The organism is Methylophilus rhizosphaerae (assembly GCF_900100975.1).
Lineage (GTDB): Bacteria > Pseudomonadota > Gammaproteobacteria > Burkholderiales > Methylophilaceae > Methylophilus > Methylophilus rhizosphaerae.
Genome location: NZ_FNFX01000005.1, coordinates 168,110 through 225,780, shown reverse-complemented (window position 1 = coordinate 225,780; position 57,671 = coordinate 168,110). Strand labels below are relative to the sequence as shown.

The following is a 57,671-nucleotide window of genomic DNA, read 5'->3' as shown; positions in this document are numbered from 1 at the left end:
GGGGCTGGCATCAATAAAATCCAGCAGGGCCTGGGCGCGTTGTCTGGCTTCTATTGATATCTGCATGGTTAAACCCAGTCTTTCTCGATCAAAAAGTCGGTGTAAAGCTTCGCTTCCGGGCTGCCGGTTTCCGGCCTCCAGTCATAACGCCATTTGACGATGGGCGGCATGGACAGCAGGATGGACTCGGTACGGCCGTTGGATTGCAAACCGAAGATGGTGCCACGATCAAAAATCAGGTTGAATTCGACATAGCGACCACGGCGATAGGCCTGGAAATCGCGCTCACGCTCGCCATAGGCCTGGCTTTTCCGGCGCTGCACGATGGGCAGGTAGGCTTGCAGGAACGCATCGCCAATCGCACGTTGCAGGGCAAAACTTTGCTCAAACCCCAATTCACTGAAGTCATCAAAAAACACACCGCCTATGCCACGCGGCTCCTGGCGGTGCTTGAGGAAGAAATATTCATCGCAGGCTTGCTTGAACGTCGGGTAATAGTGCGCTCCAAATGGTGCCAGCGCTTCTTTGTTGACGCGGTGAAAATGTGTGCAATCCTCTGCATCGCCGTAATAGGGCGTGAGATCCATGCCACCGCCAAACCACCAGATATCCTGCTCTCCTGCATGTTGTGCTTTTGCCACGAAGAAGCGCACATTCATATGCACGGTGGGCACGTAAGGGTTGTGCGGATGGAATACCAGCGATACGCCCATGGCCTCCCATGGCCTGCCGGCGGCTTCCGGGTGTGCAACACTGGCCGCAGGTGGCAATTTATTGCCCAGCACATGGGAAAAACCGATACCGGCACGCTCGAACACATGGCCGTTTTCCAGCATGCAGGAATTACCGCCGCCACCTTCCGGTCTTTGCCAGCTATCCTGCAAAAAGTGCTTGCCATCAGCCAGTTCGACTGCTTCGACGATACGTGCCTGCAACCCTTGCAGGTAATCATAAACCGCTTGTGGTTGGATATGACCTGTCATGTGCTGATTATGAGTTCTTGACTGCACGATAGCCAATATCCTTACGATATTGCGCGCCTTCAAACTGGATGTGTTCTATCAATTGATAAGCCGCCTGTTGTGCAAACTTCACGGATTCACCCAATGCGGTCACACAGAGTACGCGCCCCCCGCTGGTGACGACTTTGCCATCTTTCAGTGTGGTCCCGGCATGAAACACATGACCATCCTGTACATTGGCTGACAGGCCGGTAATTTCATCGCCCAATTTTGGTGTTTCGGGATAATTGGCACTGGCCATCACCACGCCCAGGGCAAAGCGCCTGTCCCATTCAGCCGTCGCTTGGTCCAGTGTGCCGTTGACGGCATGCTCAGCCAGGCCAACCAGGTCGGACTTCAGGCGCATCATGATAGGTTGCGTTTCCGGATCACCCATGCGGCAGTTGAATTCCAGTGTCTTGATTTCACCTTCAGGCGTAATCATCAGGCCGGCATATAAAAAGCCGGTGTAAGGAATACCATCTTTGGCCATGCCTTCCACGGTTGGAATGATGATTTCACGCATGGCTTTGGCGTGGATCTCCGGCGTCACCACCGGTGCGGGCGAGTATGCGCCCATGCCGCCAGTATTCGGGCCCAGGTCTGCATCCAGCAGGCGTTTGTGATCCTGGCTGGTGGCCAGTGGCAGGATGTTTTTGCCATCGACCATGACCATGAAACTGGCTTCTTCGCCTTGCAGGAACTCTTCAATCACCACACGTGCGCCGGCATCGCCCAGCTTGTTGTCTGCCAGCATGGCATCGACGGCTGCATGCGCTTCTTCCAGCGTCATTGCGACCACGACGCCTTTACCTGCTGCCAGGCCATCTGCTTTAATCACGATAGGGGCGCCGTTGGCATCAATATAGGCATGTGCTTCGGTCACATCGCTAAAGGTCTGGTATTTGGCCGTTGGGATGTTGTGGCGGTACATGAACGCCTTGGCAAAGTCCTTGGAGCTTTCCAGCTGGGCCGCCGCCTTGGTCGGGCCAAAGATTTTCAGGTCCGAGGCGCGGAAGGCATCGACTACACCCTGTGAGAGCGGTGCTTCAGGGCCAACGATAGTCAGTGCAATTTGTTCGTCTTCGGCAAATTTCACCAGCTCCTCTATTTTGGTAATCGGTACATTCACCATCTCCGGGTTGGTGGCCGTGCCTGCATTGCCTGGCGCGACATACACGCGGCTGACCTCTTTGTTTTGTGCCACTTTCCATGCCAGCGCGTGCTCGCGGCCGCCGCTACCAATGACCAGGATTTTCATTAATCATTTACCTTAAATATTGAATATTATTGATCGCCGCTTAAACCAGCGTAGGCTTTGTTGTTATCGGCGTTTATCTGCGTGTCCGGCGGATAAATTTAATGTCTAAAGTGACGGATACCCGTCACCACCATGGCCAAACCACGCTCGTCTGCGGCAGCGATGACTTCTTCGTCACGCATGCTGCCACCCGGATGGATCACGCAGCTGGCACCAGCGTCAGCCAGTACATCGACACCGTCACGGAATGGGAAGAAGGCGTCTGAAGCCACGACGGAATCCTGTAAACTCAAGCCGGCATTCTGGGCCTTGATGGCGGCAATCTTGGTACTGTCAACGCGGCTCATCTGGCCTGCACCTACCCCCAGCGTCATGCCGTTACCGCAGAACACGATGGCATTGGATTTTACGTATTTGGCGACATTCCAGGCAAACAGCAGGTCCTGCATTTGCTGTGGTGTCGGCTGGCGTTTGGTGACCACTTTCAGGTCTGCCAGTTGCATATCATGGTTGTCCGCGGATTGCAGCAGAATGCCTGAACCGACACGCTTGGAGTCCACGGCATTGCGGCCTTGCTCCCAGGCAGTATTGCCGCCTTGTGGCAGTGTAATCTTCAGGACACGTACATTGGCCTTGGCACTGAAAATCGCCAGGGCTTCCGGGGTGAAGTCCGGTGCAATCAGGACTTCTACAAATTGCTTGGAAACGGCTTCGGCTGCCGTGCCGTCCAGTGTGCAGTTGAAGGCAATAATGCCGCCGAAGGCTGAGGTTGGATCAGTTTTAAACGCTTTGCTGTAGGACTCTAGCGCATTGATACCAACGGCTACACCGCATGGATTGGCATGTTTGACTATCACGCAAGCCGGGCCGCTAAAGGATTTCACGGCTTCCCAGGCGGCATCGGCATCAGCGATATTGTTATAGCTTAACTCTTTACCTTGCAGTTGTTGGGCTGTTGCCAGGCTGCCGGGCGCCGGGTAGAGGTCGCGGTAGAAGGCCGCTTGCTGGTGGCTGTTTTCGCCATAGCGTAAATCCTGCACTTTGACAAAGCTGCTGTTCATCTGGCCCGGGAACTGGCTCAAGACAGGTTTGCCCGCCGTTTCGGTTTCAGTGAAATCAATCGCAGACAGGTAGTTGCTGATCGCGGCATCATATTGTGCAATACGGTTAAAGGCGGCGACAGACAATTTGAAACGCGTCGCCTTGGACACGCTGCCATTGTTGGCTTGCAACTCACGGACTACTTCCGCGTATTGCGCTGCATCGGTTAACACGGCCACATCATTCCAGTTTTTGGCAGCAGAGCGCACCATGGCCGGGCCGCCGATATCGATGTTTTCAATGGCGTCTTCCAAAGTGCAGTCGGCTTTGGCAACGGTGGCCTCAAACGGATACAGGTTCACTGCCAGCAGGTCAATGTTCTCGATGCCATACGCTTGCATGGCGGCGACGTGCTCCGGCAGATCACGGCGGCCTAACAAGCCACCATGTACTTTGGGGTGCAGGGTTTTGACGCGGCCATCCAGCATTTCCGGGAAGCCGGTGAAGTCGCTGACTTCCTTGACCGGAATCTGGTGATCCCGGAACAGTTTGGCGGTACCGCCGGTAGACAGGATTTCTACCCCGAGTTGATGTAAGGATTGTGCCAGTTCCAGCACACCGGTTTTATCTGAAACACTGATAAGGGCGCGTTTGATTGTCATGGTATTTAAATGAGATGGAGTTGCCTGATAATAAAATTCGGTTACCGGGAGGATGAGTTCCGGGCAGGAGATTGCTTACTCTAGGCCGTAAACGGCCATTTTTTTTCTTAGGGTGTTCCGGTTGATGCCCAGCATGTCGGCCGCTTTGCTCTGATTGCCCCCGACCTTGTTCAGCACATACTCCAGCATGGGTTTTTCAACGCAACCGAGCACCATGTCGTAAATGGCATGCGGCGGCTGGCCATCCAGATGGGTGAAATAATCGTCCAGCGACTCGCGGATGGCGAGGCTTAGTTTGCCATCGGTTTGCATTATGCGGCCAGCTCCTGGTCAGTTTCTTCTTCGGGGTCTGCCATGTTGTCTACATAGACCAGCCTGTCGTTTTTAGCTTTGAGCTCGGCAAAAAAGTCATTGATGGCTTGCAACTGCAGTTCTATGGTTTGCAGGGTGTTCATATTGTGGCGGAAAGCCGCAGAGCCAGCCAGGCCTTTGGTGTACCAGGAAATATGCTTGCGTGCGACGCGCATGCCGGTCAGGTCGCCATAAAAGGTATATAAATCATGCAGGTGTTCCAGCATGACCTGGTGAATTTCATCAACGGTGGGAGGCAGCATATGCTCGCCGGTTTTCAGGAAATGCTCGGTTTCACGGAAAATCCATGGGCGGCCCTGCGCGGCACGGCCTATCATCACGGCATCGGCCTTGGTGTAATCAAGGACAAATCTGGCTTTTTCCGGCGTGGTGATGTCACCGTTGGCAATCAATGGAATGCTGATGGCCTGTTTCACGGCGGCGATGGTGTCATATTCGGCATCACCATTATATAAATCGTTACGGGTGCGGCCATGAATCGTCAATGCCTGCACGCCGATGTCTTCGGCCATTCTGGCAATCATGATGGCGTTTTTATTTTGCCTGTCCCAACCGGTGCGGATTTTCAGGGTGACCGGCACATCCACGGCGTTGACCACGGCTTTCAGGATTTGTGAAACCAGCGGCTCGTCCCTGAGCAGGGCAGAACCGGCCATCACGTTACAGATTTTCTTGGCCGGGCAACCCATGTTGATATCAATAATCTGGGCACCGTTATCTACATTATGTTGTGCCGCTTCAGCCATCATGGCTGGCTCGGCGCCGGCAATCTGCACTGAAATCGGACTGACTTCACCTTCGTGGTTGGCACGGCGTTTGGTTTTTTCACTGCCGTAAAGTAATGAATTGGACGTCACCATTTCAGATACAGCCAGGCCGGCGCCCATTTTTTTGCATAGCATGCGGAATGGACGATCTGTCACGCCTGCCATGGGGGCGACGACTAGATTATTTTTTAATTGATGCGATCCGATTTGCATGGTAGGAATCAGCCACGGCTGATAAGTCAGTGAAAAGACTGACTATTTTAACTGCAAATCGAACGAGAGGGAATTGTTTAGGTGGGTTTTTGCTTATTTTTTACGCAGGTTAATGTGGGCATCTATCAGTTGCGCGGCGCGGTCACGGAATAAAGAGCCTTCCGTGTCCTTGACCCACATGTGTAGCAAGCCTGAGAAAAAAAGATGAGTATCCAGCGCCAGTTCTGCTGCAGTCAGTCGCGTGTCGACGTGCCCCAGCTCCTGGGCTTTGGCGTAGGTTTGCTCCAGTTTATGTACTAAGCTGTTGCAATTGGTTAGAATGGATTTCAACACATCGGCAAATTCATCTACGTACTCGCATTTGGTCATCATGACTTCGTAGGTTTCGCGCATGGTCTGGTCCTGGTCCAGCATTTGGATAGTGACTTGCAAATGGTTGCGAATGCGCTCCAGCGGGGCGATGTGGCTGCCGTCAGGGTTGCCCAGCAAGACACCGTCCATGCGGTCGATTAAGGGCAGGTAAATCTCTTCACGCATGGCATAAAACAGTTCTGCCTTGTTGGCAAAATGCCAGTAGACGGCCCCGCGTGTTACACCCGCGTGAGAGGCAATATGCTCCAGGCTGGTGCGGCTGACGCCTTTTTGCAGAAACACTTCACGCGCTGCGCAAATAATGCGCTGGCGGGTAATGGCGGCGTCTTCTTTGGTTTTGCGTACCATGGTTAAAGTATTACTCCTTCAATGTCGTAACAGTCGGTGTGTGGGGCTGCCAATATGCCAACCGGAAATATGAATTTTTTGCGAAACCCATTTACATACATTCCTGTTTGTATATAATATACATCCAAGATTGTATGTAATCAAGTCTATTTTAAAAATTTTTAGAGGGTAACATGTTGATTTCACAGACTATCCAGCCTCATCGTGTACTGCTTATGCTGGTTTTGGGCATGATGTTAAGTGCCTGCGGAAAATCTTCCAATGAACAAAATGCTGCGGCCGGCGGCATGCCTGCCATGCCAGTCACCGTGCAAGCGGTCACTGCCGAAACAGTGCCGATTCAAACCGAAGTGGTCGCCCAAACCGAGGGTGCCAAACAAATTGAAGTGCGCCCGCGTGTAGGCGGCATTGTACTGAAACGCCTGTACCAGGAAGGTGAAAAAGTCAAAGCTGGCCAGGACATGTTTCTGATTGACCCGGTACCATTCCAGTTGCAGGTTGAACAGGCCAGGGCGCTGATTGCACAGCAAAAAGCCAGGATAGAGCAAACAGCCCGCGAAGCGCAGCGTTTGAAAGGTTTGCTGGATACGCGTTCCATCAGCCAGCGTGAGTACGATAATGCAGCTTCGGACAATAGTGTGGCAGCCGCGACATTGCTGCAATACCAGGCACAGTTGCGCGAAGCCGAACTGAATCTGTCCTATACCCATGTGAAAGCGCCTGAAAGCGGGATTGCCGGCCGTTTCGTGCTCTCCGAAGGTGCGCTGGTGGATGCCAACACCACTTTATTGAGTACTATCGTACAAGTGTCGCCGATCTGGGTACGTTTTAGCTTGTCTGAATCTGATCTGATCAGCCTGGGAGGTCATTTACGCCCCGGGCATGTCGAAGATGTACGGCTGATTCTGGCTGATGGCACGGAGTATCCGCTGTCAGGCAAAATCAACTTCTCTGCCAGCCAGATTGATCCGGCGCTGGGAACGCAGCAGTTACGTGCAGAATTCCAGAATCCTGACAGCACATTATTGCCAGGGCAGTTTGTGCGAGTGCGTTTAACCACAGGCAAGCGCGACGGGGTATTCCTGGTGCCACAGACCGCAATATTGACTGGCCAGCAAAGCAAGTTTGTCTTTGTCGCTGAAAAAGACAAGGAAGGTAAAACCATTGCGGCCGTACGCACCGTGACTGTTGGCAGCTGGTTTAAAGACCGCTGGAGCGTACTGGATGGCTTGAAAGCAGGCGATCAGGTCATTGTCGATAACCTGATCAAGGTGCGCCCTGGTGCGCCGGTGGCACCCCATGCGCCGGAGGCTGCCCCTACTTCTGCACCTCAGGGCCAAACCAAGAGTTAATTGACGCTTTCCTCGCTTATACCCTACTTATTGACGGCCTGAACACCGGGTGTTCAGGCTGATTTCAGGAAAAACGATATGACCCGATTTTTTATCACACGCCCCATTTTTGCCAGCGTGCTGTCTATCATCATCGTATTGTCCGGTCTGGCAGCCGCTTTCAAGTTGCCGATTGCACAATATCCGCAAATTGCACCCCCCACGGTGCTGATTACAGCAACTTACCCTGGCGCAAGTGCCGAGACATTGTCCAAAACGGTGGCGGCCCCGATTGAAGAACAACTGAGCGGGGTGGAAAACCTGCTGTACTTCAACTCCAGTTCTGACAGTAGTGGTACCTTGACCATTACGGCCACGTTCGATATCGGTACCGATGTAGACCAGGCCACGTTTAACGTCAGCAACCGCGTGAATATTGCCTTGCCACGCTTGCCGGAAGATGTACGTCGTACCGGTGTCGTGGTGCAGAAGCGCTCCAACGATATTCTGCTGGTGGTGATGCTGATTTCAAGCAAGAAAGAACATGACCGCCTGTTCCTGAGTAACTACGCTACCTTGAACGTGCTGGATGAATTCAAGCGTATCAAAGGCGTGGGTGATGTCACGATTTTCGGTGGGCAGGATTACTCCATGCGTGTCTGGTTGCGTCCCGACCGCATGGCACAACTGGGCGTTTCCACCACGGATATTGCAACGGCAATTAATGCCCAGAATGCGCAATATGCTGCGGGTAAAATTGGCGCCGAGCCAACGTTGCCCGGCCAGCAGCTTTCTTTTACGGTGACGGCCAAGGGACGGCTGGTTGAGCCTGAAGAGTTCGGTAATATCATCGTGCGTGCCCAAGGCCCCAATGGTGTGCTGCGCCTGAAAGATGTCGCACGGATTGAGCTGGGTGCGCAGAACTATAACGTGGCTTCCTCACTGAATGGCCAGCCCGGTGTGGCGTTGCCTGTTTTCCTGCAGTCAGGTGCTAACGCGCTGGAAACCGCCGAAGCCATCAAGGCTAAAGTAGACGAGTTGAAAGCCAAGTTCCCTGAAGGCATGGATTACAACATTCCGTACGATACCAGTGACTTCGTGAAGGCGACGATTGATGAAGTATTCCATACTTTTGGCGAAGCGCTGATCCTGGTGGTGCTGGTGGTATTCCTGTTCCTGCAGAGCTGGCGCGCCACACTGATTCCGATGATTGCGGTGCCGATTTCGATTATCGGTACCTTTGCCGGCCTGTATATTTTCGGTTTCTCCATTAACCTGCTGACGCTGTTTGCCATGATCCTGGCGATTGGTATTGTGGTGGATGATGCGATCGTGGTACTGGAAAACACCGAACGCCTGATGAAGGAAGAAAACCTGAATCCGCTGCATGCTGCAATCAAGTCGATTGCCCAGGTACAGGCTGCGGTAGTGGCGATTGTGCTGGTATTGTGCGCGGTGTTTGTGCCGGTGGCTTTCCAGGGCGGTATCGCGGGCGAGCTGTATCGCCAGTTTGCGGTGACCGTGGCGATTGCCGTGGTGATTTCCGGTGTGGTGGCGTTGACATTGACGCCTGCATTGTGCGCGATGATCCTGAAAAGCAGCCATCACGAGAATGCATTTTTCAGGAAATTCAACCAAGGCTTTGAAAGACTGACGCGTTTCTATACCGGGACCGTCAACCTGACCCTGCATCACAAGATCATTGGTGCCGTGGTGTTTGGTGGCATGCTGATGGTTATGATTTTCCTGTTCCGTGCTGTGCCGGGCGGGTTCGTGCCGCCGGAAGACCAAGGCTATGTGATCAGTATTGTGGTCATGCCTGATGGTGCAACATTGGATCGCACGTCGAAAACCACAGAAAATATCCGTGCAGCCGTCGCAAAAGATCCTGCCAACGCGCATGACTTTGCGGTGAACGGGTTTGAGTTGCTGACCGGTGCCAACAAGACCAATGCGGCCACCATGTTCGTGCGTATGACCGACTGGGATGCACGTACCACCAATGCCGACCAGATGGTAGGCAAGCTGATTGGTATCGGCATGAGCCAGCCGGATGGCATGGGCTTCGCGGTTAACCCGCCAGCCATTCGTGGCCTGGGGTCTGCCGGTGGTTTTGAAGTCTATGTGCAAACCCATAGCGACACTGACCCGATCAAGCTGGCGCAAGTCATGAACAACTTCATGGATGCGATGCGTGCGAATCCGCAGCTGACAGGTATCAACAGCTTCTTCCGTCCGACGGTGCCACAGTTGTTTATCGAAGTGGATGAAGCCAAGGCCTTGTCACAAAATGTGAAAGTGGCTGATATTTATGCCACCTTGCAAAGCACCATGGGTTCATTCTATGTGAATGACTTTAACCGTAGCGGCCGTACTTACCGCGTGCAATTGCAGGCTGAAGCCGGTTACCGCATGAAGCCTGAAGACCTGGGCAAAGTGTATGTACGCAGCCAGCCGACAGCCGAGAGTCCTGATGGCAATATGGTGCCTATGTCTGCCCTGGCCAAGGTCAGCAATATCGTCGGTGCCGAGCAACTGGAGCGTTACAACGGCCTGTTGTCTGCCAAGGTGTTTGGTAGCGGTGCGCCCGGCGTAAGTTCTGGTGATGCTATCAAACTGGTCGAGAAAATTGCCAAGGAAAACCTGCCAGATGGTTATGCGATTGCCTGGACCGGGCAGGCCTATCAGGAAAAACGCACAGGCTCTGCTGCGCTGGTGGCTTTTGCCTTCGCGACGGTGATGGTGTTCCTGATCCTGGCGGCGCAGTTTGAAACCTGGTCATTGCCGCTGGCAGTGATTATGGCGATTCCGTTTGCCATGACCGGTGCTTTGCTGGCAGTGTTGACACGTCACATGAACAACGACATCTACTTCCAGATCGGCCTGATTACGCTGATTGGCCTGGCGGCGAAGAACGCGATCCTGATCGTGGAATTTGCTTCGCAGAAAATGGAAGAGGGTATGCCGTTGGCTGAAGCAGCACTGGAAGCAGCCCGTCTGCGTTTCAGGCCGATTGTGATGACGTCGATGGCGTTCATGCTGGGGATCCTCCCGCTGGTATTCGCGACCGGTGCCGGTGCAGCCGCGCGTCAATCCATGGGGACCGGCGTATTCGGCGGTATGTTGCTGGCAACGTTTATTGCCACCATCTTTATTCCGTTGTTCTTTACCTGGTTGACCAGTGAGAAAAAAGTGCGTCACCACGGCCATATTGTAGAAGAGGAATCGGTATGAAACCGACAGTGAAATTTGCATTAAAACCGTTACAGCAATCCTTATTGCTGGGGTTGTTGACCTTGTCCATGACCGGCTGCCAGGTGCTGGGTGATTTTTATTCCCGCCCTGAGCCACAATTACCGGCCAATTACGATCATGCCGGGACAGGCGAGCACAGTGCCGAACAGCAATTGGTTTTGCAGCAATGGTGGACGCTGTTCAATGACAGCCAGTTGAACCAACTGGTGGAAACGGCGCTGGTTAAAAACAATAACGTGCAAGTGGCGGTGGCCCGCATTGAAGAAGCGGATGCCCAGGCGCGTGAAATCGGTGCTGACCTGCTACCAACGGTGGAATTGAATGGTTCCGGATTACGTAACCGCGTGACGCAATCCGGTGTGTTCCCGGTATTTGGCAATAACCCGCGTAAAACCTACCAAATTGGCTTGAACGGTAGTTACGAGCTGGACTTGTGGGGCAAGTTGCGGCGGGCAAATGAAGCCGCGCGTGCCCAGTTGCTGGCGACGCGTTATGCCAAGGAAGCCGTCACCTGGTCACTCTCCAGCCTGGTGGCGAATCATTACCTGATGATCCGTAGCCTGGATGCGCAATTGCTGGTCAATGAGCAAAACCTGAAAACGGCACAAGACAGCCTGGACCTGGCCACACGCCGGGTTGAAGGTGGCGTGGCGACTATCCTGGACCAGCATCAGGCAGAACTGGTGGTGACTACATTGCAAACCCAGATACTGGAACTGAAGCGCCTGCGTGCCCTGAGTGAACACCAGCTTGGTTTGCTGACCAATGACCTGGGCCTGAAAATTGCGGCAGGTGACCTGATGGCCATGCCGTCGCCACCCACCCCACCGACCGGATTGCCTTCCGAACTCATGGCCGCCAGACCGGATGTGCGCCAGGCCGAGCAGGACATGGTCTCGGCCAATGCCAATATCGCCGTGGCACGGGCAGCGTTTTACCCGAGTATCTCGTTGACAGCGGCCTATGGCGGGGAAAGTATCGCACTGAATAACCTGCTGAAATCACCGGCACGTGTCTGGTCCCTGGGGTTGAACCTCAACCTGCCTATCTTTAACGGTGGGCGATTGAATGCGCGCCTGGATCAGGCAACGGCCCAGCAAAAGCAGATTGTGGCAACCTACCAGAATACCTTGCAAACCGCCTTTACCGAGGTGAGCGATGCACTGGTGAATGCCAGCCAGTATCGTGAGCAGGAAACATTGGCGCAATCCAAGGAAAAAACGACGGCCAATATCCTGCAAGTCGCGCAGAACCGTTATGAGGCCGGTTATACCAGCTACCTGGAAGTGCTGGATGCCCAGCGCAGCCATAATGAAGCATCGCAGGCACTGGTCCAAACCCGCCAGAATACGCTGACGGCATCGGTTGCGTTGTTCAAGGCACTGGGTGGCGGCTGGAACCCCGGCAGCGTGCCGGCAAACGAAGCGATCTCCAAAAAGTAATCTTTACTGGCGCTTCACAAAACCGGAATAGCAATGATATTGTTATTCCGGTTTTTTTATTTCCCTTCCGCCTCACTGCCAAGATGACGCCATGACTGCCCCCTCCATGTCCCGTATTGCGTTTGCCAGCTTTATTGGTACCGCCATCGAGTTTTATGATTTTTATATTTATGCCATGGCCGCCGCACTGGTGGTCGGGCAGGTGTTTTTCCCAGCCAGTGCGCCTGCTGCGCAATCGCTGAATGCGTTACTGACTTTCGGGCTTGCATTTATTGCCCGCCCGCTGGGTGCTGTGGTGTTTGGCCATTTCGGCGACAAGTTCGGCCGTAAATCCACCCTGGCCACTTCCTTGCTGGTCATGGGCATTTCCACCTTTTTGATTGGATTGTTACCCGGTTACGCGACCCTGGGCATATGGGCGCCGGTATTGCTGTGCCTGTTGCGGTTCGGCCAGGGCCTGGGCCTGGGTGGAGAATGGGCAGGTGCTACATTACTGGCGACTGAATATGCGCCGGAAGGAAAGCGTGGCTGGTATGGCATGTTTCCCCAATTAGGGCCACCAATAGGCTTTTTGCTGGCAACGCTGACTTTTCTGGGGTTAAGTCTTGGCTTGACCGAAGCCCAGTTCCTGCAATGGGGGTGGCGGGTGCCATTTATCATCAGCGCAGCACTGGTGATGACGGGCTTGTATGTCAGGTTCAGGCTGGCGGAAACACCTGTATTTGCGCAGGCGCAATCCGCGCACCATCTGCATCGCTGGCCATTGAAAAGCCTGCTATTGCAGCATGGCCGCGCGATTGTGCTGGGCGCGCTGGCAATGGGCATTTGCTACCACCTGTTTTATACGGCGACAGTATTTTGCCTGAGTTACGGTACGCAGACATTGCATATCCCGCGCCCGGTGTTTCTTGGCCTGTTATGCGTGGCGGTGACAGGCATGGCGCTGGCAACGCCACTTTCTGCCTGGTGGTCGGATCGCATCGGTAGCCGTACAGTACTGCTTGCAGGCCAGTGTCTGGCATGCCTGCTCGGGTTTGTCTTGGTGAGCATGATGGGAAGCGGGCAATTGTGGTGGGTAGGGTTGTTTTTGTTCCTGGCGCTGTTCTTGATGGGGGTGACATTTGCGCCCATGGGGGCGTTTTTACCCGCACAGTTCCCGGTGGCGGTTCGCTACAGTGGCGCTGGCCTGGCTTACCAGTTGGGCGGCATCCTCGGCGCTTCTTTTGCGCCGGCGATTGCGCAGTTCCTGGTAGAGCAGGGCGGATTGTCCTGGGTCGGCTTTTATATGTCGGCCATGGCGGCGATCAGTGCGCTGGCGGTCTGGCGAATCAAGCCCTCGCGTATGTGGCATGACTGAAGCGTGCTGGCTACGGGTATAATGCAGTTTTTTTCCGGTAAAGCAGACCGATATGTTGTTTACCCACCCAGGATTTAACCCTATTGCATTACAGATTGGCAGCTTCGGTATCCACTGGTACGGCCTGATGTATCTGGTGGGGTTCTTCGGCGGATTATGGCTGGGCCAATACCAGGTGAAACGCTTGTCCAGAATTGACCCTGCTTCGCCATGGCAGGACAGGGATCCTGACGATATGCTGTTCTATATCGCCCTAGGCGTGGTGCTTGGCGGGCGCCTGGGCTATGTGCTGTTTTACCAGCCAGCTTATTTCCTGCAGCATCCACTGGAGGTTTTTGCCTTGTGGCAGGGCGGCATGTCGTTTCATGGCGGTTTCATTGGGGTGATGGTGGCGATGGCGCTATTCGCACGTCGACGCAAGGTGGTGTGGTTGCAGTTGATGGATTTCGTTGCGCCACTGGTGCCAATCGGCTTGGGCGCAGGTCGCCTGGGTAATTTTATCAACGGGGAGTTGTGGGGCAGGCCGACCAATAGCGATTGGGGCATGATTTTTCCGCAAGTGGATAGCCTGGCACGTCATCCTTCGCAACTGTATGAGTTTGCGCTGGAAGGCGTGCTGCTGTTTCTGATCCTGTGGTGCTTTGCCGGGAAGAAGCGTCCGGTAGGCGCGGTGTCTGCCTTGTTCCTGCTGGGTTACGGCAGCTTCCGCTTCCTGGTCGAGTTCACGCGGGAGCCAGACAGTTTCCTCGGCCTGTTGTCCCTTGGCCTGAGTATGGGGCAATGGTTATGCGTGCCCATGATACTGGTTGGCCTGGGAATGTTGCGCTGGGCCTATCGCCAGCCTTCATAAGTCCGGCCTGGTGGCCAGTTCAAGTGCACTGAGCCACTGGATGGCGTAGCTACGGCTTTGCCGGTGATCGCCACACATTTCCAGGTTAGGTTGTAACCCACCACAAAAATCCGGCCGTTCCGGCTTGCCAAATAATTTGCAACGATATTCTTCATCCAACTGGATGCAGGGTATGCCAGCCGGCTTACCGTTGGGCATGCCGGGAATCGGGCTGTGAATAGACGGGGCGATACAGCAGGCACCACATTGCGGACGGCACTCCATTCATTCACTCTTTCAAATATCTGTCCATGGATAGCCCAGGGCAGATACACCCGCCTTCAAGTCCGATATGGCTTGCCTGACCAGCAGGCTTTCGCCTTTCAGGCCCACTTCGGTTGTCCTGCGCTGGTTGATACGGGGCAGGCTGAACAGTTTCAGTGTTGGATACCGCGCGAGTAGGTCGTTCATCAGGTCAATCAGGTCGCTTTCACCGGCTTCGGTCACCACAATAGCCTGTTCCAGGTAATCGCGCGTATGGAATAAATGGCTGTAATAGGTGTCTAGCACCCACTCCACCATGGGGTGGGCCATCTCTGGAAAGCCAGGCACGAAATAATGCTGATGGATACTGAAGCCTGCCACCTGATTCACCGGGTTGGGAATTAGCTCACAACCTTGGGGAAAATCCGCCATCAATACCCGTTTCGGGTAAGCACCTTCCCCATAACGCGCTTCGATATTCGCCACCGCACCGGCATGGCGTGCTATCGGAACGCCAGCCGCTTCTGCCGCGCATTGACGGGTATGGTCATCTGGTGTGGCACCGATGCCGCCGAAACTGAATGCCACATCGCCCCGTGTCATGCTGGTTTTGAGGTGATGGGTGATTTCCGAGGGAGAGTCCCCGATAAAATAGGCCCAGTTCAATGACAGGCCGCGGGCGGAGAGCAGAGAAATCACTTTGCTAAGATGTGCATCCTGGCGTTTGCCGGAGAGTATTTCGTCGCCAATAATATAGATACCGAATGACTGCATGAGAAGGGAATGGTTGATTTGCCTGTGGTCTATTATAGCAGCCGCCAGCCATGGTCATGGGCGCCTCGCTTGCAGGCAGGGGATAGAGGCAATACCAGTAAAAATGGCGATGATCAGGAAATCATCGCCATTCTTGAATCAGATAAAACGGCTAGGCCGGCATCAGGCTTTATGCAGCAGGCGGGAAATAAAAATCAGGATTACCGCGCCTATGGTAGAGACGATAATGCTGCCTACCATGCCGCCACTGGCACTTAGTCCCAGCAAGCCAAACACCCAGCTACCGACGACAGCGCCGGCAATCCCCAGAATTAAATCCCAGATGAGGCCGTAACCATCCCCTTTCATAATCAAACCAGCCAACCAGCCAGAAATAATGCCAACTACTATGGTCCAAAGCATGTGCATCTCCTTGTTGTTGTGATGAAACCGTATGCTAACCATCAATTGCCAGACTTTCTGTCAGTCCGTGCAGGAAAGTCCTGCCAGAAAAGGCTGGCAAAAAACAGTGTGAACGTGAACCTTGATTTGTGCAAGTTTTTTGATGGATATAATGCATCACTTCCTGGCTGTTATCTGCATGAAGGATCAGAGATACTTATTCTGCCATCGACATTTGCTGTAATAGCTTGCGTAGTTTTTCTTTGTTTTGCGCTGTCATTTGGTGCCACTGTAACAGGCCTGCTGCGACTTCATCATCTTCACAATATAGATAGCACATCGGTACATTCATGACCTGCGCAAGCCGTTCTGTCATGTAAATATCGGGAATATGTTTGCCGCGCTCATACTGGTTAATACGTGCGCTGGCACAAAACTCGTCAATACCGGCCAGAATGCCAAGTTTTTTCTGCGACAACCCGGTTTGCTGTCTGGCCATACGCAATCTTTTTGCCACAATGTTTGACTCTTTCCCAGGCTCCATCGGAAATGTACCCAATGCTTATAAAGCTAAGAGAGTCTTAGTTTTTTGCTTGACACGATACTAAGTAATACTTAGTATCAATGGCCATCATGACGCAGTCGTGCCTTACCCGACGTCAAAATATAAAAGAATGTTGTCTATAGTCTGCTCACGAAAGGGAATCCATGAAGAAAACGCCTGCCTGGCTATGTTGTTTGGCAGTGGTTGCCGGATGTGCTGGTAATGGCAATATGCCGGAAGCCAGCAAACCTCCAACCGTACCGCAAGCCAAAGTTGCAGCGGCACAGCACTGGAATATGATTGCGAATGATGTGGTTGCAGAAACGCAACGTACATTACGTAACACGCCATCCTTAAATAACCGTTTGCTGTACGTCAAGCCTGGAGACAGCGACTTCGAGCAGGGTTTTAGCAGCTATATCAAAAGCGGATTGGTCTCGCATGGCACACCCGTAGCCACTACGCCTGAAGGTGCGGTGGAAGTCAGTTATCACGTACAGGTTATCTGGCATCAGCCAGGATTTAATCCTGAAAAATATGGCTATGTGCCGGGAACGGCCACTGCGCAGGTCGCGGGTTTCTGGATATTGCGCGATGCCGTGCTGAATGCTTCGCGGGATACCTGGATTGCCGGCAGTATGACTGTTGCAGCGGCTTATGATGTTTATCAACAATTCAGGCAAAGCGCCATCTCGACCAGTACAGAGTTGCTGGTCACGACTTATATTGCAGATAACAATCGCTATTACATGCATAAAACCGATGCGTATTACATCGAAAAAGCCGATGCTGCTTTGTTCAGCCCCAATGTGTTAAAAACCTGGAAAGTGGTGCAATAATGCCCGTACGATTTCGTCATTTGTTGCTGGTGACTTGTATGACACTTTGTGTTTCTGCCTGCGCTTTGATCCCCTTTGATGCTGAGGACACAGGCGCAGACGAGTTGATCCGCAGCAGTTATAAAGCAGCGGATGTCCTGAGCATGGCCGCCACTGAACGGTGGAAACAACCTATTCGCAAAGATAGCCCGGTTCTTGTCGCCACATTGGTGAATATTGATTCGCTGGAAGCTTCTTCGCGCTTGGGCCGCCTGATTTCGGAACAATTGCAGGCCCGGTTTTCCCAGTTGGGATATTCGGTGATTGAGGTCAAGTTGCGCGGCAATCTGTTTGTCAAACAGGATGCAGGCGAGTTATTGCTTTCGCGTGAACTGAAAGATATCAGTACGACCCATCACGCCAGGGTCGTTGTGGTAGGTACTTATGCCGCTGCCAGGGACAAGGTATTTGTTAACCTGAAAATGGTGGGTGACGATAATGTGGTCATTGGCTCCCACGATTATGCATTGGCGCAGGATAATAATGTACGCGCGTTACTGATGAACCGGTAATGCTACCCGGCCAACGGCACAGCGTGTGCCGGTAGCGGGTTAATGCGCTGCTTCCCAGTTATTGCCGGTGCCGACTTCGGCCAGCAGTGGTACATCCAGTTTGGCAACTGATTGCATCAGCACAGGTAATTGCTGTTGTACCAGCGCCAGTTCGGCATCAGGCACTTCCAGCACCAGTTCATCATGCACCTGCATAATCAGTTTGGTTTGCAGTTTTGCCGTGGTCAGCCATTGGTCTACCGCAATCATCGCCAGTTTGATCAGGTCGGCAGCCGTGCCCTGCATGGGCGCATTGATGGCGGCCCGTTCGGCACCGGCGCGGCGGTTGCCGTTGGCGCTGTTGATTTCCGGCACCCATAAGCGGCGGCCAAAAATGGTCTCGACATAACCCTGCTGTTTGGCCAGTTCGCGCGTTTCGCTCATGTAGCGACGCACGCCAGGGTAGCGCGCAAAGTAGCGCTCGATATAGTTCTGCGCGGCACTACGTTCAATATTCAGGTTCTGGGCCAGCCCGAAAGCACTCATGCCGTAAATCAGGCCGAAGTTGATCACCTTGGCATAACGACGCTGTTCATTATCGACAGAGGCTTTCTCTACGCCGAATATTTCTGCTGCCGTGGCACGGTGAATATCTTCGTTATTGGCAAATGCGCTCAGCATGCCGGCATCCTGCGAAAGGTGCGCCATGATGCGTAATTCAATCTGAGAATAGTCGGCCGAGACAATATGGCTGCCGGCAGGTGCGACAAACGCTTCACGGATGCGGCGACCTTCTGCCGTGCGCACCGGAATATTCTGCAGGTTAGGGTCGCTGCTTGCCAGCCGCCCGGTAATCGCCACTGCCTGGTTGTAACTGGTATGCACGCGCCCGGTTTGTGGGTTAATCATTTTTGGCAGTTTGTCGGTATAGGTCGACTTCAGTTTGGCCAGGCCGCGGTACTCCAGCAGCACCTTGGGCAAGGGATAATCCAGCGCCAGTTCCTGCAACACGTCTTCGTCGGTGGAAGGCACACCGGAAGGTGTTTTCTTCAGCGGTTTGATGCCCAGCTTGCCAAACAGGATTTCCTGCAACTGTTTGGGGCTACCCAGGTTGAAGGGTTGGCCGGCCAGTTCGAATGCCTGTTTTTCCAGTGCCATCAGGCGCAGGCCAATTTCGTTGCTCTGGCGGCTCAGCATGTGGCTATCGATCAATACGCCATGTCGCTCCATGCGCTGCAATACCTGCATGCTGGGCATTTCAATTTGCTGATAGATAAAGGTCAGTTTTGAGGATGTTTCCACTTGTGGGTAGAGTGCCCGATGTAACTGCAAGGTGATGTCGGCATCTTCAGCCGCATATTCGCTGGCTTGTTCCACAGTCACCTGGCTGAACCCCACTTGCTTGGCGCCTTTGCCTGCCACGGTTTCGTAGCTGATGGGTTCAATGCCGAGATGGCGCGCACTCAACTCATCCATGCCATGGCCTTTGTGGCTTTCAAACACATAGGATTCGAGCAAGGTGTCATGTGCGATGCCTTGCAGCTGTATGCCGTGATTGGCCAGCACATGCATATCGTATTTGAGGTTTTGCCCGACTTTTTTGATGGCCGGGTTTTCCAGGATGGGTTTGAGTTTATCCAGCGTCGCATGCAACGGCAATTGTGCTGGTGCATCAAAGTAATCATGCATTAACGGAATATAGGCGGCTTCACCAGGCGTCACGCTGAATGACACGCCAACGATTTTTGCCTGCAGTGGGTCTAGGGAGGTGGTCTCGGTATCGAAACACACCAGTTCTGCTTGCTGTAGTTTATCCAGCCAGTGATCCAGTTCCGCTTCCGTGAAAATCGCCTGGTACTGGCGGCGAGTGTCTGGCGTATAGTCTGTTTTTTGACTGGCTGCTATTGAATCCGCTGGAGCAACGGTTTCGTTAGCTGTTGGCAAGGCACCCTCCGGCAGTTTATCCAGTTCGCGCTTCCAGGTGCGGAACTCGAAATGATCGAACAGTGCCAGCAGTTTTTCCTTGTCAGGTGCCTGCTGGATCAAGTTATCAAAATGCTCGCAGCATCCGATATCGCAGCGGATGGTAATCAGCTCGCGCGCTGTCGGTAGCCAGGGCAAAGCCTTGCGCAGATTGTCACCGACCACCCCTTTGATATTGTCGACATTGGCGATAATGTTATCCAGTGAGCCGTATTCCTTCAGCCATTTCACCGCTGTTTTTGGGCCGACCTTTTCCACGCCGGGCACATTGTCCGAGGTGTCACCAACCAGGATCAGGTAATCAATGATTTTATCGGGTGGGATGCCGAACTTGTTTTCCACGCCGGCAATGTCCAGCACGTCATCGGTTTTGCGGAAGGCGTCGCGCATGGTATTGACCACAGTGATATGTGCATTGACCAGTTGCGTGATGTCCTTGTCGCCAGTGGAAATAATGGTTCTGATACCTTCTTTTTCCGCCTGTTTGGCCAATGCGCCGATCACATCATCCGCTTCCACGCCTTCTTCAATAATCAGCGGCCAGCCCATGGCACGTATGGTTTCGTACAGCGGCTCAATCTGCACGCGCAGATCGTCCGGCATGCTGACGCGGTTGGCCTTGTATTCCGGATACAGGTCATCGCGAAAGGTTTTGCCTTTGGCGTCAAACACACAGGCGCTGTAATCAGAGGGGTAGTCTTTGTGCAAACGGCGCAGCATGTTCAGTACGCCCTGGATCGCACCTACCGGTTCGTTGGCCGAGTTGCGCAGGTCGGGCATGGCGTGAAACGCACGATAGAGATAACTGGAGCCGTCTACCAGAAGCAGGGTTTTCATTGTTCAATTCTCTGGGGTTAATTCAAAAGGGTTAATTCAAAAGGGTTAATTCAAAAAGCCGGTTCAATGGCGTATTTTACGCATTTCAAAGCGAGTTCATGTACACTAATTTGGTTTGTGTTCCGAAGGACTGTTGTATGACCAGCCAAAAACTGCCCACCATGATAGAGCCGGAGTTACTGAATGGGGATGATACCAATCAGGAAGCCTGGCGCGCGTTTGAGATTATGGCCGAGTTTGTCGGCGCGACAGAAAACCTGAAAGCCGTGATGCCGGCAGTGTCCATTTTTGGCAGTGCCCGTACCAAACCTGACCATCGCTATTACCAGCTCACCGAAGAAATTGCGCGCCTGCTGTCTGATTCCGGGTTCAGTGTATTGTCCGGCGGCGGCCCCGGCATTATGGAAGCGGCGAATAAAGGCGCGTTTCCCGGCCGTGGCGCGAGCGTGGGCCTGAATATCAAGCTACCCTTCGAGCAACATGGCAATGCTTACCAGGATATCGGCATCAGCTTTAAATATTTCTTCATGCGCAAAGTCATGTTCGTCAAGTATGCCAGTGCCTTTGTGGTGATGCCGGGCGGGTTTGGTACGCTGGATGAGCTGATGGAAGCGATTACGCTGGTACAAACCGGCAAGACCCGCAAACTGCCTATTATTTTAGTCGGACATCAGTACTGGAGCGGCCTGGTGGACTGGTTGCGCGATACGCTGGTGGCGGACGGCATGGCGGCACCGGCAGATCTTGAGCTGATCCAGATCATTGATGAACCGCAGAAAATTGTCGATGCCATCTTCAAGCATTATGAAACCACCGGTTTTGAGCTGACCCCCACAGAACGCAAAATGCAGCTTTACCTGTAATTTATTTCACATGCACATTTAGGGTTTTTGCTAGAATAGCAATCACTGATTAAGGAGTCTTCTATGCGTGATGTTTCCCGTTTATTGCTTGCTGCAATTTGTGCAGCCGGTATAGTGATACCGGTGTGGGCAGCAGCCCCGGGTAATGCCGAACTGCTGGAAGAAGTGCCTTCACCGCCAAAGATCATTGAAGGCCAGCCCATTGATCAGCCCACCATTACCAAGCGTAAAGATGGCGAAAACGACATTGAAGAATACAGCATCAATGGCAATGTCTATATGGTCAAGGTCATTCCACCCAGTGGCAAGCCGTATTATTTACACCGTGAAGACCGTGATGGCGAGTGGGTGAATGATGGCCCGACCCGTCCGCTGTCTGTTCCCCAATGGACATTGTTCCGATTCTAATCTTTGTGGCCTGCCCGTGATGGCGGGCCTGTAAATCTCATGTCTGTTTTTACCACCCTGAGTTTGGAAGAAGTGCGCCAGTGGCTGGCGCCTTTTCATATCGGTGAACTGCAAGCCCTGCGCGGCATTGCCGCTGGCATCACCAATACCAATTATTTTGTTGAAACCAGTGAAGCACGCTTTGTGCTGACCGTGTTTGAAAAAAATGACTTTGATGACCTGCCTTATTTTGTACATTTGATGACGCACCTGTCGCGGCACGGTGTGTTGTGCCCGCGACCTGTTACTGACAGCAATGGCGTGGCGTTGCATCGTATCCATGGCAAACCGGCCCTGATGGTCAGTTGCCTGAAAGGCAGTGATGTCAGTGACCCTAACCTGGTGCAGATTGAAGCGGTCGCCCTGACCCTGGCACGTATGCATTTTGCCGGCCTGGATTTCCATGAGCAGTCCCACAACCAGCGCGGGCAGGGCTGGCGTGTCATGACTGCGCAACAAGTCATGCCTAAACTGGCAGCCGCGCAGCAAACTTTATTGCAGGAAGAGCTGGAATTCCAGCATGGACTGGATTTATCCAGCCTGCCGCATGGTGTCATCCATGGCGACCTGTTCCGCGACAATGTGCTGTTCGATGGCGACCAGCTGGGCGGTTTTATTGATTTTTATTATGCCTGCCATGATGTGCTGGCGTATGACGTCGCGATTGCCGTCAACGAATGGTGCGTAGATGCGAGTGGGGCGTTTGTGGATGAAAAGCTGGCGGTATTCATGAACGCCTACCAGTCCGTACGCGCCTTCACGCCTGCCGAGAAAACCCACTGGCCGGCCTTGTTGCGGCGGGCTGCCTTGCGCTTCTGGTTATCCCGCCTGTATGATTTTTACTACCCGGTGGCGGGCGAACTGACGCATGCCAAGGATCCGGCACATTTTGAAAACATATTGCTTAACCGCAAGGCGTTAATTTAAAAAAGATTAAAAGGGAGACACATGACAGAAATTGGAACCCAACGGGGCTTGCGCTGGGTGCGTGAAAGTGTAGGCTTGTTTAAAACACAACCCCACATCTGGATGCTGTGGTCGCTGGCCTATATCGTGATTTTCATGGTACTGCCGTCCCTGCCTATGCTGGGCTTCCTGGGCCTGCTTTCTGTCGTCATCTGGCCGGCCTGCATGGCTTTTGTTGTCATGCTGTACCGCCAGGTGGATTTACAGGGTGAGATGGTTCCGCGTCAGGTCTGGCAGCAATTGCAGGCGCACTTCAGAACCCTGGTGTTGCTCGGATTGAGTTGCCTGATTTATGCCGTGCTGGCGACCTACCTTTTAGGCAGTGACCTGGCTGCGCTGGTGGCCCACGCCCCTAGCAAGGCGGGCATGACCGAATCGCAAATGACCCTGTTCCTGGAAAATACCCTGTCATTCATTGTCAAAGTGCTGTTGCTGTTATTGCCTTTGTTTATTGCCACCTGGTTCTCGCCGATGCTGATTGCCCTGAATGGCTACCCTTTGTCCAAAGCCATCAAATCAAGTATTGCCGGCATGCTGCAATACACCATGCCCATGGGCGTTTCCTGGCTGGTGATGACAGTCGGTATGCTGGTAGTGATGCTGGGCCTGGGATTGATAATCGGTATCCTGGGCGCACTGATTCCCATGCTGGCACAATTGCTGATGCCGCTGCTGGTATTCGCCGCCCTGCTGGTGATCAATGCTCTGATGTTTGCGTTCCAGTACATCAGTTACAAGGATGTATTCAGGGCTGCGCCCGTGATTCACTAACATGCCGTGAGCAATAAAAAACGCCTGTTGAGACAGGCGTTTTTTATTGCAGGACTGCATTCATCCAGCGAGAAATTACAGTTTTTCCAGCTTGGCGTATTCCAGCATCAGCGTTTTCAGGCCAGTACTGCCAAAATTTACTTTCACTGCCAGGTCGCTGGCATTGCCTTCATAGCTGACCACCACGCCTTCGCCAAATTTGTTATGGCGCACGCCTTGGCCGATTTTGAATGGGTAGCCGGATTGTGCGCTGGGGGCGGGGGTGTATTGACCGCCTGTGGCATAGGATTTGCTGACCGGTTTGCTGTTCAGGCGTTTGGTCAGTTCTGCCGGGATCTCATCCACAAAGCGCGAAGCAATGCCGTAACGCACCTGGCCATGCAGCATGCGGCTTTGCGCGTAACTTAAATACAAGCGCTGGCGTGCACGCGTCACGGCCACGTACATCAGGCGTCGCTCTTCTTCCAGTCCGCCATTTTCATAGGCGGCCTGTTCATGCGGAAATAAGCCTTCCTCTACCCCGCTGATAAACACACTGTGAAATTCCAGCCCTTTGGCGGCATGCACGGTCATCAGTTGCAGCGCTTCATGGCCGACATCGGCCTGGTGGTCGCCGGCTTCCAGGCTGGCGTGATTGAGGAACTGTGTCAGCAGGTCGGCATCTTCTTCCATGTTATGGTGATTGCCCAAATCCTGCTTGCTGAAAGCCACCGTAGCCGTCACCAGTTCCTGCAGGTTTTCAATACGGTCTTCGCCTTCCTTGTCGTTCTGGTAATGCGTCATCAAGCCACTCAGGTTGATGACCATTTCTGCCATTTCGCCCAGCGCAATGCCGTAGGCCTGGTCCACCATCTGGCGCACCAGTGCGACAAAACCCTCCAGGCCTTTGCTGCCTAGCTTGCCTTCACCGACTTTGTTGGTGGCGGCCTGCCACAAACTGCATTCGTTCTGGCGCGCGGCTTCCTGCAACTGTTCCAGGCCGCGCGCACCAATGCCACGCGGTGGGAAGTTGATAATGCGCAACAGGGCAGTATCGTCGTTGGCATTGGCGATCAGGCGCATATAGGCCAGCGCATGTTTCACTTCGGCGCGTTCAAAAAAACGCAAGCCGCCATAGACGCGGTACGGGATGCCGGCAGAAAATAGTGAGTGTTCCAGGATGCGTGATTGTGCATTGCTGCGGTAGAGCAGGGCAATGTCGCCGAGTGGCACGCCTTCGTTTTGCAGCATATTCACTTCATCGACAATAAACTGTGCTTCATCGGTGTCGTTATAGGCTTCATAAATGCGGATGGGTTCGCCTTTACCTGCCGACGTCCACAGGTTCTTGCCCAGGCGGTTATTATTGTTGGCAATAATGGCATTGGCCGCATCCAGGATATTGCTGTGCGAGCGGTAGTTTTCTTCCAGTTTGACGATATTCTCGACCTGGAAATCACGCTGGAAATCAGCCATATTGCCAACCCGTGCACCGCGGAAAGCGTAAATACTCTGGTCATCATCGCCGACCGCAAAAATACTGTTGTGGGCGCCACCCAGCAGTTTGAGCCATAAATATTGCAGGCGGTTGGTATCCTGGAACTCATCCACCAGAATGTACTGGAAGCGCTGCTGGTAATGCGCACGAATATGCGGTTCGCGTTGCAGCAATTCATAACAGCGTAACAACAGTTCGGCAAAGTCAGTCACGCCTTCGCGGTTGCATTGCTGGTCGTAGGCGGCATAGATTTCACGCAGTTTCTGGCTGTGGCCGTCATAGGCTTCTACGGCATCAGCGCGCAAACCTTCCTCCTTGCAGCCGTTGATATAGCCCATGGCCTGCTTGGGTGGATATTTTTCGTCATCCACATTCATGGCTTTCATCACGCGCTTGATGGCAGACAACTGGTCGGCAGTATCCAGGATCTGGAAAGTGCTTGGCAGGCCTGATTCACGGTAATGCGCCCGTAACATGCGATTGCATAAACCGTGGAAAGTCCCGGCCCACATGCCGCGCGTATTGATGGGTAGCATGCTGGTCAGGCGCGTCAGCATTTCCTTGGCAGCCTTGTTGGTGAAAGTCACTGCCATAATGCCCATGGGTGAGGTCTGGCCGGTCTGGATCAGCCAGGCAATGCGGGTGGTCAGTACGCGGGTTTTGCCGCTACCGGCACCCGCCAGAATCAGGGCGGAGACATGCGGCAGGGTAACCGCTTGCAGTTGTTTATCGTTAAGGTCGTGGAGGAGGTTGGTTTCAGATTGCATCCGATTATTATCGCATGATGTGATGGGTAATTTAACGGATTGTTTAGCCGTTGCTTGGGTGGCGTTCAGATGCAGACCGAATTGTGGTTTAGGTAGGATTGTTGGATAGGGGTGTTCTTTATTGTTGCGTTCTTTTTCGCCTCGGGGCGAGTCACTTTCTGGTGCTTGCTCCCCAGAAAGTAATCAAAGAAGAGGGCACCCACCATTATGGCCTGCAGCTGCCTTGCGTTGCTCAGTTTAGGACTTTCGTCCGATGCTTTGCGGGACTTGGGCATAAGCATCACGAAACTCATCCTGGCGGCCTGCCTACCCTGCAGGCCACCGCGGGATTCGGACAGTCGCTCCCTCTCCCCATATTTTGTCTCCGCTACTCAGCGTGATGGAGGGAGACTTGTCTCATCTGACTAGCAATGTCGGAACTTGAACGGCCCCAATAAAAACCACGAATGGTCGCCTAAAGGCGAAATAAAACGTTACTCTAAATCACCCAATTGCCTGTAGTCGTAAACACAAGCAGAAATGGAGTCACTAGTAATTTCGTGACAATAATAAATTAACCGGAACTTTTCAAAACAGTGTCTACTCATACCAGCACGATGATGATGAATCATCTTTCCGCTTCTTTCCTCCCTGAGCGGAAGCCTTTACGATGAGGCCTGTTGCCCCGATTTACCCCTTAATCGGGGCTTTTTTTATTCATTTCAAATACCGCCTGTAAAACCTACCTGCCGCCAGGCTTCATACAACAGAATTGCAGCTGAGTTTGACAGGTTCAAACTGCGGCTATGCGGCAGCATCGGCAGCCTGACGCGATGCTCGGGTGTGAACTGGGCGCGAATTTCTTCCGGCAAGCCGCGCGATTCTGGGCCAAACACAAACACATCTTCGTCCTGGAACTGTAAATCGCTATGCCTCGTACTGCCTTTGGTGGTAAGTGCGAACATGCGTTTTCCTTGGAGTGCCTGCTGGCATTCCAGCCAGTTTTCGTAGACTTTCAGCTCGGCATATTCGTGGTAATCCAGCCCGGCGCGTTTGAGGTGTTTGTCCGATAATTCAAACCCCAGTGGTTTGACCAGGTGCAGTTTTGCGCCAGCATTGGCACATAACCGGATGATATTGCCCGTATTGGGCGGGATTTCAGGCTCAAAAAGCACAATATGAAACATTTTTTGCAGCTTGTTTGTAAACGTAGGTTTAGACAGTTGATGATATGATAGACGAGAAAAGTCACTATCGATAAATAATTACAACGCCATGGCACGTCCCGAGAAAATCAGATTAGGTGAAATTCTGGTCAGGCAGAATTTCATGACTCAAGCGGAGCTGGATCAAGCGCTGGAAGAACAGCGCAAGACTGGCCGTCGGCTGGGACGTGTGATTGCCGACAAGGGTTTTGCCAGCGAACGGCAGATTGCCGAAGCGGTTGCGCATCAACTGAATATCCCTTTCCTTGATCTCGGCCAGTACGAGCTGGACGTGAAGCAGGTGCAGAAGCTGCCGGAAGTGCAGTCCCGGCGTTTCCGCGCCATTCTGATCGAAGAGCGGGTCAACAGTTACCTGGTGGCTATGGTGGACCCTTCCGATGTCTATGCCTATGACGAGTTAATCCGCCTGCTCAAGCGCGATATTGAAATTGTCGTGGTGCAGGAAAGCCTGCTGATGCAGACCATAGACCGTTCATACCGGCTGACCGAGGAAATCTCTTCGCTGGCACTGGAGTTGCAGGAAGACCTCGCTGCCAGCAATGTCGATCTCGCCAGCCTGATGGGCGTGGATCTGGGCATTGATGATGCGCCTGTGGTCAAGCTGCTGCAAACCATTTTTGAGGATGCCGTGCAGGTGCGCGCATCTGATGTGCACATCGAACCGCAGGAAAACAAGCTGCTGATCCGTTTCCGGATTGATGGCGTGATGCATTTCCAGACGCAGGCGGATATTAAAATCGTGTCCGCCCTGATCATGCGCCTGAAAATCATGGCCGGCCTGGATATTTCCGAAAAGCGTCTGCCACAGGATGGCCGCTTTGGTTTTACCGTCAAAGGCAAGGCGGTGGATATGCGTATTTCCACCATGCCCACGCAGTATGGCGAAACCGTGGTCATGCGGTTGCTGATCCAGAATACGGCGCATTTCCAGCTGGATAAACTGGGCATGCCGCCCGATCTGCTGGAGCGTTTCCGCAAAATGATTGCGCGTCCCAGCGGCATGGTGCTGGTCACCGGCCCGACCGGGAGCGGTAAAACGACCACGCTGTATTCCGCACTGAGTGAACTGAATACCCCGGAAACCAAGGTGATTACCGTGGAAGATCCGGTGGAATACCGTTTGCCCGGCATTATCCAGACCCAGGTCAATGAAAAAATCGAGCTGGACTTCCCCAAACTGTTGCGTGCCATTTTGCGCCAGGACCCGGATATTGTGCTGGTAGGCGAGATGCGTGATGAGGAAACTGCCCAGACCGGCCTACGTGCTTCCATGACCGGTCACCTGGTGCTTTCCACGCTACATACTAATGACGCCTCTACCGCCCCTGTGCGCCTGATTGATATGGGTGTACCGCGTTTTATGGTGGCGATGTCCTTATTGGGCGTGATGGCACAACGCCTGGTGCGCCTGATCTGCCCGCATTGTGCAGTTGAGCACACGCCTGCCGAAACCGAATCTACCTGGTTGCGCCAGGTACTTCGCGGCGCAGAAGTGCCGGCTACATTCCGGCACGGCAAAGGTTGCCAGCATTGTAACCGTACCGGTTACCTCGGGCGCGTGGGCTTGTATGAATTCCTTGAAATGACAGACGACCTGGCCATGGCAGCCAACCTGCCGGATACCAATATCTTTATCCAGAAGGCGCGTGAGCGGCTCAGAGGGAAAACCTTGCGTGACCAATCCCTGCAACTGGCCTTGCAGGGCAAAACCACGCTGGAGGAAATCATGCGTGTGGATAACCAGTTCGAAGAATAGCGCCCATGCCGATATTTGAATACAAAGGTCGCAGTGAAGAGGGCTTGATGGTTTCCGGTACGCAGGAGGCAACAGACCTGGACGCGTTGGGGACTGCGCTTATGCTGTCCAAAATCACGCCGATAGAAATCAAGCAACAGGCGGCGGCCGCTGCTGCTTTCAAGTTGTTTGAAGAAAAGGTCACCAGTCTGGACGTGATGCTGTTCAGCCGCCAGCTTTACACCTTGCTCAAGGCCGGTATCCCGATTATGCGTGCCCTCAGTGGCATCCAGAGTTCTGTCGGCAACAAACAGCTGGCCCGTGTCGTGGGTCAATTGCGTGCCAGCCTGGATGCCGGGCGTGAATTGTCCGCCGCCATGGCAGAACATCCGAAAGTGTTTGATAACTTTTATATCAGCATGATCCGTGTCGGGGAAACCACCGGCAACCTCGATAATATTTTCCTGCGCCTGGCCGAGCATATCGAGTTTGAGCGCTTTATGCGCGGGCAAATCAAATCAGCATTGCGTTATCCTCTCTTTGTGATGACGGCAATGGCAATCGCGATCGTGGTGATTAATATCATGGTGATCCCGCAATTTGAAAAAGTGTTTGCCAGCATGCACGCAGACCTGCCGCTGATCACCAAAATACTGATTGCCTTTTCCAGCTTTATGCGCAATTACTGGTTTGTACTGATTGCCATGATTGCCGGTGCTGTCTGGACGTTTAAATCTTATATCAGCACCGTAGCCGGTCGCTCACAGTGGGATCGTTTCAAAATGCGCATCCCGATTGCCGGGAAAATTATTTTCAAAGGCACCATGGCCAGGTTCGCGCGCAGTTTCGCACTCTCTACGCGTAGTGGCTTGCCGATTCTGTCAGCCTTGCGTCTGGTCGCGCAAACGGTGGAAAATGATTATATTTCTGCCAAAATCCTCAGTATGTCTTCCGGCATTGAGCGTGGTGAGACCATTTTAAGAACTGCCACCCAAACTGGCGTGTTTAACTCATTGGTATTGCAGATGATCGCCGTCGGCGAAGAGTCTGGCTCGCTGGATGAGTTAATGCAGGAAATCGCCGATATGTACCAGGCAGATGTTGAATATGACGTGAAAACCTTGGGCGCACAGATCGAACCGATTATGATTATGTTTTTAGGGGCATTGGTACTGGTGCTGGCATTGGGCGTGTTCCTGCCGATCTGGGATATGAGCTCTGTGATGCTTAAGGGTGGTTAGCGGTAAATGTGGTGAAAGTAGCAACAATAAGCGTGCTCAGGTTTACCAAACTTGACAAACGTGGACCAAAAGTGTCTGGCACAATTTTTGCTGGAACGGGATGAACGCAGTTTGAACCTGCCACTGTGATGATAAAAGCAGGGAATTTTGATTAGGAGTCTTGGGAATGAAAAAACAGGCTGGCTTTACATTGGTTGAATTGGTAGTGGTAATTGCCGTATTGGGGATTTTGGCAGCGACGGCATTGCCGAGATTTGTGAATGTACAGAGTAATGCGCGTGTTGCCAGTATGAACGGATTGGCGGCTTCAGTACGTTCTGCCGCCAGTATGGCGCGTGCGGCCTGGGTCGCGGCAGGTAGCACCAGTACAAAAGTAAAAATGGATAATGTTGACATTGATGTGAATGATACTGGAAATCAGCCTGGCTATCCCAAGGCAACTGCAACGGGGATTGAGGCATCTTTGCAATCGTTGGATACTACCAATTTTATAGTGTCTCACGCTGGCACTACCTCCACGTTTAAGTCGAAGAATGCGGCCGCTCCTGATAGTTGCAGTTTTACTTATGATGAGGGCACCGGTGTTGTGACTACCACTGGCTTGACTGCCGATAACTGCAAGTAATCACGGGTTTGCGCTCACATGAGGCTGCATAAAGGCTTCACTCTGGTTGAGCTTGTCGTAGTGATTGCCTTGATCAGCATTATGGCGGCAGTTGCCACCCCAAGATTCGCAAGTGGCGATATTTTCGAAACCCGCGGTGACGCGGGTTTACTTTCATCCACATTGCGCTATGCACAAAAAACAGCCATTGCGCAACGGCGCGATGTGTTTGCGGTGCGTAATGCTGGGGCTAGCCCGAATACCGTGAGTCTGTGTTTCGACGCTGGGTGTAATCAGGCTGTGATCAATCCTGAAACAGGGGCAGCGTATGTGTTCACTTTTTCAAAAAGTGTCACGGTAGAGGCGAGCAACGATGGCCTGGGGTTTGACGCGCTGGGTCGTGCTGTGCCGAATGAATTCGCGAGTTATACGGTAACCAATGCAAAAAATTCTTCCCAATCCATCGTCGTCAGGGTTGAGCCAGATACCGGCTACGTACACTGACGCTGCCATTTCTGGCACATGGCATGATAACGATGAATCACTCCAACAATAAACAATCCATCTCCATCAACAGAAAACATCACCAGGGATTCTCGCTGGTGGAGTTGGTGGTATTTATCGTGATTGTGACCACGGCTATTGCCGGTGTGGTGGGTGCGCTGGCGTGGATGAGTAGCCACTCCGCAGACCCGCTGGCGCGTAAGCAGGCCATTGCCATTGCCGAATCGCTGATGCAGGAAATCCAGCAGATGCCGTTCACCTTATGCGATCCTGATGACCCAAATGCTTCCACGGCTACCAGTGCCGGAAACTGTACCGTTTCCCAAAGTGCCAACCTCAACGGCCCCACGCCTGCCAGCGAAAGCCGCTATAGCGCCAGTGACCCGTTTGATAATGTGGCCGATTATGGCGGCTTTACCATGCCGGGCGGCGGCTGCCCGAGTATTTGCCGTATTGGCAATAATGCGGCTATTCCCGGCCTGGATGCTTATGCGGCATCTGTGGCAATTACGCAGGCAGGGGGTACTGCGCCGTTTACTGGCATGTCGACTGATGCCGTATTGAAGATTGTGGTCACGGTCACCGGCCCAGCCAATACGACTATCCGGTTAACCGGTTTCAGGGTACGGTATGCGCCGAGAATCTAAACCTGTTGCCACTTCAAGCGCCGGGTTTACCCTGATTGAGCTGGTGGTCGTGATTGTGATCACGGCCATTATTGGCGGCATTTCTTCTACGTTTATCCATCATTCCGTGATGGCCTACGTGAATTCGGAAGCCTATTACGAACTGGCCGACCGTGCCGACGTAGCCTTGCGGCGCATGTCGCGCGATATCCGCAATGCCTTGCCCAACAGTGTGTATGTCTCTGACGATGGCGGCTATGTCGAGTTTGTACCGATTAAGGCAGGCGGGCGCTATAAGCAGGATGATTTCGGGCAACCCGCTAATACATTAAGTGTACTGAGCGAATCGGTCACGGTCACCGCTGGGGATCAATTGGCGATTTACAACCTCGGCATAGAGGGGGCAGATGCCTACAATGGCGATACGATACGGCCATTGACCAGTACTGGCAGCAATTTGACCCAGTTGCAATTTAGTGGCGCGGCCTTTTCACTCCCTTCGCCTGCCAGCCGCTTTTATGTTGTGAACGGTGCAGTGGCTTATGTCTGCGACCTGGCTAACCGGCGCTTGTTAATGGTGAGCAATATCGGTATTTCTTCGGCACACCTCGCCAGCTTTAACGCCGCAAATGCCAATGTGGTGGCCGATGATGTGACCGGCTGCAATTTTACCTACACCCAGGGCGTGATGCAGCACTCTGGGGTACTCACCGCCCAGCTTGAACTCTCAAAAAGTGGTGGGGTGGCGCGATTATTGAACCTGATTAATGTGGTGAATTCGCCATGAAAATCATGGTTTATCGGATAAAAGGTTTTATGTTGCCTATGGCAATATTCCTGCTGGTGATATTGTCCGCACTGGTGGGTTATGCCATGCGCCTGGCATTGCTGGCACATATGGGCACGATCCAGGATGTGCAGGGCGCACAGGCTTACCTGGCTGCGCGCGCCGGGGTGGAATGGGCAGCTTACCAAGTGTTAACGCCTGCCAATATGCAGGCCTGTCCGGCAGCGCCAGCGCCATTTACCATCAATGGTTTCAATATCGCGCTGACGTGCAATCGGACCATGACGCAAGATCAGGGAAACACCCAGGATATCGGCATTTACACCATTACCTCAACCGCTTCGGTCGGTGTGGCGGGCGCGCAGGATTACATAGAGAGAAAGATGACAGTGACGCTAAGCCGGTGCATTTATAATGACCCCGCCGGTGAAGAGTGTAACTAGCAAGGAATGCGTAGTGTACGGATTCATTAGAAAATTATTGTCGGTAGGAATGCTGGGGATACTGTATTCAAGCCCCCTTCTTGCCGATATTGTGCAGTTGAACTCGGGAGGGGGTTCCAGCGTTACCAATGGTTTGCGTATTTACATTGAAGATACGACGCAAATCCAGGTACGCCGTTTGAATAATACCGGCCAGCTTTATAGTCCGACTGCCGTTCCAAGTAATACCCTGCTTGATAACGGTATCTATTTGCGTGCAAATGGTGGCATATATGGTCCAGATCATTTTGGGTTTCCAAGCAATCTGACACCAACTACTTACAGCAATCGCACTGTTTCTACCGTTGTGCCGGCGACACCTTCACAAGGCGTTGTACAGTCTACTACTTCGGCTTTTCGCGTAGGTAGTTCGGGCCCGCAGGTGAGTGTGGTCTGGAAGTATATTTATCCCCTGGATTATGTGACCGCAGAGGTTACGCTGGTAATTCCGTCTGGTTATGCGGTGAGTGCCAATAACCCTGTTCGCTACTATCATGCTGTTGATACCTATCTGGGAGGTAGTGATAACGGTTGTGGTGTGCGTTATATTGATACGAATGGCAAGCAGGTCGTGGGGACATACCCTTTGTCTTCCGGGAGTTGCCCTTCGAGTAGCTCCTTGCCTGCCAACCTGGATGTCATTGAGTCTTTCAGGGAGCGCACTGGCACGTTTAATCATTATTGTGTCGGCTTGTGGTCTTCATTCTGGAGCAACTCAACCGGTAATGCCTGCGCCATTGCCAAGAGCACCAGTCTTAGTGACAGTATTAGCACCACTTATATTGATACCGGGGCTGCCATTGAATATGATTTTACGGCACCAGGGACTTATATCTTCAGTTATGATTTTGTGGTCGGTTCCACTTTTGTCCCTAACTATGACCACATTGAAATTCGCCACCCCGGCACTGCAACGTTGTGTCCGGTGGATATGCAGGTGCTGGCGTGTACCTCCTCTACGGTGCCTTGCCCGGACGATAGCATGATCAGCACCGGTTCGTTGACCGGTAATCTGGCCTTGTCGCCTGGAACCTCTACGGTGACGGTTTCACCAGGGGGATTTGAAGTGGGCGGATCTGCCGGCCCTATCGCAACGGCTACATTGCAGGCGAGTACCGGTGCCACGTATACCCTTGGTGCCACCAGCTTAAGCAAGGCACCTTTGAATGGCGTGAAGTGCTGGAATACCGCGACCAACTCACAAAACTGCAGTTTTACCTTTAGCAATACACCTTGCCTGACTACGTTTGAGTGCCTGGAAAGCGGGGTAGGTTATACAAACCTGAGTACCAATGCCGGTGCACGTAATCCTATTTATACCAAACTCGCTGGCAAGGGCTTCAGTCTTGACGTATATGCACTGCTGACCGCAGGCATCAAGGCTACCGGCTATGTAGGCAATAATGTGACGGTCGAACTGGTGAATGATAATGGTGGTTGCGGGGCAACGACCGTGGCAAGTAAAACGGTGTCCTTTATTTCGACCGATGCCGGTAAAAAAACGGTTTCGTTCAGTGACTCCGATATTCCCAAAGCCTACCCTCGCCTGAGGTGCAAGGTAACCGATACCAGCCTGAATAAAAACGGTTGTTCAACGGATAACTTTTCCGTGCGTCCGACGGCATTTACTGTGACCTCGAACTCTGCGCAGACGACATTGAATGCATTTCAAACAGCGCCTGCCGCCACGCCTTCTGCCACCGTGACGCCGGTGTTCAGGACACGTACTGATAATTTCAATCTGACGGTATCTACCGGAGAATCCGGTTATAACGGCACGCCCATGATTAATAACAACCAGTTGCAGGCGCATCCGAATGCGCCTGCGGTGGGGACTGTGAGTGGCACTTTTGCTACGGCCACCTCAGGTGTGAGCGCTGGTGATAGTTTCCAGTATAGTGAAGTCGGGCATTTCAAATTCAAGCCGCAAGGCATTTATGATGACACGTTCACCTTTGTTGATAGTACGAATGGGGATTGTGATAACACCAATGCTTTCAATACTGACGGTGGCGGTGCTACGCCGAAAAAATATGGCTGCAAAATCGGTAACCTGAGCGAGAGTAATTATTTTGGCCGCTTTATTCCAGTGGCCTTCCGGGTCGTACCGGATACTGTGACCAAAGGCTGCGATACCTTTGTTTATTATGGACAGGACAGTGTCAGTACCTCCAAGCCCGGGCTGACAGCCAAGTTCAAGCTTCAGGCGCGCAATACCACTGATGACAATGACAACTCGCTGACAGCTGTGACCAAAAACTATACGGATGTTGCGGATCCGGCGCTTGATTATGCCAGGTTTGACCTCGCCAGCTGGCCGGATTTCCACTTTGCAGTTACGCCCGCGCTCGCTGGCGGGGCCGTATTTAGTGCCAGTGCCGTGACGCCAGCAGTCAGTGGTACCTGGAGCAATGGCGAGGCGGCAGTCGTGGCCGGTTACCGGATTTCCCGTCCGGCGGCGCAGATCGGCAACCAGACTATCAGTATTACTGCACAGCCGCAGGAAACGGATAGCGGCAAAACCATTACCTCCAACGCGAAAAATGTTGCTTCCGATGTGCAGTATCGCTATGGCCGGCTGGCGATTGTACCGGCCCATGGTTCGGAGCTGCTCCCATTGCCCGTGCAGATGGAGGCGCAGTACTGGGATGGCACATTGAATGCCTATAAACGGAATGTAGATGACAGCTGCACGGTAGTTCCATTGCAAACCATTGTCATGAAAAACTACAAAGGCAATTTAAATGCGTGTGAAACGGTACTCAGTGGCAATCCGGCGGTACACGCTGGCAAACTGGGTGTGCTGCTAAGCGCGCCTAAAATCGGGTCGGATGGCAAACCCAATACCGGCAGTGTCGACCTGGAAGTCAACCTGGGCACCGCCGTGGGAGGTGAAAAAACCTGCCTCAGCAGCAGCCAGTCGGATGCGGCCAGTGGTGATCTATCATGGCTGGGGGGAACGGATCCATTAGGACGGGCTTCGTTCGGCATCTACAAGGCCCCGGTCATTTACATGCGGGAAAACTTCTAAGTTCCCATAAAACCACCTAAATCAGGTGGTTTTATTATTTTGATCACTGGATTGAAGTGATCGCGCAGGCACTAAAGTTGCTATTAGTTAGCGAAAGTGTCCCGGGTGACATATTTTGTAATTACGCCACAAATATTAAAAGACTGGTGTACTGAAGCATCAATTGTCATGCCACACATCATTTTTGTGTAACAATGTTTTGCGATTAAACTTTAAAATACCATTGTTGTTCTTTGATTTTAAATAAAAAATTATTTTAGAGAGTAAATGAATGCCGCTGAGTTGGTTTAAACGACAAAAGAACAAGCAGCAAGTGGGGGTCAGCTTCACCGACATGCATGTCAGTACGGTCGCTTTGACGTCCGGCCCGGATGGCGCTAAACCCGTGGTTTCATTTGCCGCTGTTCAACAGGTGCCATTGCAGGCTTCGTCCACACTGCGGCATTTTGTGACAAAAAACGACCTGAAAACCGTGCCGTGCAATGTGGTGCTGAACGTTGATCAGTACAATGTGTTGCAGATTGACAAGCCCACCATGCCTGAATCCGAGATCAAGCAGGCATTGCGCTGGAAGGTGAAAGACTTGCTGGATTACTCGGTTGAGCAAGCCGTGGTAGATGGGATTAATGTGCCGGTAGATTCTGCCTATGCCAACCGCCAGCCGGCCATGTTGGCCATTTGTGCCAGAAAAGCAGTGGTGTCGCAGATTGGCAACCAGATTGTCGAAGCCGGTTTTAACCTGAAATCTATTGATGTGTATGCGCTGGTACAGCGCAATATCGCCCGGTTGCTGGAAGCGGAGGATCGTGCCCTGGTGATGCTGAGCATGCTGCCCAAAGGGTGCCTGTTGACTTTTACTGCCAAAGGCGAGTTGTACCATGCGCGCTTGATTGAGCTGGACCGGGATTTCCTCAACGATCGCGGTGAATTGTTCAAGAGCAATTTTGACAAGCTGGTGCTGGAATTACAGCGTTCATTGGACAGTTTCGACCGCCAGTTCCCTTACCTGAGCCTGAACCGCCTGCTGGTGGCACCCGTGGCGAACCGCGATTACCTGGTAAACGGATTGAGTACCAGCCTTTACGTGCCGGTAGAAGTCTTTAACCTGGAAGAGATTGTAGACTTGCCGGCAAACCAGGATTTCTCCAGCCTGGAAACACAAGCCATGCTGTTGCCAGCCCTGGGCGCTGCGTTGCGCCAGGAGGAAGCGGCATGAGCCAGCAGGTTAATTTATTTGAACCCGGGCTGGTCAAGTCCAAAGACTGGTTCACTTTATCATTTGTAGCCGGTGCGTATGCGCTGGCAGTGGCCGCAATGGTGTATTTTTATAGCGGCCTGACTGCAGAGAACGCGCAATTGCAGGCGCAACGCACCCAGGCGCTTGCGCAGTCTGCTGTCATGCAGAAAAAAGTAGATGAGTTTTCGCAACGGCTGGTGCCGGTGGATAACAGCAAGCTGGAAGCCGAATTGAAAAAGTTGAAAGCCAGGTTTGACATGCAGTCGCAGATCCTGGCGATTTTCCAGCAATCCATTTCCGAAAATGCCTGGCACTTGATTGATTACATGCGCGCGCTGGCCGGGCAGCAACAGCCAGGCTTATGGTTGACCGGCTTTAAAATCGAGCCAGCTATGCAGCATGTGTCCCTGTCAGGCCAGGCCTTGCAGACGGAAGATATTCCCTTGTACCTGGATTTGTTATCAGCGCAAAAAGTGTTCGAAGGCACGCAATTCTCCGGCTTGCAGTTCAAGCAGGTGGAGTTGCATAAACCACAGGCGCCGCCCGTGGCTGATGTGGCAGCAAGCGCTCCTCCCGCCACCATTGCGGCGGCAGCACCTGCTGCCGGGAAAGAGGCTGCTGAAATCACGTCCCCTGCAACGCCTGCGCCGGTTCCTGCGCCTGCAAGCGCGCCGACATCCACCTCTACGGTAGCGGATGATTTGAAAGTCTACGCTTTTGATGTCAAAGGCCGGGAAGCCAGCGATAAAAATAAACTGGGGAATACAGTCAGCTGGGATGATTTTGTACGTCAAACGGTGCAACAGCCCAAGGCGAAGTCACCATAACGGGCAAGGAAACAATAGAAAGCATAATGCTGATGCGATTTGAACAGTTACACATCCTGAACGGCAAATGGTTGGCGCTCTCGAAGCGGGAGCGCTGGATGATTTTCGGCGCTGGCCTGTTTGCCGTGGTCGGCTTGATGGATACTTTTTTGCTGGAACCGCAACGCGTACAGCTCGCCAATACGCAACAGGAAATCGTCAAGTTGCAGAACGATACCGCAGCGATGACCGAGCAAATGACAACGCTGGCCAGCCAGGCCGCTCCGCAACCGGCGACCAATGGGTTTCAGCGCGAGATTGATGAAGTAAACCAGAAAATCGCCAGCCAGGGTGCTGACCTGGTCAGCATTTCGGCTTATATGGTGCCACCGCAGGAAATGGTGTTATTGCTGAAAAAACTGTTGCAGCAACATAGTGATGTACAAGTGATGGAAATGCAGTCTTTACCTGTGGCTGATTTTATCGAGAAGCAAAGAAAACTGATTCAGGCGCAAACCGCACCAGCTCCAGCCGGAAATACAGACGCTGCAGCGACGGATGCCTGGCAGAACGTGCCGCATGTTTACCAGCATGCAGTCAAAGTCAAACTGAAAGGCAAATACTTCGCATTGATGGATTATGCACAGTCATTGAAAGCGATAGGCCAGCGTGTTGCCTGGGAAAACGCAGAGCTGAAAGCCGAATACCCGGACAGCGAGTTGACCGTTCAGGTGTATACCCTGAGTGGCGAAAATGCATGGTTGGGGATCTAGCATGCGCATATTGATGAAAGCCCTGTTGATAGGATGGCTGGCACAGGCCAATGTGTTTGCCGGGATGGTAGACCCAACCAAACCACCGGCCGCTGTGATGGAGTATTTACCCAATGCGCAAGCACAAGCGGAAAAACCGTGGGAGCTGAGCGCTATCCAGCAGAATGGCCAAGGCGGATTTGCCGTGGTGAACGGCCAGATGGTACAGGTCGGGGAGAGTTACAGCGGATTCAGGCTGGCCTCGATTAAGAACCAGCAAGCGGTATTTGTCAGCAAGGCAGGCGAAAAGAAAGTTGTTGGCCTGGGGTTATCCAGTTATCTCGTGGAGCCTAAGCCGCCAGTCAAGACAACGACAAAAACGAAAATGAAAACGGCCAGGCCTGCTGGCAAAGCAAAGAAATAAGGTAAGCAATACTTGCAGGCTGTGTGGTGTGCGGCCTCAAGATTAAAACAAATAGAGAGACTGTTATGAAAACTTTTGTGAATACGTTGGGTTGGATCATCATCAGTGCCGGATTGGCGGGATGTACAAGCAATCCGTTTGCGCCAAGCAATGTATCCATTAATCCTAAAATGCAGGATGAGTTGGCAAAAGCCGCCGCCCAGGCAAAAGGGCAGACCATGCCACCACCCAAGGAAATCACCGAAGAGCTATTCGAGCCGCTGAAAATTGAGCCACCAAAATCACTGGCCAAACGTGTAGAACCAAGGTTCGACCTGGTGGTAAACAAAGCCCCTGCGGCACAGGTATTGATGGGCATTGTGTCTGGCAGCCCCTACAGCATTGCACTGAGCTCAGAACTGAAAGGCGATATTTCCATTAATTTGAAGGATGTGACGCTGTTTGAGGCGCTCAATGCCTTGCGTGATTTGTACGGCTATGAATACAAAATGAATGGCAAACAGATTTTTGTCGAGCCGCAAACCTTGCAGACACGGGTGTTTCAGGTGAACTACATTACCGGCGCGCGCCGGGGTACTTCCGCGACACGCGTGACCTCCGGTACGGCCAGTGGTTCGGGTGCCGGTGGTGCGGCGGGCGTTGCAGGCCAGGCTGCGGCCATGACTGGTACGGGCGCGGCAACGGGCACTGGCACGGCGGGCACCTCGGGTGCATCCAACCTGCAAGTGTATGCCTCAGATGTGAGTATGCGTACCAATAATGATTTCTGGGATGAAATTGCCGGCTCCCTGAGTGGCCTGATCGGCGAGGAGAACGGACGTAAAGTGGTGATTAACGCCCAGTCGGGGTTGATTATGGTGAAAGCCATGCCTAAAGAAATCCGCCAGGTTGAAAGGTTTTTAAGCCTGATGCAGGTGACCGTGGATCGCCAGGTGATCCTGGAAGCAAAAATTCTGAAAGTGGAGTTGAACAGGGAATCGCAGGCAGGGATCAACTGGTCCTTTTTGAGAAAAGGCGCACGGGATGTGACCTTTGGTAATGTCAACGGCAATACTTCACTGGGGACGACAGGCCCTATCACGAACGGTACGATTTCCAGTTCCGCGCCCGGTTTCCTGGACAATAGTTCCCCGATCTCACTGGGTGGCTCGGCATTTGCAATTGCGGTGCAGGGAGGCAATTTCTCGGCACTACTGAATTTCCTGGAAACGCAAGGCAATGTGGAAGTGCTTTCCAGCCCCAGGATTGCGACGATCAATAACCAGAAAGCGGTCCTTAAAGTCGGTAATGATGCTTTTTACGTGACTAACGTAAAAACCAACGTAACCACTACCACGGGCGGGGCAATTGTGACGCCGGATATCCAGTTGCAGCCCTATTTCTCGGGGATTTCCCTGGATGTGACGCCGCAGATTGATAAAAATGACAACATTATCCTGCATGTCCACCCCTTCGTCAGTGAGGTGACACAGGTCAACAGGACGGTGACCCTGTCTAGCGCCAATGGCGGAACGTATACCATTCCTACTGCGTCTTCCAACATTAACGAAACCGACAGCATTGTACGTACCAGGGACGGTAGCGTGATTGCGATTGGCGGCCTGATGTCGGAAGAGGTCAGTAATGAGCGCACCAAGGTGCCTGGCCTGGGCGATGTAAAGTTCCTGGGGAATTTGTTCCGCCAGAAAGATGAAATCAGTAAGAAAAAGGAACTGGTGATCCTGCTGAAATCAACCGTAGTACGCAGTGGCGATAACTGGGCGCAGGATATGCTGGATAGCCAGGAGCGCATAGAAAAACTGAAGGAAGATAACTTCTAGGAGCTGGCATGTATTTGCAGCACTTTGGCCTGAAAGAGTATCCCTTCACCATTACGCCGGATACCAGCTTTTATTATGCAACACGCAGTTTGCAGGAAGCACTGAATACACTGCTGGTTGCGATTCGGTCAGGAGAAGGCTTTGTCAAGATTACCGGCGAAGTCGGCACCGGTAAAACCCTGTTGTGCCGCCGGTTGCTGAAGGCACTGGAGCCTGGCTGCAAAGTGGCGTTTATTCCCAATCCCTATCTTGATCCGCATGCGTTGCTGATGACACTGGCCACCGAGTTTGGCGTGGCGTTCAAACCGGATTTTACGCATCACGATATGATCGATGCCTTGCATCGCAAACTGCTTACCTATGCTGAGGAAGGTCAGCACGTGGTGGTCTGCCTGGACGAAGTGCAGGCCATGCCGCTGGAGACGCTGGAAGCCTTGCGTTTGCTCAGCAACCTGGAAACTGAAAAGCGAAAATTGATCCAGGTGGTGATTTTCGGCCAGCCCGAACTGGAAGAGCGCATCAATCATCCTTCCATCCGCCAGTTGCGCCAGCGCATCAGTTTTGAGTACCAGTTGAAGGGGTTGCAGTGGTCCGAGTTGGGGTTTTACCTGAACCATCGCATGCACGTGGCCGGCTACCAGGGCGGCATGATTTTCACGCCTGCCAGCATGCGCCTGCTCTATCGCTATGCGAACGGGATTCCCCGGTTGCTGAATATCCTGGCGCATAAATCACTATTGTCCGCTTTTGGCCGAGGGCAGCAGGGCGTGTCTATGGAGGATGTCAAAGCAGCGATTCTGGATACACAGGCCAGTGTGAAGGCACAGCACCGCTGGCTGGGGCATGGATTTAAATGGTGGTTGACGCTGCATGGTGCGTTGGCAGGATTTGGCCGCTAGAAGCATGGGGGAACAGCGTGAGTTTGATTAACCAGGTATTGAAGGATGTGGAAGCACGCCAGGGCGGTAGCGCTGCCGATGGCTGGGCCGGCGCACAGGTTAAGCCGGTCTTGTACCATCCTGAATCCGCTTCCTCTAGCTGGTTGAAGCCTCTATTGTGGGGCATGCTGATACTGGGGCTGGCACTCTGGATCAAGTCTGACTGGCCTGAATGGTCTGTTTATCTTTCCGGAAAACCTGCCACGCCAACGCATCAGCCCGTGGCCCGCACAGTGCCTGCGCCAGTGAAAGCATTACCGCCCACAGTAGAAATCCCGCCGCCGGCTACGCTCGGGCATCAACCATTGGATGCCCAGCCACAACTGACCCGCACCTTGTTTAGCGAGTGGCAGAATACGCGCGCCGAACCTGCCGGCAAACAACAGGATAAGATCGCGCCTGAACCTGCGACACGCCGCCCTTCGGCCAAAGCAGCGACCTTGCCCCAGGTTGAAGGGGAGTTTTCCATCAAGCCTGCCGAAGGCGGTAATCCGGCGACGGTGCTATCTGTCATTGAACCGCCGGCAGACGCGACTGCGCTGGTGAAAAACAAAGAAAATGTTGCATCTTCCGCGCCCGAAGCCAGAGGTGTTGTCAACAAGCAGTTACGCCCGGACCAGGAAGCCAATGTGCTGATTCAACGGGCGGTTGACCATGAGCAGAAGGGGCGCATGAACGAAGCATTGTCTACATTGCGCCAGGCACTGGAACTGTCTCCGTCTTCTGAGAATGCGCGCCAGTTGCTGGCTGCCTATCTGTTTGAGGGAAAACAGGACGCGGAAGCGGTTTCCGTGTTGCAAACGGGGATCAAACGTTACCCGGAACAGGTGGAGCTTGCCAGGTCACTGGCCAAATGGCAGTTGTCGCATGGCCAGCCGGAGGCCGTACTGGCCACATTGAAACCCGTCGCAAACGCGTTGATGCAAGATGCGGAAAGCCAGTGGATGCTGGCTATGGCCAGCCAGCAACTGGGCCAGTACCAGGCAGCACTGCCGTATTTTGAGCGGGCAATCACTTTACGCCCCGGCCAGGCACAAACCATGGTGGCTTATGCGCTTTCCTTACAGGCCAGCGGGCAGAATGCGCAGGCGTTGCAGCAATTGCAACTGGTTCAGAGCCTGGCGTTGAGTGAGCGTATGGCCGAGTTTGTCAGCCAGCGTATCCGCCAGTTGGGTGGTACACCGCAATCACGCAACGAGTAAAATCAACGCCAGTACTTCCCGGCGACCTGGTTCTTCCCTGGTTTCAATCCTCTGTATCTTTTAACGTCCTGGCAAATACCAGTGCCGTCACGCGGCCAGCGCCCGCCTGTTTCAGCACTTGGCTGACGGCGTGCATGCTGGCACCTGTCGTCATCACATCATCGACTACCATGACATGTTTTCCTTGCCACTGTGTGGGGGAGGCAAACGCACCGCGCAAATTGCGAATCCTGGTTTTCATATCCATCCCTGTTTGGGAGGGTGTATCCACGATGCGGGTGCAGCCGTCAATATCCAGCGGAATGCCCAGCGTTTGCTGCAAGTGCCTTGCCAGTTCCAGCGCATGATTAAACCCGCGCTGCCGCAGGCGATGGGCATGCATGGGCATGGCGAGCAGGATATCCGGCCGCATCTGCGTGAGTTGTGGTGGCAGCGATGACAGCATGGATTCCGCCAGCCATTTTCCTATGGCCAGGTGCTGATGATACTTGAACTGATGCAGCAGATGGTCCAGCGGATAGGCATAACGGAAAATTGCCAGCGTGCGATCAAACGCTGGTGGATGTTGCAGGCAGATGCCGCAAGTGGCGTGATGCAAGGTGGGGAGTGCGCATTGCGGGCAGCGTGGCGATGCGTACCAGGGCAGGGCAGTTGCACAAGCCGTACAGAGCGGCCCTTGCGTGATGGAACGTGTATGGCGGGTGGCAGGGGCGTTGCACAAACAGCAGGGCGCGTTCATGGTCAGCCAGTGCCGCAACCATGGCAATGGATTCGAGTGATTAAATTTTAATCTGTTGTAAAATTTTTTCACGTGAACAGGTAAACAACCTATAATTCAGCCCAATTATTATTCATCTTTAATACTATGGAACAGCAAACTTCTTCTAGCGCTTGCAATAGCGAACTTCATACTTCCGTGATTAATATTGATGGCCTGAAAGCCTCGGCCAGCTGCGATCACCGCACGGTTGAACGCTGGAAGGTGGACGATATCATGGCATTGTTTGAGCTGCCATTCAATGACCTGTTGCATAGGGCGCAGCTGGTCCATCGCGAGCACTTTGACCCGAATGCGGTGCAGGTCAGTACCTTGCTGTCGATTAAAACCGGCGGCTGTTCCGAAGATTGCGGCTATTGTCCGCAAGCGGCGCGCTATCACACCGAGGTGGAAAACGAGCCATTGATGAAGCTTGATGATGTGGTTGCAGCAGCCAGGGCAGCCAAAGAAAGCGGCGCGAGTCGCTTCTGTATGGGTGCAGCCTGGCGCGGCCCGAAACAGCGTGATCTTGAGCCTGTGCTGAAGATGATTTCTGAAGTCAAAGCCATGGGTCTGCAAACCTGTGCCACTTTGGGTATGTTGAAAGATGGTCAGGCAGAGCAGTTAAAAGACGCGGGCCTGGATTATTACAATCATAATCTGGATACAGCCCCTGAATATTACGGTGATGTGATCAGCACCCGTACTTATCAGGACCGTCTGGATACTCTGGATCGCGTACGTAGCGTGGATATCAATGTCTGCTCCGGCGGCATTATCGGCATGGGTGAGAACCGTGCCCAGCGTGCCGGTTTGCTGGCGCAACTGGCCAATATGGAACAACCGCCTGAGAGCGTGCCTATCAACCTGCTGACCCAAGTGGAAGGTACGCCATTGCATGGTACTGATCCGCTGGATCCGCTCGAGTTTGTGCGTACGATTGCCGCAGCACGTATCACCATGCCTGACAGTTTTGTGCGGTTGTCTGCAGGCCGTCAGAGCATGGGTGAAGCCGTGCAGGCACTATGCTTCCTGGCTGGGGCCAACAGTATTTTCTACGGTGAAAAATTGCTGACCACCGGTAATCCTGAAGCCGAAGACGATAATAAGCTGTTTGCCAAACTGGGCCTGAAGAAAATCTGATGAGCGGTTTGCTGGATTATTTGCAGGCCGACCTGGAGAAGCGGCAAGCACTGGGCCTGATGCGCCAGCGCCGTTTGCTGGATTCGCCGCAGGCAGAGCATATTACCGCCAATGGCCAGGCGTTTTTATCGTTTTGCAGTAATGACTATCTGGGTCTGGCCAATGATGGTGCGCTGGTGGCCGCGCTGCAAGCGGCTGCGGCAGAAGCTGGCGTTGGCAGTGGTGCCTCCAACCTGATTACTGGCCATCACCGTTATCACGACCAACTGGAGCAGGCGCTGGCCGCTTTTGTTGGCAAACCGGCGGCCTTGCTGTTCTCCACTGGCTATATGGCCAATATTGGCGTCATCAGTGCCTTGATGGGCCGTGACGATGCCGTGTTTTCCGATAAGCTTAACCATGCCTGCCTCAATGATGGTGCATTCCTGTCACGTGCCACGCATCATCGTTTTCCGCACAATGATGTGGCGACGCTGGAAAAATTACTGCAAGCCAGCACGGCGCGCCATAAACTGGTGACCGCCGATGCCGTGTTCAGCATGGATGGCGATATTGCGCCACTGGCCGCTTACCTGGAACTCTGCGAACGCTATGATGCCTATCTTTATGTGGATGACGCGCATGGTTTTGGCGTGCTGGGCCCGCAAGGCCGCGGTTCGCTCAAGCACCTGGGCTTGCAGTCACCACGCCTGATCATGATGGGGACGCTGGGCAAGGCGGCGGGCGTGGCCGGGGCCTTTGTCGCAGGTGAAAAAATTGTGGTGGACTACCTGATCCAGTACGCCAATAGCTATATCTATACCACGCCAGCACCACCGCCGCTGTCGGCAGCATTGCTGGCCTCGGTAAAGGAAATCGAACACGGCGATGCACGAAGAAAGCAATTGTTTGACATGATTGCCTTGCTTAAAAGTGAGCTGTCACTGACACGCTGGCATTTGCTCCCTTCTGAGACTGCCATTCAGCCATTGATCGTGGGCGATAATCATGAAGCACTGGCATTGAGCCAATACCTGCAAAAACATGGCATCCTGGTGCCTGCCATCCGCCCGCCCACCGTGCCTGCGAATACCTCACGGTTGCGTATTTCACTGTCGGCTGCGCATAGCGAGGCGGACGTACGGGCATTGATTGCGGCATTACACGCGGCAGAACGCGAAATTCCGGCTGGGACGCAGGCATGAGTTGCTTTATCGAAATCATGGGGCAGGGCAAGCCATTAGTCATGCTGCATGGCTGGGGGATGAATAGTGCTGTCTGGGAGCGCGTGGTCAAGCGCCTGTCAGCCAACTATCGTTTGTTCCTGGTCGATTTACCCGGCATGGGCCAAAGCCGGGCCATTTACCCCTACCACTTGCACAGCGTGGCTGAAGCGGTGGCGGAAGAAATTCCCGGTGTGTCTACAATACTGGGCTGGTCACTGGGTGGCCTGGTGGCGCAGCAGATTGCCCTTAACCAGCCGGACCGTGTGGAAAAACTGATTCTGGTGGGAACCAATCCTTGTTTTGTCAGCAAGCCTGGTTGGCCACACGGGATTGCTGCGCGGCATTTCGAACAGTTCAATCAGCGCTTCGAGCAGGATTTCACTGCCACTTTGCTGAACTTCCTCACCTTGCAGTGCATGCATGCCAAGGATGCACGCAGTACCGTGCGCCAGTTACGCACGGCATTTGCGGCCAAGCCGACGCCAACGCAAGAGAATCTGAACCAGGCGCTGGATATCCTGTTGCAGACCGATTTGCGTGAAGAAGCCGGCCGCTTGTTCCAGCCAACCCTGCTGATTCACGGTGACCGCGATACGCTGGCACCAGTATCTGCAGCACACTGGTTGTCGCTGCATTTGCAGCGTGCGCAGCTGCGCGTGATTGCCGGTGCGGCGCATGCGCCGTTCCTGTCGCATGCTGATGCGTTCTGCGAAGCAGTGGACGCGTTCATGGCCGATGAGGCAAGCGCCGGGCCTGCGGAGAACTAGATGCAGGATGAGTACCAGATCGACAAGTCGCGCATGCGGCAGTCGTTTCATCGCGCCGCCAAACAGTATGATGCGGCCGCCATTTTGCAGCGCCAGGTCCGTGAAGAAATGCTCAGTCGGCTCGATGTCGTCAAACTGGATCCGGAGGTGATTCTGGATGCCGGTTGTGGCACCGGACACGGATTGAGCGCCTTGCTCAAGCACTTCAAACAGGCACAGGGTATCGCGCTGGATATTGCCGAAGGCATGCTGGTGCGCAGCCGTACCTTATTCCCTCGCTATAAATTCTGGCAGGCCAGCCCACGTTTTGTCTGTGCCGATATTGAGTCGCTGCCCCTGGCGACCGCCAGTGTCGATATGGTGTGGTCCAACCTGGCCATGCAGTGGTGTAATGACCTGGATGCTGCCTTGCAAGAGTTCCGTCGCGTATTACGTCCCAACGGTTTGCTGATGTTTGCTACCCTGGGGCCGGATACGCTTCGGGAGTTGCGTGCCGCCTCTGGCGCCGGGCATACCCATGTCAGCCGGTTTATTGATATGCATGATATTGGCGATGCGTTGACGCGTGCCGGTTTCAGTGCGCCCGTGCTGGATGTGATGCACTATACGCTGACCTACGAGTCGGTGGAATCAGTGATGCGCGACCTTAAAGCTATCGGCGCGCATAATGCGACAGTCGGACGCGCCAAGGGCTTGAGTGGAAAAGGGTTTTTGCAGCAGTTGCGGCAAGGTTATGAGACGTTCCGCCATGACGGTAAATTGCCGGCGACCTATGAAGTGGTGTTTGTACATGCCTGGACCGGCAGCCAGCCTTATACGGCACCGGGTACCAGTCCGGTACAGTTTATGCCGCGCAAGGACAGCCAGCGGTAACCTATGCGCACGCTGCCACGACATTTTTTTGTGACCGGCACCGATACCGGGGTTGGCAAAACCACGGTGACCGTACGCCTGATGCAGCAACTGGTGGCACAGGGGTTGACCGTGATTGGCATGAAACCGGTCGCATCGGGTTGTGAATGGCTGGCTGGCCGCTGGCAGAATGATGATGTACGGCAATTGACCGCAGCTTCCAATGTGTCGGCGCCGCCTGAACTGATTAACCCCTATTGTTTCGAACCAGCCATTGCGCCGCATATCGCAGCAGCGCAAGCCGGTATAGAAATTGAACTGGATGTGATCCAGACGGCTTATGCGCAACTGGCTGCGATGGCCGATGTCGTGATTGTGGAAGGCGCCGGCGGCTTGCTGGTGCCGTTGAACAGCCGGCAGCAAACCATCGCCGATTTGATCCAGGCACTGAATCTGCCAGCGCTGGTGGTCGTCGGCATGCGGCTGGGTTGCATTAATCATGCCTTGCTGACCGCCGAAGCGCTCAGGCAACGAGACATAAATTGTTGTGGCTGGGTGGCGAACAGTATGGATCCGCAGATGTCACACCCACAGGAAAACCTGCAGACCCTGATTGCCGGTTTGCAGCAGCCTCCATTACTGGAGCTGCCTTTTCAGGAGCCACTGACCTAGATGTCGTCATCACCACCCAACCGCAACCTCTTGCGCGCAACCGTGCCACCCGTCACTAAAGGGTTAATCGCATTGAATGTACTGGTGTTCGTGGTCATGTGGTGGAATGGGGCTGGTTTCTGGCATTCGTCGAATATCGTGCAACTGGCCTGGGGTGCCAACTTCGCCCCGGCAACTGCGGATGGCCAGTGGTGGCGACTAGGTTCGGCCATGTTCCTGCATTTTGGCATCTTGCATCTGGGTATGAATATGCTGGCGTTATGGGATGGTGGCAAACTGGTGGAGCGCATGTTTGGCGCCTTGCGTTTCCTGCTTATTTACCTGGTCAGTGGTGTGTCCGGCAATTTGTTGTCGCTGGTGATACAAGGTAACCAGGCCGTGTCTGGGGGGGCATCCGGCGCTATTTTCGGGATCTATGGTGCGTTGCTGGTGTATGTCTGGTTTGACCGGCATCGCATGCATACCCAGGCATTTCGCTGGTTATTCTGGGGCGCGCTGCTGTTTTCTGCCCTGACGATCCTGATGGGCTATATGGTGCCTGGGATTGATAACTCCGCGCATATCGGTGGCTTTGTGACAGGCATGGTCATGGCGCTACTGCTGTTCCCGGCAGTTAATTTGTCCGGTAAACCATTCGTGGCGACGCAGTGGGCGGCTGGGCTTACATGGTTGATAGCGCTGTTTGTATTGCTGACCCATTTACCGGTGCCCAAATATCGCTGGCATGACGAATTGGCCATCCAGCAACAAGTACAGCGACTGCATCTGGTGGATCAGCAGGCCCAGCGCAACTGGCAGCAGATTATGCTGGCAGGCCGTGAAGGCAGTGCCAGCTTTGATGAGCTGGCTGCGCAAATGGATGCGCAGGTGGCTACCCCTTACGCGCAGAGCTTTGAAGCCTTGTCTGCCTTGCCGGATAACCCGCAACTCCCTTCGGCCGCATTGCTGGCGCAGGCCAGGACGTATGCCCTGAAGCGTAGCGAGGCAGGCAAAGCCGCGGCAGATAAATTGCGTAGAGTGCCGTTTATGCCTGGCCGACCACCAGAATAAAATACAAACACCCGCAGATCACCCGCTACCTTAGGCGGTTTGGGCGATGCGGGCTTTTTTCTGCCGGGCCAGGCGAATCAATATCTTGGCTTCCGCACTCCCGTCGTTTTCCTGCATCAGTTGCTGTGCCTTTTGCCATCCGTTTTTCCCCCACTCCGCATTTGCAGCGGCGTCATTGAGGCGCATGGTTTGGAACAAGACATTGAATTGTGCCTGGTCATACGGGGAGTGGCAGACAATGCCGGCATTGGCTTCATCCACATAATGGGCATAACCACAGGTGTCGGTCACCAGCATGGGCGTGCCACAGGCCATGCCTTCCAGGATGACCAGGCCGGTATTTTCGCGGCGTGCCGGGTGTATGCAGATATCTGCACCCTGCATTAATTGCGGAATATCTGTGCGACCTTTGGAGATGATAACATGATCCGTCACCCCCAGCTTTGCTGCCAGTTTTTCAAAATCATGCGGATTATCCTGCCCCACCGCGATTATGCGGGTATTCGCCAATATGTCGGGCGGAAGGGCTGCCAGCGCGATAATCGCGCGATCCAGCCCTTTCATGTGAAATCCCGAGCCGGTGAGCATATAAACAAAATCATCCGCCCCGAACTGGAATGCCTGTCGCAGGTAAGCGCGCATGCCGGTACGATCCTGAGACTGGAAGCGCTCGGCAGACAGGAAGGGGGGAATGTAATGAAACCGTGTATCCTGCGTGCCATACCAGTGTTGAAAAACGGGCTTCTCCGTGAGGGCGACCATCAGGATCTCCGTCCTGGATTCGGCTGAGAAAATCACTTGTTCGCAAGAGGCGAACCACTTGAAGCGCGGCAGCAAGCGATACCAGAAATTACGTTGTTTATGCGCACGCTCAATAAAACAAGGGTCTGCCGCAAAATGTGCATCCAGCCCAGCCATGCGGTTGTAGCCGACGACATAATCAAATGGGTGCTGGCGCATGTGCGCAAAGGCCGCATCAATAAACTTTTGATAGCGCTGGTAATTTAGCCAGCCACGTTGTGGCAGCAGGTGCACCCGAATGCCTGGCGGTGTTTCTCCCTGCCAGGACATGGCAAACACTTCAACTTCGTGGCCATGCCTGGCCAGTTGCTGGGCGGTACGCAACATATCACGCTGCATGCCACCAAATGGAAAATATTTGAATATCAAAAAGGCAAACTTCATGCGATGGCATTGTATGCGAAAATAGCGCCCATGAAACGCATCCTGATAGTCAAAACCACCTCCATGGGCGACGTGATTCACGCCCTGCCTGTTGTTGAGGACATTCTGCACCATTTTCCCGCTGTGCAGATCGACTGGCTGGTAGAGGAAAGTTTTGCCGATATTCCCCGCCTGCATCCACGCGTCCAGCAGGTGTTTACAGTCGCAGCCCGCCGCTGGCGCAAACAGTGGTGGCGCTGCCAGACCTGGCGCGAAATTTTCGCCGTGAAGCGGGCGGTGGCACGGCAGGCTTATGATGCCGTGCTGGATTTGCAGGGGCTGGTCAAAAGTGCAGTGATGGCGACCTGGGCACATGGCCCCCGTCATGGCTATGACAAACATTCCATCCGCGAGCCGCTGGCCAGCCGTTTTTACCACCACTGCTATGCGATTACTTACCGCCAGCATGCGGTGATCCGCATGCGCACCCTGGCGGCGCTCAGCCTGGGGTATGCCATCTCGCAGGATTCACCGGATTACGGTTTACAGGGCGGCCAGCGGATAGCGGCCGTCGTGTCTGAAACCTTGCAGCTACCCTCCCGGTGCTGGATGGCATTGCACGCTACCAGCCGTGACAGCAAACTGTGGCCGGAACATCACTGGGTAGCATTAGGCCAGCATTATGCGCAACAGGGCCTGGCCATGCTGTTGCCATGGGCTTCGGCAGCAGAACAGGTACGGGCCGAACGCATTGCGCTGCAGGTGCCGCAAGCGCAGGTATTGCCCAAATTACACCTGCAACAGTTAGCCAAAATCATGCCGCAAGCGCGGTTTGCGGTTGGCGTCGATACCGGGCTTTCGCATCTGGCCGCCGCGCTGGATATCCCGGTGGTGGCGTTGTATACCGATACCGATCCCGGGCTGACCGGCGTGGCTGGCGGGCGTTTTGCTGCGGCGATCAATTTGGGCGGTAAGCAGCAAGTGCCGGAGGTTTCGGCAGTCCTGGCGGCAGTGAGTAAAGTCGCCCCGCATGCTATTTCGTAGCGTGTAATTTGTCACAAATCGCTTCTTTGCCCTTGAAATCAGTAGGGTCATCCCCATGTTGATGTAATCGTGAAATGAAAAGTGTTGAATTCATAGGGGAATAGCATGCAAGAACCGCAAACATCTATAGATGAAATGCCAAACGAACCAGTGGCCAGTGAGGCAAACCCGGCGCAAACAGCAGATGGCCATGAGGCGCGTATCACCGAGCTGGAAGCTGCGCTGGAAGAAGCCAAGGCGCAAGTGCTGTATGTGAAAGCGGAAGGCGAGAACATTCGCCGTCGCGCGACTGAAGATATTGATAAGGCACGTAAATTTGCGCTGGAAAAGTTCACCGGTGAATTGCTGGCCGTGAAAGATAGCCTGGACGCAGCATTGGCGGTGGAAAACGCGGATGTGACCAGTTACAAGAATGGCGTGGAGTTGACCGCGAAACAGTTGCTGAGTGTGTTCGAGAAATTCAATATCGCTGAAATCAACCCGATCGGTGACAAGTTTGACCCTAACAAGCACCAGGCCATCAGCATGGTGCCGGCCGAAGGCGAGCCGAATACGGTGTTGAGCGTGCTGCAAAAAGGTTACAGCCTGAATGAGCGCGTGTTGCGTCCTGCCCTGGTCACTGTCATCCAGGCAAAATAATCTGTAACCACATTTGAAATAGGGGCTTGAAATCTGTTCAGGTATCCCAATTATTAGAACATCGGTATTGAGATCAACGAATTTAAGGATTGAATAATATGGCAAAAATCATTGGTATTGACTTGGGTACTACCAACTCCTGCGTGGCCGTGATGGAAGGCGGCAAACCTCGCGTGATTGAAAACGCGGAGGGTGCACGTACCACCCCTTCTATCATCGCTTATCAGGAAGATGGCGAAATTCTGGTGGGTGCGCCGGCCAAACGCCAGGCAGTGACCAACCCGAAAAATACTTTGTTTGCGGTGAAGCGCCTGATTGGTCGTCGTTTTGACGAAAAAGAAGTGCAAAAAGACATCGACCTGATGCCTTACACCATTACCAAAGCGGACAACGGCGATGCATGGGTGGAAGTGCGCGACAAGAAACAGGCCCCCCCACAAATCTCTGCCGAAGTATTGCGCAAGATGAAGAAAACCGCCGAAGATTACCTCGGTGAAGAAGTGACTGAAGCGGTGATTACCGTGCCTGCCTACTTTAACGACAGCCAGCGTCAGGCAACTAAAGATGCAGGCCGTATCGCGGGCTTGGAAGTGAAGCGTATCATTAACGAGCCTACTGCTGCAGCGTTGGCGTTCGGTTTGGACAAACAGGAAGGTGACCGCAAGATTGCGGTATATGACCTGGGTGGTGGTACCTTCGATATTTCCATTATCGAAATTACCGAAATCGACGGCGAGCACCAGTTCGAAGTGTTGTCTACCAACGGTGACACCTTCCTCGGTGGTGAAGACTTCGATAACCGCATCATTGATTTCCTGGCAGATGAGTTCAAGAAAGAAAATGGGCTGGACCTGCGCAATGACTTGCTGGCAAAACAGCGCCTGAAAGAAGCCGCTGAAAAAGCCAAGATCGAGTTGTCCGGTGCCCAGCAGACTGAAGTCAACCTGCCATACATCACGGCAGATGCGACCGGTCCCAAGCACTTGGTGGTGAAAATTACCCGTGCCAAACTGGAGTCCCTGGTAGAAGACCTGATCGAACGCACGATCACGCCTTGCAAAACCGCATTGAAAGATGCTGGCGTGTCTCCTTCTGACATCTCCGACGTGATCCTGGTCGGTGGCCAGAGCCGTATGCCAAAAGTACAGGAGAAAGTGAAAGAGATCTTCGGCAAGGACCCACGTAAAGACGTGAACCCGGACGAAGCGGTTGCCGTAGGTGCTGCGATCCAGGGTGGCGTATTGAAGGGTGACGTGAAAGACGTGTTGCTGCTGGATGTGACTCCATTGTCCCTGGGTATCGAGACGCTGGGCAGCGTGATGACCAAGCTGATCAAGAAGAACACCACGATCCCGACCAAGGCTTCGCAAGTGTTTTCGACTGCGGACGATAACCAGAACGCCGTGACTATCCACGTGTTGCAAGGCGAGCGTGAAATGGCATCTGGCAACAAGAGCCTGGGCCAGTTTAACCTGAGTGATATTCCACCGGCACCACGTGGCATGCCACAGATTGAAGTGACGTTTGACATCGATGCCAATGGTATTCTGCACGTATCTGCCAAAGACAAGGCGACTGGCAAGGAAAACAAAATCACCATCAAGGCCAACTCAGGTTTGTCTGAAGAAGAAATTCAGCGCATGGAAGAAGATGCGGCTAAATATGCTGACGAAGACAAGAAACTGCGTGAACTGGTAGATGCGCGTAACCAGGCGGACAGCGTGTTGCACAGCGTGAAGAAATCGCTGGCTGAGCATGGCGACAAGATCGACGCGGATGAGAAAGCCAGGATCGAGGAAGCCATTAAAGAGCTGGAAGCGGTGGCCAAGGATGGCGACGATAAAGAAGTGATCGAAGCCAAAACCAATGCCGTGATGGAAGCTTCCCAGAAACTGGGTGAAAAAGTCTACGCCGAGCAACAGGCAGAGGCCAATACCGAAAGCGCCCAGGCTGATGGTGAAAAAACGGTGGAAGGCGATGTGGTCGATGCCGAGTTTGAAGAAGTGAAGAAGGACTAAGCTAGAAAACGGCGGGCAGGAGATGCCCGCTCTTTTTCCAATTATGCCGGCAAACACACTACGCTGATCGCGGGTGTGTTTGTCTTTATGACACAGGTGCATTAAACGGAATAACTATGGCAGCTGCAAAAAAAGATTATTACGAAGTGTTGGGAGTGAACCGCGACGCCAGTGATGAGGAAATTAAAAAATCCTTTAAAAAACTGGCGATGAAATACCATCCTGACCGCAACCCGGATAACCCCAAAGCGGAAGAAAGCTTCAAGGAGGCCAAAGAGGCGTACGAAATCCTCAGTGATGAGCAAAAACGTGCCGCTTACGATCAGTATGGCCACGCCGGCGTTGACCCAAGCATGGGTGGCGGCAATGGTTTCGGCGGCTTTAACGCGGGTAATTTCAGTGATGCGTTTGGGGATATCTTCGGTGATATTTTCGGTGGTGGTGGCCGCAGCCAGCGTTCGAATGTCTATCGCGGCGCTGACTTGCGCTATAACCTCGAAATCTCGCTGGAAGATGCCGCCAGAGGCACGGAAACCAAGATTCGCATTCCGGTGCAGTCGACCTGCGAAACCTGCCATGGGTCGGGGGCACGCCCGGGCACATCCCCTGTCACCTGCACCACTTGTAATGGTCACGGCCAGGTGCGTATGCAACAGGGCTTTTTCTCTGTACAGCAAACCTGCCCGAAATGTCACGGTACCGGCAAGATGGTGAAAGAGCCATGCCCGACCTGCCATGGTGGCGGCCGTATCAAGCAGAACAAAACCCTGAATGTCAAAATCCCGGCCGGCGTGGATGAAGGTGACCGCATCCGCTTGAGTGGTGAAGGCGAGGCCGGGGTCAACGGTGGCCCAACGGGGGATCTGTATGTCGTCGTGCACCTAAAAGAGCACGCGATTTTCCAGCGCGATGGCGGCAACCTGCATTGTGAAATGCCGATCAGCTTCAGTACTGCAGCCCTGGGCGGGGAGATTGAGGTGCCTACCCTGGATGGTGCGGCCAAAATGAAAATCCCGGCTGAAACCCAAACGGGTAGCGTGTTCCGCCTGCGTGGCAAGGGTATCAAGCCGCTGCGCTCCAGCGAGCATGGCGACTTGATGGTGCACGTGGTGGTTGAAACACCGGTACGCCTGACAGAAAAGCAGAAAGAACTATTGCGTGAGTTTGAAAGCAGCACGCAGGCCGATGCCGGTAAACACAGCCCCAAAAATAAAAGCTGGGTAGACAAGGCGCGTGACTTTTTCAGCTAGTCCCGTTTATCGCAAGCTATCTTCCCCGGGTATGCTGGCAGGCTGAATCCTGCTAACATACCCGCACCCTTCACCGTTTACCTTAAACGGTCAGCACCTGCAGCTTTTCTGAAGTGGTTACAATTTAATAACAATTAAATTTTGACTTTTACAATTCAGTTACAGCTCGGTCAAATTACTGCAATAACTCCCCTCTATACTGGCAACATCTTTGAACGAAACACACAATGTTTTGTTTGATGGCTAGGTTGATTTTTCAACGACTAGCATTGATTTCCTCCTGATCCAAACCCCCTTTTAACCCGCCTTAGCGGGTTTCTTTTTGCCTACTGGTTTCTCGCGCTCGCAGCTGCCGGGGTAGTTTCCGGCCACAACATCGTTTATGATGGTGACCATGCCATTGGCTCAATCCGGTGTGCACAGCGAATCCTGAACGTATTGACTCATGTTGAAAATAGCCATTTTTAATCAGAAGGCGGGCGTAGGCTCGACCACGACGGCGCTAAACCTGGCGGCCGCCTGGCAGCGCAAGCGCCAGCCTGTGGCGTTAATCGATATGGATCCGCAAGCCCAACTGACCGAAATCTACAAGCATGTCGGTCTGGAGATGCAGCAACATTTGTTCAAGTTTTACCAGGCAGGAATCCCTCTGGTCGACCTGGTGCAGCCCTTGCGTAATGGCTTGCAACTCATTCCCGCCACTAAAGAGCTCATGAAAGTGGATACCGAGTTTGGCCGTGGACCCGCGACCCTGAAGCGGCTGGGCGACGGGCTGGCGCAATGGGGCCTGGTACAGCCTGACAATACCGTATTCATGGATTGTATTCCCGGTATAGGCGTCATCTCACTGAGCGCCATGTTCGCCAGCGACCTGGTGCTGGTGCCGGTGTCGGCAGATTATTTATCTATTCATTCGGCTGCTAAAGTGGGCAAAGCCCTCAATGCGCTCGAACCGGTGCTGAAACGCAGGATTGCACGGCGTTATTTGCTGACGCGTGCTGACAAACGCAAGGAAATGACGAGCGAGGTAGAGCAGGAGATGCGCCGCCTGTTCGGCCATGAGGTATTGCTGACCAAGATATCGGAACAGGCTGCCTTTACCGAAAGTGCGCGCATAGGGCAGCATATCTTTGAATATGATGCCGCCAGCCAGGGCGCCCGTGACTATATGACGCTGTATTTTGAGCTACTGGATGTGATTAAACAGTTACCGGCAACCGCGTAACAGAATTTGTCGGTCAGTGGCGGCTACTCAGCCATTGCCTGCGCCAGAACATCAGCAGCATGATAAGGGCAATGCCCAGCATGATCAGCACTGCCCACCAGAAGCCGTATGGATCATGAGTCCACGGCATTTCACTGAAATTCATGCCGAATATCCCGGCAATCAGCGTGGCTGGCATAAACAGCATGGCCACCACCGTCAGTGCACGTACTTCCAGGTTCACGCGCTGGCTCAGGCTGGTCATATAGATATCCAGTAAACCACTCAGCATATCGCGGATAGCTTCCAGCGATTCCGTGAAATGCACGGTATGGTCGTACAGGTCGCGTAAATAGGGCAATGTTTGCGGGCTGAAAAAACCGTGCTCGTTACGAATCAGGCTGTTCAACACTTCGCGCAATGGCCATACTGCGCGGCGTAACTGGATGCTCACATGTTTGAGCCGGTGAATATTCTGCAAATCTTCCGGGCTGGGTCGGTCCAGTAAATGCGTTTCCAGCTGTTCTGCATCATCATTGATCGCTTCCAGCACCTGGAAATAACGTTCCATCAAACTGTCCAGCAAGGCATAACACAGGTAGTCAGCACCACTTTGGCGGATGAGCGCCTGACCTTGACGCAGGCGCTCACGCACTGGTTCGAAACTACCGGATGGCCGCTCCTGGAATGTAAGTAACCACTCACGTCCTAATGCCATGCTGATTTGTTCGGAGCTGACGCTCATGTTGTCAGCATCATAGTAAAACAGGCGTGTTTCCAGGAACAGGTAATCGGGATAGCTGTCCAGTTTCGGGCGT

Annotated in this window: 54 protein-coding genes (2 of these 54 running past the window's edge); 37 read left to right on the top strand and 17 right to left on the bottom strand. The window is 53.4% G+C overall.

The window, feature by feature from the left end; translation table 11 throughout:
- The 7 genes from BLP53_RS12885 to BLP53_RS12855 all read right to left on the bottom strand — a co-directional run.
- A protein-coding gene (locus tag BLP53_RS12885) for a M18 family aminopeptidase (protein ID WP_091472813.1) crosses the window boundary here: on the bottom strand, positions 1 to 66 show its 5' end (the start). It extends 1,239 nt beyond the left edge of the window; the window shows 66 of its 1,305 coding nt (coding positions 1–66); the start codon lies at positions 64 to 66; its stop codon lies beyond the left edge, outside the window.
- A gap of 2 nt (positions 67 to 68) precedes the next feature.
- Positions 69 to 983, bottom strand: coding sequence for an oxygen-dependent coproporphyrinogen oxidase (hemF, locus tag BLP53_RS12880; RefSeq protein WP_091472811.1), 915 nt, complete (start codon positions 981 to 983; stop codon positions 69 to 71).
- Positions 984 to 990: 7 nt separating this feature from the next.
- Positions 991 to 2,262, bottom strand: a complete 1,272-nt coding sequence (gene purD / locus BLP53_RS12875) for a phosphoribosylamine--glycine ligase (RefSeq protein WP_091472806.1) — start codon at positions 2,260 to 2,262, stop codon at positions 991 to 993.
- Between the two features lie 98 nt (positions 2,263 to 2,360).
- The gene (purH, locus tag BLP53_RS12870; protein WP_091472803.1) at positions 2,361 to 3,965 is read right to left on the bottom strand and encodes a bifunctional phosphoribosylaminoimidazolecarboxamide formyltransferase/IMP cyclohydrolase; all 1,605 of its coding nucleotides are present in this window, start codon (positions 3,963 to 3,965) and stop codon (positions 2,361 to 2,363) included.
- 75 nt (positions 3,966 to 4,040) lie between these two features.
- Entirely contained in the window at positions 4,041 to 4,277 is a 237-nt protein-coding gene (locus BLP53_RS12865; RefSeq protein WP_091472800.1) for a helix-turn-helix domain-containing protein, read from the bottom strand.
- Positions 4,277 to 5,317 (bottom strand): tRNA dihydrouridine synthase DusB, encoded by a 1,041-nt coding sequence (gene dusB / locus BLP53_RS12860; protein WP_091472796.1) that lies wholly within the window; start codon positions 5,315 to 5,317, stop codon positions 4,277 to 4,279. Before dusB ends, BLP53_RS12865 begins: the two co-directional genes overlap by 1 nt.
- 93 nt (positions 5,318 to 5,410) lie before the next feature.
- Entirely contained in the window at positions 5,411 to 6,037 is a 627-nt protein-coding gene (locus BLP53_RS12855; protein WP_091472793.1) for a TetR family transcriptional regulator, read from the bottom strand.
- A gap of 173 nt (positions 6,038 to 6,210) precedes the next feature.
- On the opposite strand from BLP53_RS12855, the gene BLP53_RS12850 reads away from it, so the two are divergent.
- The 5 genes from BLP53_RS12850 to lgt all read left to right on the top strand — a co-directional run bounded on the left by BLP53_RS12850 (position 6,211) and on the right by lgt (position 14,272).
- A complete protein-coding gene (locus BLP53_RS12850) occupies positions 6,211 to 7,389 on the top strand; it encodes an efflux RND transporter periplasmic adaptor subunit (protein WP_091472790.1) in 1,179 nt (392 codons plus the stop codon).
- Between the two features lie 78 nt (positions 7,390 to 7,467).
- On the top strand, positions 7,468 to 10,602 hold the full coding sequence (locus BLP53_RS12845; RefSeq protein ID WP_091472787.1) for an efflux RND transporter permease subunit: 3,135 nt from the start codon (positions 7,468 to 7,470) through the stop codon (positions 10,600 to 10,602).
- Positions 10,599 to 12,065, top strand: coding sequence for an efflux transporter outer membrane subunit (locus BLP53_RS12840; protein WP_176755299.1), 1,467 nt, complete (start codon positions 10,599 to 10,601; stop codon positions 12,063 to 12,065). The genes BLP53_RS12845 and BLP53_RS12840 overlap by 4 nt, the downstream gene beginning before the upstream one ends.
- A 91-nt stretch (positions 12,066 to 12,156) precedes the next feature.
- Entirely contained in the window at positions 12,157 to 13,422 is a 1,266-nt protein-coding gene (locus tag BLP53_RS12835; protein WP_091472782.1) for an MFS transporter, read from the top strand.
- 55 nt (positions 13,423 to 13,477) lie between these two features.
- Positions 13,478 to 14,272 (top strand): prolipoprotein diacylglyceryl transferase, encoded by a 795-nt coding sequence (gene lgt / locus BLP53_RS12830; protein ID WP_091473096.1) that lies wholly within the window; start codon positions 13,478 to 13,480, stop codon positions 14,270 to 14,272.
- Here lgt and BLP53_RS12825 read toward each other — a convergent pair.
- The 4 genes from BLP53_RS12825 to BLP53_RS12810 all read right to left on the bottom strand — a co-directional run bounded on the left by BLP53_RS12825 (position 14,267) and on the right by BLP53_RS12810 (position 16,214).
- Positions 14,267 to 14,536 (bottom strand): YkgJ family cysteine cluster protein, encoded by a 270-nt coding sequence (locus BLP53_RS12825; RefSeq protein WP_091472779.1) that lies wholly within the window; start codon positions 14,534 to 14,536, stop codon positions 14,267 to 14,269. The genes lgt and BLP53_RS12825 overlap by 6 nt on opposite strands.
- 12 nt (positions 14,537 to 14,548) lie before the next feature.
- A complete protein-coding gene (locus BLP53_RS12820) occupies positions 14,549 to 15,289 on the bottom strand; it encodes a competence/damage-inducible protein A (protein WP_091472775.1) in 741 nt (246 codons plus the stop codon).
- 162 nt (positions 15,290 to 15,451) lie between these two features.
- A complete protein-coding gene (locus tag BLP53_RS12815; RefSeq protein ID WP_091472770.1) occupies positions 15,452 to 15,691 on the bottom strand; it encodes a GlsB/YeaQ/YmgE family stress response membrane protein in 240 nt (79 codons plus the stop codon).
- A gap of 196 nt (positions 15,692 to 15,887) precedes the next feature.
- Positions 15,888 to 16,214: a helix-turn-helix domain-containing protein gene (locus BLP53_RS12810; RefSeq protein WP_091472765.1), complete on the bottom strand. Its 327-nt coding sequence runs from the start codon at positions 16,212 to 16,214 to the stop codon at positions 15,888 to 15,890.
- Between the two features lie 164 nt (positions 16,215 to 16,378).
- Here BLP53_RS12810 and BLP53_RS12805 point away from each other — a divergent pair, with 164 nt between their 5' ends.
- Positions 16,379 to 17,053 carry a hypothetical protein gene (locus BLP53_RS12805; RefSeq protein WP_091472761.1) on the top strand — a complete coding sequence of 225 codons (675 nt, stop codon included), beginning with the start codon at positions 16,379 to 16,381 and terminating at the stop codon, positions 17,051 to 17,053.
- Positions 17,053 to 17,604 (top strand): FlgO family outer membrane protein, encoded by a 552-nt coding sequence (locus BLP53_RS12800; RefSeq protein ID WP_091472758.1) that lies wholly within the window; start codon positions 17,053 to 17,055, stop codon positions 17,602 to 17,604. The genes BLP53_RS12805 and BLP53_RS12800 overlap by 1 nt, the downstream gene beginning before the upstream one ends.
- A gap of 39 nt (positions 17,605 to 17,643) precedes the next feature.
- On the opposite strand, the gene polA is transcribed toward BLP53_RS12800, so the two are convergent.
- Positions 17,644 to 20,403 (bottom strand): DNA polymerase I, encoded by a 2,760-nt coding sequence (gene polA, locus BLP53_RS12795; RefSeq protein ID WP_091472753.1) that lies wholly within the window; start codon positions 20,401 to 20,403, stop codon positions 17,644 to 17,646.
- Between the two features lie 137 nt (positions 20,404 to 20,540).
- On the opposite strand from polA, the gene BLP53_RS12790 reads away from it, so the two are divergent.
- The 4 genes from BLP53_RS12790 (at position 20,541) to BLP53_RS12775 (ending at position 23,450) form a co-directional block, all read left to right on the top strand.
- Positions 20,541 to 21,266 (top strand): LOG family protein, encoded by a 726-nt coding sequence (locus tag BLP53_RS12790; protein WP_091472750.1) that lies wholly within the window; start codon positions 20,541 to 20,543, stop codon positions 21,264 to 21,266.
- Between the two features lie 63 nt (positions 21,267 to 21,329).
- Complete coding sequence (locus BLP53_RS12785) at positions 21,330 to 21,674, top strand: DUF2782 domain-containing protein (RefSeq protein ID WP_091472747.1); 345 nt, start codon at positions 21,330 to 21,332, stop codon at positions 21,672 to 21,674.
- 39 nt (positions 21,675 to 21,713) lie between these two features.
- Positions 21,714 to 22,640 carry a homoserine kinase gene (locus BLP53_RS12780; RefSeq protein WP_091472744.1) on the top strand — a complete coding sequence of 309 codons (927 nt, stop codon included), beginning with the start codon at positions 21,714 to 21,716 and terminating at the stop codon, positions 22,638 to 22,640.
- Between the two features lie 21 nt (positions 22,641 to 22,661).
- Complete coding sequence (locus tag BLP53_RS12775) at positions 22,662 to 23,450, top strand: BPSS1780 family membrane protein (protein WP_091472741.1); 789 nt, start codon at positions 22,662 to 22,664, stop codon at positions 23,448 to 23,450.
- 75 nt (positions 23,451 to 23,525) lie between these two features.
- Here the strand turns inward: BLP53_RS12775 and uvrD are convergent, their stop codons facing one another.
- On the bottom strand, positions 23,526 to 25,694 hold the full coding sequence (gene uvrD, locus BLP53_RS12770; RefSeq protein WP_091472736.1) for a DNA helicase II: 2,169 nt from the start codon (positions 25,692 to 25,694) through the stop codon (positions 23,526 to 23,528).
- A gap of 701 nt (positions 25,695 to 26,395) precedes the next feature.
- On the bottom strand, positions 26,396 to 26,860 hold the full coding sequence (gene trmL / locus BLP53_RS12760; protein WP_091472729.1) for a tRNA (uridine(34)/cytosine(34)/5-carboxymethylaminomethyluridine(34)-2'-O)-methyltransferase TrmL: 465 nt from the start codon (positions 26,858 to 26,860) through the stop codon (positions 26,396 to 26,398).
- 88 nt (positions 26,861 to 26,948) lie between these two features.
- Between trmL and BLP53_RS12755 the strand changes: the two genes are divergently transcribed.
- The 15 genes from BLP53_RS12755 to BLP53_RS12685 all read left to right on the top strand — a co-directional run bounded on the left by BLP53_RS12755 (position 26,949) and on the right by BLP53_RS12685 (position 43,088).
- Positions 26,949 to 28,655, top strand: a complete 1,707-nt coding sequence (locus tag BLP53_RS12755; protein ID WP_176755298.1) for a GspE/PulE family protein — start codon at positions 26,949 to 26,951, stop codon at positions 28,653 to 28,655.
- A gap of 5 nt (positions 28,656 to 28,660) precedes the next feature.
- Complete coding sequence (locus BLP53_RS12750) at positions 28,661 to 29,875, top strand: type II secretion system F family protein (protein ID WP_091472724.1); 1,215 nt, start codon at positions 28,661 to 28,663, stop codon at positions 29,873 to 29,875.
- Positions 29,876 to 30,041: 166 nt separating this feature from the next.
- Complete coding sequence (locus BLP53_RS13895) at positions 30,042 to 30,500, top strand: type II secretion system protein (RefSeq protein WP_091472721.1); 459 nt, start codon at positions 30,042 to 30,044, stop codon at positions 30,498 to 30,500.
- 18 nt (positions 30,501 to 30,518) lie between these two features.
- Positions 30,519 to 30,983: a pilus assembly FimT family protein gene (locus BLP53_RS12740; RefSeq protein ID WP_091472718.1), complete on the top strand. Its 465-nt coding sequence runs from the start codon at positions 30,519 to 30,521 to the stop codon at positions 30,981 to 30,983.
- 32 nt (positions 30,984 to 31,015) lie between these two features.
- Positions 31,016 to 31,630 carry a prepilin-type N-terminal cleavage/methylation domain-containing protein gene (locus tag BLP53_RS12735; protein ID WP_245652856.1) on the top strand — a complete coding sequence of 205 codons (615 nt, stop codon included), beginning with the start codon at positions 31,016 to 31,018 and terminating at the stop codon, positions 31,628 to 31,630.
- Complete coding sequence (locus BLP53_RS12730; protein WP_091472714.1) at positions 31,614 to 32,396, top strand: prepilin-type N-terminal cleavage/methylation domain-containing protein; 783 nt, start codon at positions 31,614 to 31,616, stop codon at positions 32,394 to 32,396. The genes BLP53_RS12735 and BLP53_RS12730 overlap by 17 nt, the downstream gene beginning before the upstream one ends.
- A 38-nt stretch (positions 32,397 to 32,434) precedes the next feature.
- Positions 32,435 to 32,839, top strand: a complete 405-nt coding sequence (locus BLP53_RS12725; RefSeq protein ID WP_245652855.1) for a hypothetical protein — start codon at positions 32,435 to 32,437, stop codon at positions 32,837 to 32,839.
- A gap of 13 nt (positions 32,840 to 32,852) precedes the next feature.
- Positions 32,853 to 35,909, top strand: coding sequence for a DUF6701 domain-containing protein (locus BLP53_RS13830; RefSeq protein ID WP_245652853.1), 3,057 nt, complete (start codon positions 32,853 to 32,855; stop codon positions 35,907 to 35,909).
- A gap of 271 nt (positions 35,910 to 36,180) precedes the next feature.
- Positions 36,181 to 37,125, top strand: a complete 945-nt coding sequence (locus tag BLP53_RS12715; RefSeq protein WP_245652851.1) for a hypothetical protein — start codon at positions 36,181 to 36,183, stop codon at positions 37,123 to 37,125.
- Entirely contained in the window at positions 37,122 to 37,973 is an 852-nt protein-coding gene (locus tag BLP53_RS12710) for a PilN domain-containing protein (protein WP_091472710.1), read from the top strand. The genes BLP53_RS12715 and BLP53_RS12710 overlap by 4 nt, the downstream gene beginning before the upstream one ends.
- A gap of 26 nt (positions 37,974 to 37,999) precedes the next feature.
- On the top strand, positions 38,000 to 38,725 hold the full coding sequence (gene gspM, locus BLP53_RS12705) for a type II secretion system protein GspM (protein WP_245652850.1): 726 nt from the start codon (positions 38,000 to 38,002) through the stop codon (positions 38,723 to 38,725).
- A gap of 1 nt (position 38,726) precedes the next feature.
- Entirely contained in the window at positions 38,727 to 39,128 is a 402-nt protein-coding gene (locus BLP53_RS12700) for a hypothetical protein (RefSeq protein ID WP_245652848.1), read from the top strand.
- Between the two features lie 65 nt (positions 39,129 to 39,193).
- Positions 39,194 to 40,948 carry a pilus (MSHA type) biogenesis protein MshL gene (gene mshL / locus BLP53_RS12695; protein ID WP_091472708.1) on the top strand — a complete coding sequence of 585 codons (1,755 nt, stop codon included), beginning with the start codon at positions 39,194 to 39,196 and terminating at the stop codon, positions 40,946 to 40,948.
- 8 nt (positions 40,949 to 40,956) lie between these two features.
- The gene (locus BLP53_RS12690; RefSeq protein WP_091472705.1) at positions 40,957 to 41,847 is read left to right on the top strand and encodes an ExeA family protein; all 891 of its coding nucleotides are present in this window, start codon (positions 40,957 to 40,959) and stop codon (positions 41,845 to 41,847) included.
- A gap of 17 nt (positions 41,848 to 41,864) precedes the next feature.
- Entirely contained in the window at positions 41,865 to 43,088 is a 1,224-nt protein-coding gene (locus tag BLP53_RS12685) for a tetratricopeptide repeat protein (RefSeq protein ID WP_091472703.1), read from the top strand.
- 43 nt (positions 43,089 to 43,131) lie between these two features.
- On the opposite strand, the gene BLP53_RS12680 is transcribed toward BLP53_RS12685, so the two are convergent.
- Complete coding sequence (locus BLP53_RS12680; protein ID WP_091472702.1) at positions 43,132 to 43,827, bottom strand: ComFC family protein; 696 nt, start codon at positions 43,825 to 43,827, stop codon at positions 43,132 to 43,134.
- A 126-nt stretch (positions 43,828 to 43,953) separates the two neighbouring features.
- On the opposite strand from BLP53_RS12680, the gene bioB reads away from it, so the two are divergent.
- Genes bioB through BLP53_RS12650 form a run of 6 tightly spaced genes read left to right on the top strand, consistent with a single transcriptional unit; the run spans position 43,954 to position 49,534 of the window.
- Positions 43,954 to 44,988 (top strand): biotin synthase BioB, encoded by a 1,035-nt coding sequence (gene bioB / locus BLP53_RS12675; protein ID WP_091472700.1) that lies wholly within the window; start codon positions 43,954 to 43,956, stop codon positions 44,986 to 44,988.
- Positions 44,988 to 46,172, top strand: coding sequence for an 8-amino-7-oxononanoate synthase (gene bioF, locus BLP53_RS12670; protein WP_091472696.1), 1,185 nt, complete (start codon positions 44,988 to 44,990; stop codon positions 46,170 to 46,172). Before bioB ends, bioF begins: the two co-directional genes overlap by 1 nt.
- Positions 46,169 to 46,960, top strand: a complete 792-nt coding sequence (bioH, locus tag BLP53_RS12665; RefSeq protein ID WP_091472694.1) for a pimeloyl-ACP methyl ester esterase BioH — start codon at positions 46,169 to 46,171, stop codon at positions 46,958 to 46,960. Before bioF ends, bioH begins: the two co-directional genes overlap by 4 nt.
- Complete coding sequence (bioC, locus tag BLP53_RS12660) at positions 46,961 to 47,833, top strand: malonyl-ACP O-methyltransferase BioC (protein ID WP_091472692.1); 873 nt, start codon at positions 46,961 to 46,963, stop codon at positions 47,831 to 47,833.
- A gap of 3 nt (positions 47,834 to 47,836) precedes the next feature.
- On the top strand, positions 47,837 to 48,484 hold the full coding sequence (gene bioD, locus BLP53_RS12655) for a dethiobiotin synthase (protein ID WP_091472689.1): 648 nt from the start codon (positions 47,837 to 47,839) through the stop codon (positions 48,482 to 48,484).
- Positions 48,485 to 49,534, top strand: coding sequence for a rhomboid family intramembrane serine protease (locus tag BLP53_RS12650; RefSeq protein ID WP_091472687.1), 1,050 nt, complete (start codon positions 48,485 to 48,487; stop codon positions 49,532 to 49,534).
- Between the two features lie 30 nt (positions 49,535 to 49,564).
- Here the strand turns inward: BLP53_RS12650 and BLP53_RS12645 are convergent, their stop codons facing one another.
- On the bottom strand, positions 49,565 to 50,662 hold the full coding sequence (locus BLP53_RS12645; RefSeq protein WP_245652846.1) for a glycosyltransferase family 4 protein: 1,098 nt from the start codon (positions 50,660 to 50,662) through the stop codon (positions 49,565 to 49,567).
- A 60-nt stretch (positions 50,663 to 50,722) separates the two neighbouring features.
- On the opposite strand from BLP53_RS12645, the gene waaC reads away from it, so the two are divergent.
- The 5 genes from waaC to BLP53_RS12620 all read left to right on the top strand — a co-directional run bounded on the left by waaC (position 50,723) and on the right by BLP53_RS12620 (position 56,874).
- Entirely contained in the window at positions 50,723 to 51,742 is a 1,020-nt protein-coding gene (gene waaC / locus BLP53_RS12640) for a lipopolysaccharide heptosyltransferase I (protein WP_091472683.1), read from the top strand.
- A 105-nt stretch (positions 51,743 to 51,847) separates the two neighbouring features.
- Positions 51,848 to 52,381 carry a nucleotide exchange factor GrpE gene (gene grpE, locus BLP53_RS12635; RefSeq protein ID WP_176755297.1) on the top strand — a complete coding sequence of 178 codons (534 nt, stop codon included), beginning with the start codon at positions 51,848 to 51,850 and terminating at the stop codon, positions 52,379 to 52,381.
- Positions 52,382 to 52,479: 98 nt separating this feature from the next.
- Positions 52,480 to 54,399, top strand: a complete 1,920-nt coding sequence (gene dnaK / locus BLP53_RS12630) for a molecular chaperone DnaK (RefSeq protein WP_091472680.1) — start codon at positions 52,480 to 52,482, stop codon at positions 54,397 to 54,399.
- A gap of 116 nt (positions 54,400 to 54,515) precedes the next feature.
- Complete coding sequence (gene dnaJ / locus BLP53_RS12625; RefSeq protein ID WP_091472679.1) at positions 54,516 to 55,649, top strand: molecular chaperone DnaJ; 1,134 nt, start codon at positions 54,516 to 54,518, stop codon at positions 55,647 to 55,649.
- 445 nt (positions 55,650 to 56,094) lie between these two features.
- A complete protein-coding gene (locus BLP53_RS12620) occupies positions 56,095 to 56,874 on the top strand; it encodes a ParA family protein (RefSeq protein ID WP_091472677.1) in 780 nt (259 codons plus the stop codon).
- A 13-nt stretch (positions 56,875 to 56,887) separates the two neighbouring features.
- Here BLP53_RS12620 and corA read toward each other — a convergent pair whose 3' ends face one another.
- On the bottom strand, positions 56,888 to 57,671 hold the 3' portion of the coding sequence (gene corA / locus BLP53_RS12615; protein WP_091472675.1) for a magnesium/cobalt transporter CorA. The gene runs 305 nt beyond the window's last position; 784 of the gene's 1,089 nt are visible here — the last part of the coding sequence; the start codon falls outside the window, past its right edge — the gene reads right to left on this strand; it ends in the stop codon at positions 56,888 to 56,890.

Bases quoted from the DNA above. Each gene is read 5' to 3' on its own strand.
- hemF (WP_091472811.1), bottom strand. From the start codon at position 983: ATGACAGGTCATATCCAACCACAAGCGGTTTATGATTACCTGCAAGGG.
- purD (WP_091472806.1), bottom strand. From the start codon at position 2,262: ATGAAAATCCTGGTCATTGGTAGCGGCGGCCGCGAGCACGCGCTGGCA.
- purH (WP_091472803.1), bottom strand. From the start codon at position 3,965: ATGACAATCAAACGCGCCCTTATCAGTGTTTCAGATAAAACCGGTGTG.
- BLP53_RS12865 (WP_091472800.1), bottom strand. From the start codon at position 4,277: ATGCAAACCGATGGCAAACTAAGCCTCGCCATCCGCGAGTCGCTGGAC.
- dusB (WP_091472796.1), bottom strand. From the start codon at position 5,317: ATGCAAATCGGATCGCATCAATTAAAAAATAATCTAGTCGTCGCCCCC.
- BLP53_RS12855 (WP_091472793.1), bottom strand. From the start codon at position 6,037: ATGGTACGCAAAACCAAAGAAGACGCCGCCATTACCCGCCAGCGCATT.
- BLP53_RS12850 (WP_091472790.1), top strand. From the start codon at position 6,211: ATGTTGATTTCACAGACTATCCAGCCTCATCGTGTACTGCTTATGCTG.
- BLP53_RS12845 (WP_091472787.1), top strand. From the start codon at position 7,468: ATGACCCGATTTTTTATCACACGCCCCATTTTTGCCAGCGTGCTGTCT.
- BLP53_RS12840 (WP_176755299.1), top strand. From the start codon at position 10,599: ATGAAACCGACAGTGAAATTTGCATTAAAACCGTTACAGCAATCCTTA.
- BLP53_RS12835 (WP_091472782.1), top strand. From the start codon at position 12,157: ATGACTGCCCCCTCCATGTCCCGTATTGCGTTTGCCAGCTTTATTGGT.
- BLP53_RS12825 (WP_091472779.1), bottom strand. From the start codon at position 14,536: ATGGAGTGCCGTCCGCAATGTGGTGCCTGCTGTATCGCCCCGTCTATT.
- BLP53_RS12820 (WP_091472775.1), bottom strand. From the start codon at position 15,289: ATGCAGTCATTCGGTATCTATATTATTGGCGACGAAATACTCTCCGGC.
- BLP53_RS12815 (WP_091472770.1), bottom strand. From the start codon at position 15,691: ATGCTTTGGACCATAGTAGTTGGCATTATTTCTGGCTGGTTGGCTGGT.
- BLP53_RS12810 (WP_091472765.1), bottom strand. From the start codon at position 16,214: ATGGAGCCTGGGAAAGAGTCAAACATTGTGGCAAAAAGATTGCGTATG.
- BLP53_RS12805 (WP_091472761.1), top strand. From the start codon at position 16,379: ATGAAGAAAACGCCTGCCTGGCTATGTTGTTTGGCAGTGGTTGCCGGA.
- BLP53_RS12800 (WP_091472758.1), top strand. From the start codon at position 17,053: ATGCCCGTACGATTTCGTCATTTGTTGCTGGTGACTTGTATGACACTT.
- polA (WP_091472753.1), bottom strand. From the start codon at position 20,403: ATGAAAACCCTGCTTCTGGTAGACGGCTCCAGTTATCTCTATCGTGCG.
- BLP53_RS12790 (WP_091472750.1), top strand. From the start codon at position 20,541: ATGACCAGCCAAAAACTGCCCACCATGATAGAGCCGGAGTTACTGAAT.
- BLP53_RS12785 (WP_091472747.1), top strand. From the start codon at position 21,330: ATGCGTGATGTTTCCCGTTTATTGCTTGCTGCAATTTGTGCAGCCGGT.
- BLP53_RS12780 (WP_091472744.1), top strand. From the start codon at position 21,714: ATGTCTGTTTTTACCACCCTGAGTTTGGAAGAAGTGCGCCAGTGGCTG.
- BLP53_RS12775 (WP_091472741.1), top strand. From the start codon at position 22,662: ATGACAGAAATTGGAACCCAACGGGGCTTGCGCTGGGTGCGTGAAAGT.
- uvrD (WP_091472736.1), bottom strand. From the start codon at position 25,694: ATGCAATCTGAAACCAACCTCCTCCACGACCTTAACGATAAACAACTG.
- trmL (WP_091472729.1), bottom strand. From the start codon at position 26,860: ATGTTTCATATTGTGCTTTTTGAGCCTGAAATCCCGCCCAATACGGGC.
- BLP53_RS12755 (WP_176755298.1), top strand. From the start codon at position 26,949: ATGGCACGTCCCGAGAAAATCAGATTAGGTGAAATTCTGGTCAGGCAG.
- BLP53_RS12750 (WP_091472724.1), top strand. From the start codon at position 28,661: ATGCCGATATTTGAATACAAAGGTCGCAGTGAAGAGGGCTTGATGGTT.
- BLP53_RS13895 (WP_091472721.1), top strand. From the start codon at position 30,042: ATGAAAAAACAGGCTGGCTTTACATTGGTTGAATTGGTAGTGGTAATT.
- BLP53_RS12740 (WP_091472718.1), top strand. From the start codon at position 30,519: ATGAGGCTGCATAAAGGCTTCACTCTGGTTGAGCTTGTCGTAGTGATT.
- BLP53_RS12735 (WP_245652856.1), top strand. From the start codon at position 31,016: ATGAATCACTCCAACAATAAACAATCCATCTCCATCAACAGAAAACAT.
- BLP53_RS12730 (WP_091472714.1), top strand. From the start codon at position 31,614: ATGCGCCGAGAATCTAAACCTGTTGCCACTTCAAGCGCCGGGTTTACC.
- BLP53_RS12725 (WP_245652855.1), top strand. From the start codon at position 32,435: ATGGCAATATTCCTGCTGGTGATATTGTCCGCACTGGTGGGTTATGCC.
- BLP53_RS12715 (WP_245652851.1), top strand. From the start codon at position 36,181: ATGCCGCTGAGTTGGTTTAAACGACAAAAGAACAAGCAGCAAGTGGGG.
- BLP53_RS12710 (WP_091472710.1), top strand. From the start codon at position 37,122: ATGAGCCAGCAGGTTAATTTATTTGAACCCGGGCTGGTCAAGTCCAAA.
- gspM (WP_245652850.1), top strand. From the start codon at position 38,000: ATGCTGATGCGATTTGAACAGTTACACATCCTGAACGGCAAATGGTTG.
- BLP53_RS12700 (WP_245652848.1), top strand. From the start codon at position 38,727: ATGCGCATATTGATGAAAGCCCTGTTGATAGGATGGCTGGCACAGGCC.
- mshL (WP_091472708.1), top strand. From the start codon at position 39,194: ATGAAAACTTTTGTGAATACGTTGGGTTGGATCATCATCAGTGCCGGA.
- BLP53_RS12690 (WP_091472705.1), top strand. From the start codon at position 40,957: ATGTATTTGCAGCACTTTGGCCTGAAAGAGTATCCCTTCACCATTACG.
- BLP53_RS12680 (WP_091472702.1), bottom strand. From the start codon at position 43,827: ATGAACGCGCCCTGCTGTTTGTGCAACGCCCCTGCCACCCGCCATACA.
- bioB (WP_091472700.1), top strand. From the start codon at position 43,954: ATGGAACAGCAAACTTCTTCTAGCGCTTGCAATAGCGAACTTCATACT.
- bioF (WP_091472696.1), top strand. From the start codon at position 44,988: ATGAGCGGTTTGCTGGATTATTTGCAGGCCGACCTGGAGAAGCGGCAA.
- bioH (WP_091472694.1), top strand. From the start codon at position 46,169: ATGAGTTGCTTTATCGAAATCATGGGGCAGGGCAAGCCATTAGTCATG.
- bioC (WP_091472692.1), top strand. From the start codon at position 46,961: ATGCAGGATGAGTACCAGATCGACAAGTCGCGCATGCGGCAGTCGTTT.
- bioD (WP_091472689.1), top strand. From the start codon at position 47,837: ATGCGCACGCTGCCACGACATTTTTTTGTGACCGGCACCGATACCGGG.
- BLP53_RS12650 (WP_091472687.1), top strand. From the start codon at position 48,485: ATGTCGTCATCACCACCCAACCGCAACCTCTTGCGCGCAACCGTGCCA.
- BLP53_RS12645 (WP_245652846.1), bottom strand. From the start codon at position 50,662: ATGTTGCGTACCGCCCAGCAACTGGCCAGGCATGGCCACGAAGTTGAA.
- waaC (WP_091472683.1), top strand. From the start codon at position 50,723: ATGGCATTGTATGCGAAAATAGCGCCCATGAAACGCATCCTGATAGTC.
- grpE (WP_176755297.1), top strand. From the start codon at position 51,848: ATGCAAGAACCGCAAACATCTATAGATGAAATGCCAAACGAACCAGTG.
- dnaK (WP_091472680.1), top strand. From the start codon at position 52,480: ATGGCAAAAATCATTGGTATTGACTTGGGTACTACCAACTCCTGCGTG.
- dnaJ (WP_091472679.1), top strand. From the start codon at position 54,516: ATGGCAGCTGCAAAAAAAGATTATTACGAAGTGTTGGGAGTGAACCGC.
- BLP53_RS12620 (WP_091472677.1), top strand. From the start codon at position 56,095: ATGTTGAAAATAGCCATTTTTAATCAGAAGGCGGGCGTAGGCTCGACC.